General features: G+C 57.8%; 53 protein-coding genes (1 of these 53 running past the window's edge). 21 read left to right on the forward strand and 32 right to left on the reverse strand.

Annotated elements, in window-relative coordinates; translation table 11 throughout:
* Positions 1–814: 814 nt before the first annotated feature.
* Positions 815–1,888, reverse strand: coding sequence for a 23S rRNA (cytidine(2498)-2'-O)-methyltransferase RlmM (gene rlmM / locus RYC18_RS22130; protein WP_316886854.1), 1,074 nt, complete (start codon positions 1,886–1,888; stop codon positions 815–817).
* 192 nt (positions 1,889–2,080) lie between these two features.
* On the opposite strand from rlmM, the gene acnA reads away from it, so the two are divergent.
* The 4 genes from acnA to RYC18_RS22150 all read left to right on the forward strand — a co-directional run bounded on the left by acnA (position 2,081) and on the right by RYC18_RS22150 (position 8,867).
* Positions 2,081–4,825 carry an aconitate hydratase AcnA gene (gene acnA / locus RYC18_RS22135; protein WP_057404200.1) on the forward strand — a complete coding sequence of 915 codons (2,745 nt, stop codon included), beginning with the start codon at positions 2,081–2,083 and terminating at the stop codon, positions 4,823–4,825.
* Between the two features lie 130 nt (positions 4,826–4,955).
* Positions 4,956–5,747, forward strand: a complete 792-nt coding sequence (locus tag RYC18_RS22140; RefSeq protein ID WP_316886856.1) for a CPBP family intramembrane glutamic endopeptidase — start codon at positions 4,956–4,958, stop codon at positions 5,745–5,747.
* 96 nt (positions 5,748–5,843) lie between these two features.
* Entirely contained in the window at positions 5,844–7,409 is a 1,566-nt protein-coding gene (locus RYC18_RS22145; protein ID WP_316886857.1) for a PAS domain-containing methyl-accepting chemotaxis protein, read from the forward strand.
* A 933-nt stretch (positions 7,410–8,342) separates the two neighbouring features.
* A complete protein-coding gene (locus tag RYC18_RS22150) occupies positions 8,343–8,867 on the forward strand; it encodes a hypothetical protein (RefSeq protein ID WP_316886858.1) in 525 nt (174 codons plus the stop codon).
* Positions 8,868–8,931: 64 nt separating this feature from the next.
* Here the strand turns inward: RYC18_RS22150 and RYC18_RS22155 are convergent, their stop codons facing one another.
* The gene (locus RYC18_RS22155; RefSeq protein ID WP_316886874.1) at positions 8,932–10,797 is read right to left on the reverse strand and encodes an autotransporter outer membrane beta-barrel domain-containing protein; all 1,866 of its coding nucleotides are present in this window, start codon (positions 10,795–10,797) and stop codon (positions 8,932–8,934) included.
* Positions 10,798–11,564: 767 nt separating this feature from the next.
* Between RYC18_RS22155 and RYC18_RS22160 the strand changes: the two genes are divergently transcribed.
* The 3 genes from RYC18_RS22160 (at position 11,565) to RYC18_RS22170 (ending at position 15,639) form a co-directional block, all read left to right on the forward strand.
* Positions 11,565–13,445: a hypothetical protein gene (locus tag RYC18_RS22160; protein ID WP_044299348.1), complete on the forward strand. Its 1,881-nt coding sequence runs from the start codon at positions 11,565–11,567 to the stop codon at positions 13,443–13,445.
* Positions 13,446–13,496: 51 nt separating this feature from the next.
* A complete protein-coding gene (locus RYC18_RS22165; protein ID WP_316886859.1) occupies positions 13,497–15,089 on the forward strand; it encodes an Ig-like domain-containing protein in 1,593 nt (530 codons plus the stop codon).
* Positions 15,090–15,180: 91 nt separating this feature from the next.
* A complete protein-coding gene (locus RYC18_RS22170) occupies positions 15,181–15,639 on the forward strand; it encodes a hypothetical protein (RefSeq protein WP_005731593.1) in 459 nt (152 codons plus the stop codon).
* Between the two features lies 1 nt (position 15,640).
* Here the strand turns inward: RYC18_RS22170 and RYC18_RS22175 are convergent, their stop codons facing one another.
* Entirely contained in the window at positions 15,641–16,330 is a 690-nt protein-coding gene (locus RYC18_RS22175) for an alpha/beta family hydrolase (protein ID WP_005780481.1), read from the reverse strand.
* Positions 16,331–17,000: 670 nt separating this feature from the next.
* Here RYC18_RS22175 and ccoN point away from each other — a divergent pair.
* From ccoN to ccoP, 4 genes are read left to right on the forward strand one after another with little or no spacing between them, the layout of a single operon-like run.
* Entirely contained in the window at positions 17,001–18,443 is a 1,443-nt protein-coding gene (gene ccoN, locus RYC18_RS22180) for a cytochrome-c oxidase, cbb3-type subunit I (protein WP_316886860.1), read from the forward strand.
* Entirely contained in the window at positions 18,443–19,051 is a 609-nt protein-coding gene (gene ccoO / locus RYC18_RS22185) for a cytochrome-c oxidase, cbb3-type subunit II (RefSeq protein ID WP_005744599.1), read from the forward strand. Before ccoN ends, ccoO begins: the two co-directional genes overlap by 1 nt.
* Positions 19,052–19,056: 5 nt before the next feature.
* The gene (locus tag RYC18_RS22190) at positions 19,057–19,248 is read left to right on the forward strand and encodes a CcoQ/FixQ family Cbb3-type cytochrome c oxidase assembly chaperone (RefSeq protein WP_002554248.1); all 192 of its coding nucleotides are present in this window, start codon (positions 19,057–19,059) and stop codon (positions 19,246–19,248) included.
* Positions 19,245–20,222 (forward strand): cytochrome-c oxidase, cbb3-type subunit III, encoded by a 978-nt coding sequence (ccoP, locus tag RYC18_RS22195; RefSeq protein WP_316886861.1) that lies wholly within the window; start codon positions 19,245–19,247, stop codon positions 20,220–20,222. Before RYC18_RS22190 ends, ccoP begins: the two co-directional genes overlap by 4 nt.
* Positions 20,223–20,293: 71 nt before the next feature.
* Here ccoP and RYC18_RS22200 read toward each other — a convergent pair whose 3' ends face one another.
* Positions 20,294–21,865, reverse strand: coding sequence for a metallophosphoesterase (locus RYC18_RS22200; protein ID WP_316886862.1), 1,572 nt, complete (start codon positions 21,863–21,865; stop codon positions 20,294–20,296).
* 564 nt (positions 21,866–22,429) lie between these two features.
* On the opposite strand from RYC18_RS22200, the gene RYC18_RS22205 reads away from it, so the two are divergent.
* The 8 genes from RYC18_RS22205 to hemN all read left to right on the forward strand — a co-directional run bounded on the left by RYC18_RS22205 (position 22,430) and on the right by hemN (position 29,971).
* Complete coding sequence (locus RYC18_RS22205; RefSeq protein WP_057404212.1) at positions 22,430–22,681, forward strand: type II toxin-antitoxin system prevent-host-death family antitoxin; 252 nt, start codon at positions 22,430–22,432, stop codon at positions 22,679–22,681.
* The gene (locus RYC18_RS22210) at positions 22,681–23,133 is read left to right on the forward strand and encodes a type II toxin-antitoxin system VapC family toxin (RefSeq protein WP_005780474.1); all 453 of its coding nucleotides are present in this window, start codon (positions 22,681–22,683) and stop codon (positions 23,131–23,133) included. Before RYC18_RS22205 ends, RYC18_RS22210 begins: the two co-directional genes overlap by 1 nt.
* A 64-nt stretch (positions 23,134–23,197) precedes the next feature.
* Entirely contained in the window at positions 23,198–24,610 is a 1,413-nt protein-coding gene (gene ccoG, locus RYC18_RS22215) for a cytochrome c oxidase accessory protein CcoG (protein ID WP_005744594.1), read from the forward strand.
* A gap of 10 nt (positions 24,611–24,620) precedes the next feature.
* Positions 24,621–25,157, forward strand: coding sequence for a FixH family protein (locus RYC18_RS22220; RefSeq protein ID WP_005744593.1), 537 nt, complete (start codon positions 24,621–24,623; stop codon positions 25,155–25,157).
* Positions 25,158–25,159: 2 nt separating this feature from the next.
* Positions 25,160–27,634, forward strand: coding sequence for a heavy metal translocating P-type ATPase (locus RYC18_RS22225; RefSeq protein ID WP_316886863.1), 2,475 nt, complete (start codon positions 25,160–25,162; stop codon positions 27,632–27,634).
* Positions 27,613–27,816, forward strand: a complete 204-nt coding sequence (gene ccoS / locus RYC18_RS22230) for a cbb3-type cytochrome oxidase assembly protein CcoS (RefSeq protein ID WP_002554255.1) — start codon at positions 27,613–27,615, stop codon at positions 27,814–27,816. The genes RYC18_RS22225 and ccoS overlap by 22 nt, the downstream gene beginning before the upstream one ends.
* Positions 27,809–28,492, forward strand: a complete 684-nt coding sequence (locus tag RYC18_RS22235) for a sulfite exporter TauE/SafE family protein (RefSeq protein WP_005744590.1) — start codon at positions 27,809–27,811, stop codon at positions 28,490–28,492. Before ccoS ends, RYC18_RS22235 begins: the two co-directional genes overlap by 8 nt.
* Positions 28,493–28,588: 96 nt before the next feature.
* The gene (hemN, locus tag RYC18_RS22240) at positions 28,589–29,971 is read left to right on the forward strand and encodes an oxygen-independent coproporphyrinogen III oxidase (RefSeq protein ID WP_005744589.1); all 1,383 of its coding nucleotides are present in this window, start codon (positions 28,589–28,591) and stop codon (positions 29,969–29,971) included.
* Between the two features lie 14 nt (positions 29,972–29,985).
* Here hemN and RYC18_RS22245 read toward each other — a convergent pair whose 3' ends face one another.
* Positions 29,986–30,456, reverse strand: a complete 471-nt coding sequence (locus RYC18_RS22245; RefSeq protein ID WP_005744588.1) for a hypothetical protein — start codon at positions 30,454–30,456, stop codon at positions 29,986–29,988.
* 152 nt (positions 30,457–30,608) lie between these two features.
* Here RYC18_RS22245 and fnr point away from each other — a divergent pair, with 152 nt between their 5' ends.
* The gene (fnr, locus tag RYC18_RS22250; protein ID WP_005744587.1) at positions 30,609–31,343 is read left to right on the forward strand and encodes a fumarate/nitrate reduction transcriptional regulator Fnr; all 735 of its coding nucleotides are present in this window, start codon (positions 30,609–30,611) and stop codon (positions 31,341–31,343) included.
* Positions 31,344–31,404: 61 nt separating this feature from the next.
* The gene (locus RYC18_RS22255) at positions 31,405–31,953 is read left to right on the forward strand and encodes an adenine phosphoribosyltransferase (RefSeq protein ID WP_005744586.1); all 549 of its coding nucleotides are present in this window, start codon (positions 31,405–31,407) and stop codon (positions 31,951–31,953) included.
* A 541-nt stretch (positions 31,954–32,494) separates the two neighbouring features.
* On the opposite strand, the gene RYC18_RS22260 is transcribed toward RYC18_RS22255, so the two are convergent.
* From RYC18_RS22260 to fliJ, 27 genes are all read right to left on the reverse strand, one after another.
* Positions 32,495–32,896 carry a DUF2802 domain-containing protein gene (locus tag RYC18_RS22260; protein WP_316886864.1) on the reverse strand — a complete coding sequence of 134 codons (402 nt, stop codon included), beginning with the start codon at positions 32,894–32,896 and terminating at the stop codon, positions 32,495–32,497.
* Entirely contained in the window at positions 32,897–33,376 is a 480-nt protein-coding gene (locus RYC18_RS22265) for a chemotaxis protein CheW (RefSeq protein ID WP_003370201.1), read from the reverse strand.
* A 57-nt stretch (positions 33,377–33,433) separates the two neighbouring features.
* Positions 33,434–34,294 carry a CheW domain-containing protein gene (locus tag RYC18_RS22270; RefSeq protein ID WP_005780463.1) on the reverse strand — a complete coding sequence of 287 codons (861 nt, stop codon included), beginning with the start codon at positions 34,292–34,294 and terminating at the stop codon, positions 33,434–33,436.
* Positions 34,295–34,396: 102 nt separating this feature from the next.
* Entirely contained in the window at positions 34,397–35,185 is a 789-nt protein-coding gene (locus RYC18_RS22275; RefSeq protein ID WP_316886865.1) for a ParA family protein, read from the reverse strand.
* 44 nt (positions 35,186–35,229) lie between these two features.
* Positions 35,230–36,117: a flagellar motor protein MotD gene (gene motD / locus RYC18_RS22280; protein WP_004664478.1), complete on the reverse strand. Its 888-nt coding sequence runs from the start codon at positions 36,115–36,117 to the stop codon at positions 35,230–35,232.
* Positions 36,118–36,123: 6 nt separating this feature from the next.
* Entirely contained in the window at positions 36,124–36,864 is a 741-nt protein-coding gene (locus tag RYC18_RS22285; RefSeq protein WP_002554266.1) for a flagellar motor protein, read from the reverse strand.
* The gene (locus tag RYC18_RS22290; RefSeq protein WP_002554267.1) at positions 36,864–38,027 is read right to left on the reverse strand and encodes a chemotaxis response regulator protein-glutamate methylesterase; all 1,164 of its coding nucleotides are present in this window, start codon (positions 38,025–38,027) and stop codon (positions 36,864–36,866) included. The genes RYC18_RS22285 and RYC18_RS22290 overlap by 1 nt, the downstream gene beginning before the upstream one ends.
* A 50-nt stretch (positions 38,028–38,077) precedes the next feature.
* The gene (locus RYC18_RS22295) at positions 38,078–40,342 is read right to left on the reverse strand and encodes a chemotaxis protein CheA (protein WP_005744580.1); all 2,265 of its coding nucleotides are present in this window, start codon (positions 40,340–40,342) and stop codon (positions 38,078–38,080) included.
* Between the two features lie 33 nt (positions 40,343–40,375).
* Positions 40,376–41,161 (reverse strand): protein phosphatase CheZ, encoded by a 786-nt coding sequence (locus RYC18_RS22300; protein WP_002554269.1) that lies wholly within the window; start codon positions 41,159–41,161, stop codon positions 40,376–40,378.
* 19 nt (positions 41,162–41,180) lie between these two features.
* The gene (locus tag RYC18_RS22305) at positions 41,181–41,555 is read right to left on the reverse strand and encodes a chemotaxis response regulator CheY (RefSeq protein ID WP_011169086.1); all 375 of its coding nucleotides are present in this window, start codon (positions 41,553–41,555) and stop codon (positions 41,181–41,183) included.
* Between the two features lie 252 nt (positions 41,556–41,807).
* Positions 41,808–42,548, reverse strand: a complete 741-nt coding sequence (gene fliA, locus RYC18_RS22310) for an RNA polymerase sigma factor FliA (protein WP_002554271.1) — start codon at positions 42,546–42,548, stop codon at positions 41,808–41,810.
* Positions 42,545–43,378, reverse strand: a complete 834-nt coding sequence (fleN, locus tag RYC18_RS22315; protein WP_003412391.1) for a flagellar synthesis regulator FleN — start codon at positions 43,376–43,378, stop codon at positions 42,545–42,547. The genes fliA and fleN overlap by 4 nt, the downstream gene beginning before the upstream one ends.
* 115 nt (positions 43,379–43,493) lie before the next feature.
* A complete protein-coding gene (flhF, locus tag RYC18_RS22320) occupies positions 43,494–44,822 on the reverse strand; it encodes a flagellar biosynthesis protein FlhF (RefSeq protein ID WP_002554273.1) in 1,329 nt (442 codons plus the stop codon).
* A gap of 11 nt (positions 44,823–44,833) precedes the next feature.
* Positions 44,834–46,963 (reverse strand): flagellar biosynthesis protein FlhA, encoded by a 2,130-nt coding sequence (gene flhA / locus RYC18_RS22325; protein WP_002554274.1) that lies wholly within the window; start codon positions 46,961–46,963, stop codon positions 44,834–44,836.
* 432 nt (positions 46,964–47,395) lie between these two features.
* On the reverse strand, positions 47,396–48,532 hold the full coding sequence (gene flhB / locus RYC18_RS22330) for a flagellar biosynthesis protein FlhB (RefSeq protein WP_002554275.1): 1,137 nt from the start codon (positions 48,530–48,532) through the stop codon (positions 47,396–47,398).
* A 1-nt stretch (position 48,533) separates the two neighbouring features.
* Positions 48,534–49,319: a flagellar biosynthetic protein FliR gene (gene fliR / locus RYC18_RS22335; protein ID WP_002554276.1), complete on the reverse strand. Its 786-nt coding sequence runs from the start codon at positions 49,317–49,319 to the stop codon at positions 48,534–48,536.
* 6 nt (positions 49,320–49,325) lie between these two features.
* Entirely contained in the window at positions 49,326–49,595 is a 270-nt protein-coding gene (locus RYC18_RS22340) for a flagellar biosynthetic protein FliQ (protein WP_002554277.1), read from the reverse strand.
* Between the two features lie 25 nt (positions 49,596–49,620).
* Positions 49,621–50,373, reverse strand: coding sequence for a flagellar type III secretion system pore protein FliP (gene fliP / locus RYC18_RS22345; RefSeq protein ID WP_002554278.1), 753 nt, complete (start codon positions 50,371–50,373; stop codon positions 49,621–49,623).
* Entirely contained in the window at positions 50,373–50,813 is a 441-nt protein-coding gene (gene fliO, locus RYC18_RS22350) for a flagellar biosynthetic protein FliO (protein ID WP_004664467.1), read from the reverse strand. The genes fliP and fliO overlap by 1 nt, the downstream gene beginning before the upstream one ends.
* Entirely contained in the window at positions 50,814–51,272 is a 459-nt protein-coding gene (gene fliN, locus RYC18_RS22355; protein WP_002554280.1) for a flagellar motor switch protein FliN, read from the reverse strand.
* A 61-nt stretch (positions 51,273–51,333) separates the two neighbouring features.
* Complete coding sequence (gene fliM, locus RYC18_RS22360; RefSeq protein ID WP_002554281.1) at positions 51,334–52,302, reverse strand: flagellar motor switch protein FliM; 969 nt, start codon at positions 52,300–52,302, stop codon at positions 51,334–51,336.
* 9 nt (positions 52,303–52,311) lie between these two features.
* A complete protein-coding gene (gene fliL / locus RYC18_RS22365) occupies positions 52,312–52,812 on the reverse strand; it encodes a flagellar basal body-associated protein FliL (RefSeq protein ID WP_002554282.1) in 501 nt (166 codons plus the stop codon).
* A gap of 778 nt (positions 52,813–53,590) precedes the next feature.
* The gene (locus tag RYC18_RS22370; protein WP_005731570.1) at positions 53,591–54,994 is read right to left on the reverse strand and encodes a flagellar hook-length control protein FliK; all 1,404 of its coding nucleotides are present in this window, start codon (positions 54,992–54,994) and stop codon (positions 53,591–53,593) included.
* A gap of 125 nt (positions 54,995–55,119) precedes the next feature.
* On the reverse strand, positions 55,120–55,476 hold the full coding sequence (locus RYC18_RS22375) for an Hpt domain-containing protein (protein WP_005731569.1): 357 nt from the start codon (positions 55,474–55,476) through the stop codon (positions 55,120–55,122).
* Between the two features lie 33 nt (positions 55,477–55,509).
* Positions 55,510–57,216, reverse strand: a complete 1,707-nt coding sequence (locus RYC18_RS22380) for a fused response regulator/phosphatase (protein WP_004664462.1) — start codon at positions 57,214–57,216, stop codon at positions 55,510–55,512.
* A complete protein-coding gene (locus RYC18_RS22385; protein ID WP_002554287.1) occupies positions 57,173–57,523 on the reverse strand; it encodes an STAS domain-containing protein in 351 nt (116 codons plus the stop codon). The genes RYC18_RS22380 and RYC18_RS22385 overlap by 44 nt, the downstream gene beginning before the upstream one ends.
* Positions 57,524–57,608: 85 nt before the next feature.
* Positions 57,609–57,671, reverse strand: the 3' end of a protein-coding gene (gene fliJ, locus RYC18_RS22390; protein ID WP_002554288.1) for a flagellar export protein FliJ. 387 nt of this gene lie beyond the right edge of the window; only the last 63 of its 450 coding nucleotides appear in the window; the start codon falls outside the window, past its right edge; its stop codon occupies positions 57,609–57,611.

Genomic DNA, 57,671 nt, shown 5'->3' on the forward strand with positions numbered 1-57,671 from the left:
TTCGCTCCTGTTTCCGGCCCGACTTCGTCGGGTTCCTTCGCCCTGTCACTGATCCGGGGGTCGCCGCAACGGGCCATCCATGGCCCGGTGCGGCTAGCCTGGCGTCCTGCCAGGCTACCCCCGGATCAGCGCCAGGACTCAGCCGTCACTAACGTCGCACTCTGCGCCGTCAGTGACATCGCGATAAAAAGCGCTTTCGGATGCAGCGACTACGTATAAGGCATGACGCCATCCAGCATCACCCACGCCATGATTATCGTGCCTGCGCAGGTGGCAGGTAACTTCTTCTCGATTGTAGTAAGGCTATTGATTATCGTGCCTGCGCTCCGCGTAGGCATGCAGTTCGTGACGCTCTGCGTCACACAGCGGTTCTGTGGTTTCAGGTAGATTGAAGGTCGACTCAGGTCACCTTTTCGCCCATCGGCGAGTTACTTTGACGGGGCAAAGTAACCAAACCCCCTCGCTCCTGTTTCCGGCCCGACTTCGTCGGGTTCCTTCGCCCTGACACTGATCCGGGGGTCGCCGCAACGGGCCATCCATGGCCCGGTGCGGCTAGCCTGGCGTCCTGCCAGGCTACCCCCGCATCAGCGCCAGGACTCAGCCGTCACTAACGTCGCACTCTGCGTAGACAGTGCCATCGCGGTTGAAAAGCACTGCGTTGGCAGCACTGCGTGTAAGGCATGACATTGTTTCGTATCGAAGATTTGTGACGCAGAGCGTCACGAACTGCTTACCAACGCGGAGCATTGGCACGATAATCCGATAGTCACTGAAATCCGATAGTCACTAAAGCATGCGGCGCGAGCGTGAGAAATTACTTTCTCGCCGCTTTGGCCACATCAAGCCTGCGCAGGTGGCAGGTGACTTCTTCGCGGTCGTGGTAGAGCTGTTTGCAGCCGATCGACACCCGTACGCCACGCGCCTGAAAGCCTTCTTCGATACGGTCGAGCAAGCGGCGTACTTCGGCGTAGCGCTGTTTCATCGGCAGTTTGAGGTTGACCACTGCTTCGCGGCACAGGCCTTCACCCAGCCAGGTTTCCAGCAACGCGGCATTACGCGCAGGCTTCTCGACGATGTCGCAGACCATCCAGTCCACAGGGTGCCGGGGTTTGTAGGTAAAACCGTCAGCCATCAAGTGCTGGACCAGCCCGGTATCCATCAGGCTTTCCGCCATCGGCCCGTTATCGATGGCCGTCACCAGCATGCCCCGGCGCACCAGTTGATACGTCCAGCCACCCGGTGCGGCGCCAAGGTCCACGCCGGTCATGTCGCCGGAAAGGCGTTCGTCCCACTGGTCTCTGGGGATGAAATGGTGCCATGCCTCTTCCAGCTTCAAGGTGGAACGGCTAGGCGCCTCGCGGGGAAACTTGAGGCGCGGGATGCCCATCGGCCACATGGCAGAGTTGTCCGCATCGGCCAGACCGAGAAACACTTCACGGCCACTCTTGAAGGTCAGTAACAGACGCGGCCTGCGCGGATCGTCAACCAGCTTGCCTGCCTGCATCAGAGCCTTGCGCAGCGGTGCCTCGAACTTCTTGCAGAAATTCGACAGCTCCTTGCCGTCGTTGGTATCCACGACCTCAAGCCACAGGCTGCCGCAGGCCGGAAACGCCGAAAGCTGCGCAAGGATCACACTGATGCGATCGGTTTCCGGCAACTCGAGAAACATCCCCCGCGCCCATTGCCGGGGAAAGATCAGCGCGTCGAAACGCTGACCATTCATCAACCGTTCGGCACCATCCGCCTCGGTGCAGATGAATTCGGCACAGGCGGTATCGTGACGTGCCTTGGCATACCCGGCAACGTCAAGGCGCGCAGCGTGATCGGATATCTCCGAGCAGACTTCTCCCTCAAAACCGGGTCGGCAGTGCATAAACAGTGTATTCATGGGTTACTCCTGGGCAGTGGGCACTCGGGCGTAACCCCGCAGACTTGAAAGCCGCGCATGATAGCCCAATCCAGGAACCACTGGTGCTGCACAACAGTCCACAACAGTTGAAGCCTGATGCGGCGCTCCCGACCTGATGCACATGGAGCCCGTGAACCGATGTTCGGAGAACAATCCAGAAAGGAGACATTCATGCCCTCCCTCGATAGCCTGAAGAGCCTGAAAACGCTCGAAATCGACAACAAGACCTACCATTACTTCAGCCTGCCGGAAGCTGCCCGCTCCCTTGGCGACCTCGACAAGCTGCCCATGTCACTCAAAGTGCTGCTGGAAAACCTGCTGCGTTGGGAGGACAACAAGACCGTCACCGGTAACGACCTCAAGGCTATTGCCGACTGGCTGACCGAGCGCCGTTCGGACCGGGAAATTCAATACCGCCCTGCCCGCGTGCTGATGCAGGACTTCACCGGTGTGCCGGCAGTGGTCGATCTGGCCGCCATGCGCGCTGCCGTGGCCAAGGCTGGTGGTGACCCGCAGCGCATCAACCCGCTGTCCCCGGTGGACCTGGTCATCGACCACTCGGTGATGGTCGACAAGTTTGGCAACGCCGAAGCGTTCGGCGAGAACGTCGACATCGAAATGCAGCGCAACGGTGAGCGCTACGCGTTCCTGCGCTGGGGCCAGAGCGCTTTCGATAACTTCAGCGTAGTGCCGCCCGGCACCGGCATTTGCCATCAGGTGAACCTCGAATACCTGGGCCGCACTGTGTGGACCAAGGAAGAAGACGGCCGCACTTACGCGTTCCCCGACACCCTGGTCGGCACCGATTCGCACACCACGATGATCAATGGCCTGGGCGTACTGGGCTGGGGCGTGGGTGGGATCGAAGCCGAGGCGGCGATGCTTGGCCAGCCAGTGTCGATGCTGATCCCGGAAGTCATCGGTTTCAGGCTGACCGGCAAATTGAAGGAAGGCATCACCGCCACCGATCTGGTGCTGACCGTCACCCAGATGCTGCGCAAGAAAGGTGTGGTCGGCAAGTTTGTCGAGTTCTACGGCGACGGCCTGGCTGATCTGCCACTGGCAGACCGGGCGACCATTGCCAACATGGCACCGGAGTACGGCGCGACCTGTGGTTTCTTCCCGGTCGATGAGGTGACGCTGGACTACCTGCGTCTGTCCGGTCGTCCTGACGAGACCGTCAAGCTGGTCGAGGCGTATTGCAAGGCTCAGGGCCTGTGGCGTCTGGCAGGTCAGGAACCGGTGTTCAGCGACAGTCTGGAACTGGACATGAGTACCGTGGAAGCCAGCCTTGCAGGCCCCAAACGTCCTCAAGACCGTGTCGCGCTGCCGAATGTATCCAAGGCATTCAGCGACTTTCTCGGTTTGCAGGTCAAGCCCGCCAAGGTCGACGAAGGTCGTCTGGAAAGCGAAGGCGGCGGCGGTGTCGCGGTGGGCAACGAGGCTCAGGTCAGCGGTGAAACCCAGTATGAGTACAACGGCCAGACCTATAACCTGAAGGACGGTGCCGTGGTCATCGCGGCGATCACCTCCTGCACCAACACCTCAAACCCCAGCGTCATGATGGCCGCCGGGCTGGTGGCGAAAAAAGCTGTCCAGAAAGGCCTGAAGCGCAAGCCCTGGGTGAAAAGCTCGCTGGCCCCCGGTTCGAAAGTCGTGACCGACTATTACAACGCAGCAGGTCTGACCCAATACCTCGATGCCCTGGGCTTCGATCTGGTCGGTTACGGCTGCACCACCTGCATCGGCAACTCCGGACCGCTGCTGGAGCCTATCGAAAAAGCCATTCAGCAATCCGACCTGACAGTGGCCTCGGTGCTCTCGGGCAACCGCAACTTCGAGGGCCGCGTCCATCCGCTGGTCAAGACCAACTGGCTGGCATCGCCGCCTCTGGTAGTTGCCTACGCGCTGGCAGGCTCGGTACGCATCGACATCAGCAGCGAGCCACTGGGCGAAGGGTCGGACGGCAAACCGGTTTACCTGCGCGATATCTGGCCAAGCCAGCAGGAAATCGCCGACGCGGTGGCCAGCGTCAACACCGGTATGTTCCACAAGGAATACGCCGAAGTGTTTGCCGGTGACGAACAATGGCAAGCCATCGAAGTGCCACAGGCCGCCACTTATGTCTGGCAGGACGACTCCACGTACATTCAGCACCCGCCGTTCTTCGAAGACATCGGTGGTCCATTACCGGTTATCGAAGACGTGGAAAACGCGCGCATCCTCGCCTTGCTGGGCGACTCGGTGACCACCGACCACATCTCCCCTGCCGGGAATATCAAGGTCGACAGCCCCGCCGGACGCTACCTTCAGGAAAAAGGCGTCAAATATCAGGACTTCAACTCCTACGGCTCACGCCGCGGTAACCACGAAGTGATGATGCGCGGCACTTTCGCCAATATCCGCATTCGCAACGAAATGCTCGGCGGTGAGGAAGGCGGTAACACGTTGCATGTGCCCTCCGGCGAGAAGCTGGCGATATACGATGCAGCCATGCGCTACCAGGCAGAAAATACGCCGCTGGTGATCATCGCAGGGCTGGAATACGGCACTGGCTCCAGTCGTGACTGGGCGGCCAAGGGTACTAATCTGTTAGGCGTCAAAGCTGTCATCGCCGAAAGCTTCGAACGGATTCACCGCTCGAATCTGGTCGGTATGGGCGTGCTGCCTTTGCAGTTCAAAAACGGCCAGACGCGCAAGACACTGGGCCTGACCGGCAAGGAAACGCTGAAAATCACCGGACTGACCAACGCCGACGTGCAACCGGGCATGAGCCTGACTCTGCATATCAACCGCCAAGACGGCAGCAAGGAAACCGTTGACGTGCTGTGCCGCATCGACACGCTTAACGAGGTGGAATACTTCAAGGCGGGGGGCATTCTGCATTACGTGTTGCGACAGCTGATCGCTTCCTGACACGCATTGCCTGACACGCAGCCTGCCCCCGCTTAGGGGTCAGGCTCGTGCATGAAGATTTGTATAAGCTCAAACCGGCATCGCTGGACGTCGGATAGAATCCTGCGCTTCTTGAAGCAGGATGTATCTCATGAGTACGAGGCACTGGCTGGTTCTCTTTCTTCTGAGTGCTGGCTACGCGCTTGCACTGTCCTATGGCAGCCTTGCCCCTTCTGCGGCCGCAAGTTTCGGCCTGTTGCTCGTCGCCTGGTTATGCGTGGCGTTGCCCTCCCATCAATACATCCGCCTTTTTGGTCATGCGCTGTTTATTGTGACGGGCCTCGCATTGGCCTTTCATCTGGCACCCGGCTTCAGTAGCGCGCAAGTCATCGAGGCCACCCGATTCACGGCCGATGCCCAGGTTTTTTCCATGTCGCTTTATCTGGACAAGCCTCTGATCGGCTTCTGGCTGATACTGGCCTGCCCGTGGATCATGCCCAGGGTCGACATGACCCATTCGCTGCAAACCGGCGTTCTGGCGCTGATCGTGACGTCAGCGTTCTGCATGACAGCAGCCGTCATTCTCAACGTTGTCGGCTGGGCACCCAAATGGCCTGATCAAGGCCTGATATGGCTGCTCAACAACCTGTTGCTGGTGACCCTGACGGAAGAACTGTTTTTTCGCGCATATCTGCAAGGCGGTCTGCAGCGCCTGTTCAAGGGCTCTAGGTTTGCGAGCGCACTGTCGATCACCCTCGCTGCAAGCCTGTTCGGGCTCGCTCACACAGGTGCTGGCTGGGAGTGGATAGTGTTGGCGAGCATGGCAGGTGTGGGTTACGGCATCGCGTTTCGTTTTGGTGGCTTGCAAGCGGCGATCATCAGTCACTTCGGTCTGAATCTGGTGCACTTCGGGCTTTTCACCTACCCCATGCTTGGCCGGTAATGCTGACTGCCCGGTCATTTGTGACGCACCGCTCAATTTATCGATACGCCGGCCGATAACACGCCATAGTCTTCCGGATCGAAGGATCGAAACCCAATGCGCAACAACCAGCCCATCACTCAACATGAGCGGACTTTTCCTGCCGAGCAGCGACTGATCTCCACCACCGACACCCGCGGTACGATCACGTATTGCAACGATGCCTTCGTCGACATCAGTGGTTACAGCGAGGCGGAACTGCTCGGTGCAGCGCACAACACCGTGCGTCACCCGGACGTGCCACCTGCGGTTTTCGAGCACATGTGGACCACTCTCAAAACCGGGCAGCCGTGGATGGGCATCGTCAAGAATCGCTGCAAGAACGGCGATCATTACTGGGTCAACGCCTACGTGACGCCGATGCTGGAAAACCGCAAGGTGGTGGGTTTCGAGTCGGTACGCATCAAACCGACCGCCGAACAGATCCGTCGTGCCGAGGCGCTTTATGCCCGGATCAACAAGGGCAAGAGCGCGATACCGGGCCGCGACAAGTGGCTGCCGATACTTCAGGACTGGCTGCCATTCATTCTGGTCAGTCAACTAAGCTTCCTGATCGGCGTATGGCTCAACTCGCAGTGGGGCTTTGCCCTGGCGGCGGCGCTTTCAGTGCCACTGGGCCTGCTGGGGTTGTCCTGGCAGCAGCGCGGCACCAAACGTTTGTTGCGCCTGGCCGAGCAGACGACCTCTGACCCACTCATCGCACAGATGTATACCGACAGCCGTGGCCCACAAGCGCGCCTGGAAATGTCGATCCTCAGCCAGGAAGCACGTCTGAAGACTTGTCTTACGCGTTTGCAGGACACCGCCGAACACTTGACCAGTCAGGCTCGTCAGTCCAACTCGCTGGCCAATGCCAGTTCGGCCGGGCTGGAGCGTCAGCGTGTGGAAACCGAGCAGGTCGCCGCCGCCATCAATCAGATGGCCGCCACTACCCAGGAAGTCGCCAGCCACGTAAACCGTGCTGCCGATGCCACCCAGCAGGCCAATGAACTGACGCGTCGCGGCCGCGATATCGCCGGTGAAACCCGCGAAGCCATTCAGCGCCTGTCCACCTCGGTGGGTGAAACCGGCCTGACCGTGACCCGACTGGCCAAGGACAGCGATGAAATCGGCGGCGTGGTCGATGTGATCAAAGGCATCGCCGACCAGACCAACCTGCTGGCCCTAAACGCCGCGATCGAAGCGGCGCGCGCCGGCGAGATGGGCCGCGGCTTTGCGGTCGTGGCGGATGAAGTACGCCAGTTGGCGCAACGCACCGCCGAGTCCACCGGGCAGATCCATGGTCTGATCGCCAAACTGCAGCAGACCGCCAACGACGCGGTACAAACCATGGACGCAGGTCGCCGTCAGGCAGAAGAAGGCGTGGCCCGGGTGCTGGAAGCGGACCAGGCACTGGTGGGCATCAGCGAGGCCGTCGCCAACATCACTGACATGACCACCCAGATCGCCACTGCCACTGAAGAGCAAAGCGCCGTCGCCGAGGAGATCAACCGCAATATCGCCACCATCGCCAGCCTGGCTGACCAGACATCGGACGAAGCCCATCGCTCGGCAGTGTTGAGTGGTGAACTGACCGATACGGCAAACTCGCAGTATTCGCTGGTGGAGCGGTTTAATCGCTGAGACTTGAGACTGTTTTCAACGCCTCGACAAACTTCGGTTGGTCGGGGCTTTTTTATGGGGTGCCAGTGTTATGCGCGGTTAGCTTTAAATATAAATCTGACAGAATCCTGGAAGCGATCTGAAGACTGCGTAGGATATTTCTTTAACACCTTCGACGACAGAAATTTAGCACTTTTTACCGTTGACAGCGCACTCATACTCCGATGAGTTGAAATTCAAGTGGTGCGGTAGTTATTTATTACCCCCGTAACTATCGTTTATCACTTGAGTAAAAACTTCAGCTCTGCGCCATGTGGCGCCTGCCTTTTTAATTGGAGAGACAACCTGCAGAATTTCAGCGAGTACTATCAATTTTCCACACCCGTGTTCCAGCAGCAAGCCCTATAGATAGCTTTCAGTCAGAGGTTCCTGCCAGCGACCATGTCACGATCAACTATAAGGTCATCGACTGCGCGGACAATGCGTCACTGCTCTCGCACTCCGTGACGCTGTCAATGCAGCTTTAAGCACAGCAGCCTACATTTCTTGCCTACAACCTTGACGGTTTCGCACGCTGATACGTGCGAGACCCTAATGATAAAGTTGAGTGAATATTCCTATGCATGAGTGGGAATCTAGACAAAACGCAGTTTTTTACCTTTTGTAAGATTTATCTGTAGTTAACGTCCTACAGGTATTTCACGCAGAAAAAGTTCAAGAAAAATACCTGCATCCAGCTTTACCCTTTATTTACAGCATCCTTGACACTAATGATCAATAATTTAGTACGCACATGCTACAAAATGTAACTGCACAACCATACACAACCCATGCATGGCTTTGAAATGGGCAGACACTTGACCTGAACACTTATGTGCCTTGTAATATTTCCGCTGCCGACAACTGCCGGCATATACATAACAACTCAACTTAATGTCAATAAAAGAGTTTACGATGGATAAAGAACAATCCACGGATGTAGCGGCGCGCACCCAAAAAGAAAAAAACAACCCCAAAAGCGCGAGTGCTGTTCAAGAAGCCCCACTCCACGAGAGCCTCTACCGACAGGCGAGCCCCCTCCATCTTCCGTCCGATATTTCCAGTACGCTGAAAGCACCTGTGCTGCCTGACATCGATCCTGATTCCATCAGTCACGAGCAGGCACATGCGGGCATTACCATTCATATCCCCGGGTCAGTCAAAATGTGCTGGGGTGACGAAATCCATTTCTATTGGGGGAAAAACCTGTCATCGACAACGCTTTTCCATCGGGTAGGCGAAAACAGCGTGGTACGTGTGCTGTGTATTTCCTACAACTTCACGCCCTATGTTCAGTACGGTCTGGTTGACCTGTATTACGAGCTTTATCGCGATCATCGCCTGATCGGCACATCGCCGGTGTTGCGGGTGAACGTCAACTACGCAGTGCCTGTCACGTCCCGACAGAGGCAACGCAAACGCAGGTTTATCGATCAATAACTGAAGAGCCCCCGGTGATCACTCACCGGGGGCTCCGGTGTTGCTCAGGCACTGGCCTTAAGAATCAGAATGCCAGGCGTAGCCCCACATTTGCCCCCCAGGGTTGCTCGATATGCCGACCTTTCATGTAATCGAAGTCTGCATGCAGTTTCAGACGTTCGGACAGCGACACCGATACCCCGGCGCCCAGTTCGCCGCGAGAACCGAACAGGCTGTTATCAAATTTAACATCGTTGGCTTTCACCTCGTTATGGCGCGAAAACTCCTGCGCAATGGCGACACGCACATAAGGCTGCAGCACTCCGCCATCCTTGAGCGCAACACTGCGGCCCAGCGAGGTGCCGACCTTGCCCAGTACTGACTGGGTGTGGTCGTTCTTCGCCTTCATGCCATTATCCAGACGCAGCTCCTGTCCCTGAACGACAACGCTGGACAGCTGAGCGAAGGGCTCAAGGAAGTAATCGTCCGCCAGCTTGATGTGGCGGCCGAACTCTACCCAGCCCCCTACCCCGTTGTTGGTGTAGTCACCCTTGGCCTTGCTTGCATCGCTCATGGCAACATCTGCCTTGTTGCGAAAGCGGTTGAGTTTGAGCACCCCGTCAACGTAGTAGCCGTCGTCCGACAGCCAAGTGGCATAGGCACCTGCATAGTAGCTGTCGACTTTTCCCGTAGTACCACGGCTCAAATCGATACCGGACGTGCTGTACCCTCCCAGCACACCCAACACCAATTGGCCGCTGCTGACCTCGACAGGCGCATCGGCACCCAGCGACAGGCCACTTTGCTTCTGCCGATAGTCGACACCATCACTGGTCGTGGCATTAAGCCTGTTGCCATAGGCACGCATCCAGCCGCCCGCCCTGCCGCTTGCGCGAACCTCGCCCATGCGCGAACGCAGGGTAGAGAGCTCACTCATCCAGATGGCAGGTGCCGCGCTGTAAAGCGCAAGCGCGCTCTGGGTCGAGGGGCTTATGACCTTATCTTTACCGACGATGAACCAGTCATTGCCCTGTTGCTCCAGCAGATACGAATAGGCGCCGAGGTCGACACGCCCGCCCAGCAGGCTGAATTGCGCGTCACCACCTTCGGTATGCACCACCTTGAGCGGTGCCATGTCAGCAGAGACAACCTCCACCCCCGTGTTGCGCACCCGCAACCCGAACTGACCACTGGCCTGGCCGTTGACGTCGATGAGATCTCCGACACCGTTGTCCAGATCCACGCGCAAACCAAACGTGCCGCCCCCTGACAACTCATTCAGCGAAAGTGTATGGAACCCTTCACCAGCAAACGAAACCCTCCCCCCGTGCAGGGAAAGCGACTTGACGGCATTGTCGCCCTGCATCTGCCAGTGACTGCCCGAGGTAATCGCCAGACGGTTGCCATTGACGATGTCGCCGTTCAATTGCGCGTCGTTTTGCAGCGTGATGTTCAGGATGCTGGTGTCATCGGCGACAAGGTCGCCGTAGAGGGTGCTGTTGTCGACGTTGAAGTTGACAGTGCTGTGATCTTCCACCTCCAGCAGGTTGCCATTTCCGGCCCATAGCTCGGAATGGTTTTGCACAGCAATGTCGGCCTCGATGTCGAGCGCAGCGCGCTGGTTTACTTTGATGGCGGCCCCGGCCAAACCCTGGACTATCGATCGGTCAATCACAGCAACGGACTTGTTTCCGACCAGTATTCCGGCTTGGGATCCATCTACCAGATGGATTCCATTCATGTCGCCTGTCACATGACTGTTGTCGGCGATCAGCACATTGGCGCCAGAAACAAAAATCCCCTGGCCACTTTTGCTTTGCGACGCAAACCCGCGCACATCGGTATTGAAAATACTCAGCGCCCCCCACAACCCGACTGAAATACCGTAGCCCGATCCCGATACATCGCTTGAATGAGCCGATACCGTGGAGCCAGGGTTGATAGAGCCCATCACTCCATGAAGAACGATGCCGCTATCTGTCGCGTTTTTCACGGTAGCGTTGGAGAGATTACCCAGCGCATCGGAAAGGCTGATACCGCTCTCAACCACGCCGGACTGAATATTGACCGTAGAGTCTCTCACGACCACCTGGTCTGCTCGCCCACCGACAATATTAAGAACACTTTGATCACCAATATGATAAGAATCGAAGGGAGTATCAGGACCTACGGTAATGATTTCAGCCCGTCTAACGGTTTCATCTGGCAACTCTCCATCCGGCCACAATCCGGTGACTGCTTCAGTGTCTAAAGACAGACCATTATTATCGCTCGATGCCGCTGCCGACGCCTGCACATTAGCTAGAGCACCAAAGGCAATCACGGCAAGTTGAAACGCGCCACCCCGCGACTTAACGACATTACTTTTTCTACTAGACACCGTCCATCTCCTCGTTTTTTTGAGAGTGGAAAGATAGCTCACTTAATTCATAAACTCTGGCCCTGTTCAATACCCAAAACGTAGGAGCACTCCCAAAATAATATAAGAATTTTCTTACAGCGAGCATCCAAATGGACGCCAAGCAAAAAATTCGCAAACCAATTAAATAATCCCCACGCAACCACTTGACCAACCCACTAAAACCCTATTACGTCCAATTGTGACTGGGAACATCATTAGCTCTTTCGCCAAGTACCAGCCAAAAAAACCCTTATTCAGAAACGCGTTCGAAAGAGTAGGAAATCCCCTACAAAATTTTAATGACAAGGCATCTACACATGAAAAATTGCTCAAACAACTATCTCCCAACACCTGTTTCAGTTTACGGAAACAGGCATCGAAACTTGAATCTTGTATTGACTGCACCCGATATTGCAGTCGCATTTCATGATCAGGATACGCCAGGGCTCATACCGGTCGCTGACGCATCCCAAACGTTGACGGTCGATCTCGTTGTATGGCCAGCCGCACTTCCTGGTTACACCTATCAACTGCTGTTCAACAGTATCGCGACCGGTCCCCGAAAACTGATTCTGCCCTCACATGCACCAGGAGACCCCCTGCACCTGGAGATCCCGGCCGAACTGTTGCTGGAAGGTTTCCACGATGTCGCGTACGTCGTTGTCAATCCGATCAATCAGGCAGAACAGAAATCGGAAATTTTCCGGATTCAGATCGACCGGACAGCGCCAGGCGCTCCGGAGCTTGCTGCCATACAGTTCCCAGCCGAGATCCAGAACGGTCTGACTGCCGCCGAGCTCGATCAACTGGGTGGCCAACTTGATGTACAGATTGCCGGCTACACCGGTATGGCCAAGCATGACCGCATTCTGACCAGGTGGGGAGATATCGTAGGCCCCACTGCTGTCGTCAACGAAACCGACATGGGGCTGGACAAGGTCTCGGTCACTTTTACACGAGCGTTTCTGCAAACGTTGGGGGAGGAAGAAAAGCAGGTTTGTTACCAGGTCATCGATCGTGCGGGCAACCCTTCAATCCTCTCGAACACTGTAGAGGTGAAATTAAGGCTGAAAGACTTGCCTTCTGATTATCCGGCACCTGTCATTGATCAAGCGGTAGGCGATCTGGTTGATTATCTGGAAGCTCAAGCGGGAGTACTTGTCGACATCCCCCATTACCCGGGCGCAGCGGCGCTTGATAGCATCCAGCTATTCTGGGGCACCAGTAATCCCTTGACCCCTGTATTCGTCGCGCCTGGCGACGAAGATGAAGCCGTCATACTCACGTTGAAACTGCCATTTGAGGCCATTGCCCAAGGTCCGCAAGGCGACACAGCGGTTCATTATGACGTGTTTCGCAACGGCGAACTGACGGGCACATCGCTGGACACCCATATAGACGTTTTTACAACACTTCCCTTCCCCACCCCCTTGAACAATTTGACGGTACAAGGGACGAGCGTACAAAACCCGAACACTCAGGACAACTTTATCGATGAAGACGATTACGAGTTGAACGGCAGAGGGGTGGTGGCCTGGAATACGGGGTTCGAAATCAATGATGATCTGAACCTGTACTGGGGCAATCAGGTAAAAACGCAGTGGTATCAAATACGGTCTAGCGACGTTGCAGCGGCAAGAGACTTGATTATTCCGATTGATAACGAGCTGATGAAGTTGCAAGGCACCGGCGAAGCCATTCCCGTGTATTTCACAGTCACGCGTACAGGAAACCCGAACAGTATGACGAGTCCGACTCAGCCTGTAACAGTACGGTCTCGAGAAGAGCAACCCGGTGGCGAAAACGGATTGACCGGGCCCACGTTCAATCTCACGTCCAACGGAGTGCTGGGCCCCAATGAAAATCCGGACGGTGCCGATGTAAAAGTTTCACCTTATGTCAATATTGCCGAGGGCCAGAAGATCACCTTCACGTTCAAGGGTTTTGACGACTTCAATAATCCCATCGAAGCCGCTACTTATGTGACGACTCGTAAGCTGGATGAAGTGGATGTTGTGCAAGGGCATGTATTCAAGGTCCCTCAGATCAACACACTGCTTATTTGCACAGGGTTTGCGGAGGCGAGTTATACCGTCGACCCTGTCGAAGGCAGCAATCAAAGTCCGGCAAACTCCACGGTCACTCGCGTCATCGTGCATATGCTTAAACCTACCGACTTTACCTGTCTGAGTCGCTAAACCGTTGCGGGCTCACAAAGCCCGCAACTTTTAAACTTATAAGGAACACCCATGTATAACCTTGCGACTGAAAAAAAAGAAACCGTGCTGACTGCGCCAGTCATCGCAGCCGCCTTGAACGATGGGCTATTACCCATCGACAGTTTGAACACGCCCCTCGAAGTGCTGTTGAACGTCTGGCAAGGCGCGCGCCCTGGCTATACCTATCAGCTGTACTTCGATGGAGTGCTTATTGGTCTCAAGAAAGAGATCCTGCTTTCGCAGATGCCAGGTGACGACCTCATGCTGCACATTCCATCCGAGCTGTTGACCGAAGGCCGTCACTCTGTGGCTTACGCGGTCGAAAACCCGATCAATATGGTCGTCGAGTTTTCTGCCGAGACAGTTGTAATCGTAGACCTAACCCCGCCTGGCGATCCGCTGCTGGCCCCCATCATTTTTCCCACGCAGGTACAGAACGGTCTGACCTCAGAAGAACTGCAAACCATGGGTAACGTGCTTTCAGGGACGATTGCCAGCTACAACGGCATGCAGGAGGGCGATGTCGTCCGCACCTACTGGAATGATCTGCCCGGTCCGATGGCGGTGGTGAGCAGTGATGACGTGGGTCTTAAACGAACAATGGTCGACTTCGCCAGGTCGTTTCTGGAGTTGATCGGCGACATTGAGGCGCCGGTTTACTACACGATTACAGATCTGGCAGGGAATCTGTCCATGGCCTCGGAGGCGGTGGACGTGAAGCTGCAACTCGCGCAAGCAACGCCCCTGCCCACCCCAACCATAAAAGAAGCCGCCGGCAACACGCTAGACCCGGCTAACGCCCCATTCGGGGCAACCGTGGTGATCGACGCCACCGCCAACCTGAAAGCCGGCGATCAGGTGATCGTGCAATGGCAAGGGCCCAACGGCAATGACACACGGGAAAAGACGCTGACCGGCGCGGACGCGGGCAAGACGCTGGAGGTAGTGTTTGCTGCGGCGCTGGTAACGGCAAACGCCGGGCAGACGGTGGCGGTTTCTTATGTGGTCAATCGCGTCAATGGTCTGGTACAGGTATCCGACACACTGGCCTTGCAGATTCTGATGGGGCAGCCCGAGCTGGTGCTGGACACTTCGCCGGTTACGCTGGCCGGCAAGGTGTATCTGCTCCCAGGCTTGCCGGAACTGTTGCCGAACTTCCCGGCCGACACCACCCTTCAGCGTCAGGCCAGTGGCGGACAGGCACCCTATCAGTACACCTCGAGCAACCCGCTGGTCGCGAAAGTGGACAGCAACGGGCTGGCCTCGGTTCGAGGCAACGGCACGGCCACCATTACGGCGACCGATGCTTTGGGCGCGAGTAAAAGCTACCTGATCACCGTCGTCGGCGTCATCCATTGCATCGGCCTGGGCAGCGGGAGCTTTTCTCAGATCAGCAAAAACGCAGGCAACAACGGCGCAAGGATTCCGACCATTCACGAACTGGTGGAGATCTATAACCTGTACGGCAATCGCTGGCCGATGGGCAACGGTAATTATTGGTCGTCCACTGTTTCAAGCGCCGGCATCGGGGGCTGGAACTGGTACTACGTGAAGAACATGGTCTCTGGCGGAAACTTCAAGTTGAAGAGCCACAACTCCAGTCTTGGCGTTGGCATCAGATGATCGAAAACTGATGAACCTGTAATCATCAAACAGGGCGTTACCTGAGAGGGCAACGCCCTGCTTCTATTCATACGTTCTACAGAGTCAGGCCATGCACCCCACCACATCCCCAGCCAAACGCTTTGTTCGTCCCGCGTCGTGTGAAGGCAGCTTTCAGGCCTGCGTCAATAAGCGACCGTTCAAGGTGCTTGCCCTGGCGGGCCAATTGACCCTGCGGGCTGAGCTGGAACAGGCACCCGATCAGTGGGTATGGAAGCTGATCGTCGACGGCAAGGTGGGCACAAAACGAACGACTATCGGGCTGTTTCTGGACAACGACCTGAAACCCGGTGATCACAATCTGCCAGGCCATGCCCAGATCAAAGTGATTTACAACGAGACGCAGCACCGGCAGAACACCCTCTATCATTCGGCACACTTTCAAAACGGCACCCTGAGCCTGTTGGAAGCCAATCCCTATACTCTGCGCCTGCGCGGACGCTTCAGTTTCAGCATGTCATCGATTAATTTCGAAGTGACCAACGGCTTTTTCGACGTACATTGCCGATAAATCAGGTGCGCAGAAAGCGGGCAATCACTTGCGCCGACTCGACCAGGCATTGTTCATGGCTGATACCTGCGACTTTTAATGGTTTGAGGTCGTGATTGGCGGTCGGCAACCAGTGCAGTTGAATAGCGCTGGACAACGCATAACCCTCCACTGCTTCGCGATTACCCAACGCATCGCGCTCGCCCTGAACGATCAGAGCAGGTGTCTTCAATTCAGCCAGATGGGCCACGCGCGGTTTCTCCGGCTTGCCCACGGCATAGAACGGATACCCCAGGCAAACCAGCGCATCCGCCTCGATATCATCGGCAATCAGGCTGGCCATTCGCCCGCCCATCGACTTGCCGCCAACAGCCAGTCGCCCAGCCACAAAAGGCCTGACCAAGGCATAGACCTCTCGCCAGCATTCCAGCAATTGCGCCTGCGGATTGGGCGGACGCTTGCTGCCGCCGTGACGCCGCAGGGCCATGTAAGGAAACTCGAAGCGCAGGACGCTGACGCCTTGCGCCGCAATATCGGTGGCCATGTGGCTCATGAAATCGCTGTCCATCGGTGCGCCTGCGCCATGTGCCAGCAGCAAGGTGGGCGCCTCGTGCGCGTCTGCCCGCAGGGTGGGCGTCCATAACCAGCCTTTTTCGTTGATCAGTTGCAGCCATTGATCCTTGCCGATGCCGGGCTGTGGGCCTTTGCTCATGCTTGCCTCGTTCAGATGAGTCTCAGAGTAGCCCGCTACTATAACCGCGAAGCCTGCGTGAATCGCGCAAGCGCAGAGCGCGTGGACGCATCGACAGGGACGCCCTGCCGGACAGCCACCATTCAGGTCCGCCCGGTTAATCTGCCAAGGTGCACAAGGTAAAAGTACCAAGGCGATGAGCGCCCCAAACCTGACACCGCCGGGCGGTTTCATTGACGGTACTGGCCTCGCACAATTGCAACAGAACCGCTGAGTCGGTCGCCAGAGTCATATGCCTGCTCAGGCCAGTTTGCTGGGCTATGACAGATGCAACCGCCGATTGAACATGCGTGACAGTCTTTGCGCGAGTCCTGATCAACTCGTCTGTACGCGAGGGTCGCCACCGCTTTGCTCCAATCCAGCGGCGATGCGTGAACTCCGCACCCTGCAACGGGGTGCGGAATACTCGCTGACAATACAACGCAGATTATCCGCTCCGCGCTGCGGCTTCCCACACCCTTCTTTCAAAGCTAAACTCGTCGACACACGTCTGCTGCAACCATTTGACGCTCGCTAATGTGCCTGTCTGTTCCTGCCCCTGCCTTTTCGTGTGCCTCGATGCCATTTACAGCGATGCATCGCCCGAGCCCGATTACGTCTGCGGTCAACATCTGAATCGTGGAATTCTGTAATGAACACAACAACCAGTCCGACGACCTACAACTACACAGTGGTGCGCCAGTTTGCCATCATGACCGTGGTCTGGGGCGTGATCGGCATGAGCCTGGGCGTGTTCATCGCTTCGCAGCTGGTCTGGCCGGGACTGAACCTGGAACTTGAATGGACCACCTTCGGACGCCTGCGGCCGTTGCACACCAACCTGGTGATCTTTGCGTTCGGTGGCTGCGCGCTGTTTGCCACCTCTTATTACGTGGTGCAGCGCACCTGCCAGACGCGGCTTGTTTCCGATGGCCTGGCGGCGTTTACCTTCTGGGGCTGGCAAGCCGTGATTGTCGGCGCCATCGTGACGCTGCCGATGGGCTACACCACTACCAAGGAATATGCCGAACTTGAATGGCCGGTGGCCATTCTGCTGGCGATCGTCTGGGCCGCCTACGCTGCGGTATTTTTCGGCACCATCGTCAAACGCCGGACCCGGCATATCTATGTCGCCAACTGGTTTTACGGCGCATTCATCGTGGTGACCGGCATGCTGCACATCGTCAACCACATCTCGCTGCCGGTCAGCCTGTTCAAGTCCTATTCGGCCTACGCCGGAGCGACCGACGCCATGATCCAGTGGTGGTACGGGCACAATGCCGTAGGTTTTTTCCTGACCACCGGCTTTCTCGGCATGATGTATTACTTCGTGCCCAAACAGGCCGAGCGCCCGGTGTACTCCTATCGTTTGTCCATCGTGCATTTCTGGGCATTGATCACCCTGTATATCTGGGCCGGTCCGCACCATCTGCACTACACCGCCCTGCCAGACTGGGCACAGTCGCTGGGTATGGTCATGTCGATCATTCTGCTGGTACCCAGCTGGGGCGGGATGATCAACGGCATGATGACGCTGTCGGGTGCATGGCATAAGTTGCGGACCGATTCGATACTGCGCTTTCTCGTGGTCTCGCTGGCGTTCTATGGCATGTCGACCTTTGAAGGCCCGATGATGGCAATCAAGACCGTCAACTCGCTGTCGCACTACACAGACTGGACCATCGGCCACGTACATGCCGGGGCATTGGGCTGGGTGGCGATGATTACCATCGGGTCGGTTTATCACATGATCCCGAAACTCTACGCCCGTCCGCACATGCACAGTGTCGGCCTGATAAACACGCATTTCTGGCTCGCGACCGTCGGTACTGTGCTGTACATCACCTCGATGTGGGTCAATGGCATCACCCAGGGCCTGATGTGGCGTGCAGTGAACGACGACGGCACGCTGACCTATTCCTTCATCGAGACCATGCAGGCCAGTCACTCCGGCTACATCGTGCGCGCCATCGGCGGTGCCATCTTCACCAGCGGCATGCTGTTGATGGCCTACAACGTGATACGTACAGTGCGAGCCTCTGACACGCAGGCGGCCGAGGCAGCTGCGCGCATTGCCGTCGTGGGAGCGCATTGATGAAACATGATGTGCTCGAAAAAAACATCGGCCTGCTGGCGTTCTTTATGGTTATTGCCGTGAGCATCGGCGGGCTGACGCAGATCGTCCCGCTGTTTTTTCAGGATGTGACCAATCAACCGATCGACGGCATGAAACCACGCAGCGCGCTGGAGGTGGAAGGCCGCGATGTATTCATCGCCAATGGTTGCGTAGGCTGCCACTCGCAGATGATCCGGCCATTACGCGCCGAAACCGAACGCTACGGGCATTACTCGGTGGCGGGCGAAAGCGTCTGGGACCATCCGTTTCTATGGGGTTCCAAACGCACCGGGCCGGACCTGGCCAGGATCGGCGGTCGCTACTCGGATGAGTGGCACCGTGTGCACCTGAATAACCCTCGGGACGTGGTCCCAACGTCGATCATGCCCGCCTATCCGTTTCTGGCCGAGAAAAAGATCGACAGCACGCAGACGGCAAAAAAGCTGCAAGTGCTGCGTACCCTTGGCACCCCGTACACCGACGCGGACATCGCCGGTGCGGCCGCCGCCGTGCAGGGCAAGACTGAAATGGACGCGCTGGTGGCCTATCTGCAAGGCCTCGGCACGCTCATCAAGAGCAAACGGTGAACATGATGGACATCGGAATGATTCGAGGCCTTGGCACACTGGTCGTGATGGTCGCGTTCATCGGCCTGATGCTGTGGGTGTTCAGCCCTGCCCGCAAGGCGCACTTCGACGATGCGACCCTGTTGCCTTTCGCGGATGACCCCGAGGCCATAGGCAGGGTCGAGCGCGCCAGGGCTGAACGGGAAGACCAACCATGAGTACGTTCTGGAGCCTGTACGTCGCGGTCCTGACGCTGGGCACAATCATCGCCATGCTCTGGCTGCTGCTGTCCACGCGCAAAGGTCAGCCCGACGAACCGACAGATGAGACCGTCGGCCATGCGTTCGACGGCATTGAGGAGTACGACAACCCACTACCCAGATGGTGGTTCTATCTATTCATAGCGACCATCGTTTTTGCGCTGGGTTATCTAGTCCTGTACCCAGGCTTGGGCAACTGGAAGGGTTTGCTGCCCGGTTACGACTATCGGGACAAGGACAGCAAAGTGCAATTCTCCGACGGCCAGCAAGGCTGGAGCAGTGTCCACGAATGGGAACGGGAAGTGGCCGTTGCCGAGGCCCGCTATGGCCCGCTGTTCGCCAAATACGCCGCCATGCCCGTCGAGGAGGTAGCCAAAGACCCGCAGGCACTGAAAATCGGTGCTCGCCTGTTTGCCTCCAACTGCTCGGTCTGCCACGGCTCTGACGCGAAAGGCGCCTACGGCTTTCCCAATCTGACCGATGCCGACTGGCGCTGGGGCGGCGACGCTCAGGCGATCAAGACGTCGATCATGGCCGGGCGCATGGGCGTGATGCCCGCCCTGGGCGAAGTGCTGGGCGAACAGGGTGTGCGTGATGTGTCGGCCTACGTGCTGACCCAACTGGACGCCCGGCAGTTGCCCGAAGGTGCCAAAGCTGACCCGGTCGCGGGCCAGAAGACCTTCGCGACACTCTGCGTTGCCTGTCACGGGCCAGAAGGCAAGGGAATGCCGATTCTCGGCGCGCCGGACCTGACGCATCCCAACGCGTTTATCTACGGTTCCAGCTTCGCGCAGTTGCAGCAGACCATTCGCGATGGCCGCCAGGGCCAGATGCCCGCTCAGCAGGCACTGCAAGGCAATGACCGGGTTCACATTCTGGCTGCCTATGTTTACAGCCTGTCCCGCCAGGAGAAACCTGCTGAAAAAGAGTGATACGGCTCTTACAGACAGTGCGCCTGGCGTCGTGACGGCCTGAAACCCTCACGACTGCCATTGCCGACACATCAAGGCTTGGAACCGCACTTCATCCTCATGCCGTTCAAAGCCGTATCGTCGTCGTACTTATCATCATCGTCCCCCTGATAGTCTTCGACGCGTGTTTCAAAACCGATAGCAACCATTCCGGCAGGACAGCGGTAAGTTTTTTTCCAAACGCCATAACTTGTGTCATAGGCTGCGGCTATGGACTGTCCCCCTTCACAAACAAACCTGACAGAGTCCACTGCTGTGTCGTCTCCGTCCCCTTGAGAGGGCTCCATTTTCAACTGAAATCCAACGATCGCCTGGTCGGCAGGGCACTTCCTGTATCCTGAAAAAGTCCCCCATCCTCCTTCTTTGCTTCTCAGGCCGACATCATCGTGGCAGTACATAACGATCGCATTGACGGCCGTATCGTCATCGTCGCCTTGCCATTTTTCCCCCTTTACATCAAAAGCGTTTATGTACAGTCCACTTGGACACCGTGCCGATGGCCCCCAGGTTCCCCAACTCCCCGCATTGTCATATTCGTCGGTTGGTGGAGTTTTAACTGATTGTTTGAGAGGAAACACACCCAGATGTTGCGCGGTCTCGGGCGTATTATTTCTAACGAGCCAGACGGAAATTTTTCTTGAACTCTCATCAATATCGGCGATGAGAAAAGTCTCTTCAGTTGCCGAACCACTCAGAAAAACGGGTACACCTTCATAGGGACTTGGATATATTCCGGCAGCGGTGTGAAAGTGACCTGCAAAAATGGCTGAGACATCATACTCCTTTAACAGTTTACGAAATTTAGTGAGGATAGCTTGAGTACGTGGATCGGATGTCCGGGTCCATTCCTCTGCGTCATGCATACCAATAATGACAAATGTTCCATTATCCCTTGCTTGAATCAGCAGATTCTCCAGCCAGCCATTCTCAACGGGTGACAAAATATCAAACTCATTTGTTGTCCATACACCTGAAGAATAAAACCAGTTTGTATATGAAGGGTCCAAATTCAGCTGAATGTACCGCACACGTCCAAAATCCTTAAAGTACGCAAAGCTTCCTGAATACTTTTTGGTGGTATGAATAAATCCGCTTTCATTAACGCTATAATCCATCCGATTACCGCCCATCCGGCCTGCAAGGTCCTCCATACTGTCTCGGGCGCAGCCATTATTTTCACAGCTGTCTATATTATTCTTGTAATCATGATTACCAAGTCCAAAATACCAATTCGTCGATAATATTGAATCCAGTGTCCCGTACAAAAATGCCCTTTCCTCGCCGTGGCCAAACGCCGTCATGTCTCCGTTTATGATGACCGGGTTATTGCCGGTCCCGCCCATGGCTCCGGCACGCCATTTTTGTATCGCAGAATATTGATTTCTGATGAGGTCTTCAGTACTAACCTCGTTAACCGAGGAGCGGGATTGCAGTAGGACGTCCTGCGATTGCTGGTGCGGCAAAGCGCCCAGACTGTCCTCTGTGTTTTTTTTATCCTTTGACCAAGGGTATTGAGGGTCAGAAGCAAATATAATATGCCTTATTATGCCCTTAGGCCCGACCCCGCCCGTGCTCACCACAGCGTCTGGGCTTTCATTTTTCACATCACTAACGCACCCGCACATCAATAACAATGTGCTGAACAACGCACAAGGAAAAAGCCTGTAATTAGACATATCAAAACCCTCATGAAAACTAAAATCCCAGAACCCAAACGCGGACAGAAAGCGTTACTCAGAGCATTTCGGCTGTATTCATTATTACAAACATCTGCTGAAACTCTACTATCAGAACTGATAGGTCGGCTATTAGATACCGACGGCAGTTCTTTGAGTGACAAACGGCACGACGTTTTTTAACAAGTAACCCAGTCATAGGGGCTGCTTATTACTCCACGCCTACGTGACGGGCTTCGGTAATAAATTTCGCCTTTCTACAATCTGAAATACCAAGAGAAGCTGACGACGCGCATTGACGCGCATGCAGATAAGCACTGCATAACGCTGCGTCAGGAACCATCAGATCAAGTGGATTTTTAGCATCGGGATACCAGGCAAGCAGTGCGCGGTAGTAATGTGCGTCACTGCACGCATTGTAGTTACATCTCTACACGCTTAGAATTGCTCATTATGACAACGATGTGTCTGCCCATTCCGGAGGTCGCTTTCATGACAACTACCCTCTCAAGCCGCGAATTCAACCAAGACACCAGCGGGGCCAAGAAGGCCGCGAATGAAGGCCCGGTGTTCATTACCGACCGAGGCCGCCCTGCCCATGTGCTGCTTTCGATCGAGGCGTACCTGCAACTGACCGGCAGTGCAGCGAGCATCGCTGACCTGTTGATCATGCCGACGCACCTCGATATCGAATTCGAGCCGCAACGGGCTGTCATCACGACTCGACCGGTTGATTTGTCCTGATGTTCCTGCTCGACACCGACGTGGTGTCAGAACTCAGAAAACGCAACGCCGATGCGAACGTGCTCCGTTGGTCGCGAACCCAGATGGCGTCCAGCCTGTTCATCTCGTCCATCACGATTCTTGAGCTCGAAACAGGTATCCTGCGTATCGAACGCCGCGACCCGGCACAGGGCGCAGCATTGCGAATGTGGCTTGAGCAGCATGTATTGAAAGCGTTCGCCGGGCGTATCCTGACAGTCGACACTCAGGTCGCAAGGCGCTGCGCCCAACTGCATGTCCCCGACCCGCGCAGCGAATGCGATGCGTTGATCGCGGCTACTGCGCTGGTGCATGGCATGACCGTGGTCACACGCAACACAATCGACTTTCAGTCGTGCGGGGTCGCGCTGCTCAACCCCTGGGTCAGCCAGTTGAATGAAGAAGCGGCCGTTTATTCACGTGCGTCACGTTGAACGCGGATGTAAACGTGCCTGACCTGGATCGGCCCGGGCTACTCCACCGCCGCTGGACCCATCAATGAGCAACCAGATTCCGGTACACGACATCACACCGCCATCCGAAAAAAGCGGCGAATTCATCGACCTCTATGCCTCGCGCGAGAAAATCCACACCCGCGCGTTTAAAGGTCTGTTTCGCAATGTGCGCATGCTGGGGGGTGCCGTGTTGCTGCTTATCTTTTTTGGCACGGTCTGGCTCAATAAAGGTGGGCACCAGGCGGTCTGGTGGGACCTGCCGCAACGCAAGTTCTACATCTTCGGCGCGACGTTCTGGCCGCAGGATTTCATTCTGTTGTCCGGCATTCTGATCGTTGCAGCCTTCGGGCTGTTCTTCATCACGGTCTATGCCGGACGGGTATGGTGCGGCTACACCTGCCCGCAAAGCGTCTGGACCTGGATGTTCATGTGGTGCGAGAAAGTCACCGAGGGCGATCGCAACCAGCGTATCAGGCTTGACCATGCCCCGATGAGCACCGGCAAACTGGCGCGCAAGCTCGCCAAGCACAGCCTGTGGCTGCTGATCGGCTTTGCCACGGGCATGACCTTCGTGGGTTACTTCTCTCCCATTCGCGACTTGTGCATTGATCTGTTCACGGGCGAAGCGGATGGCTGGGCGTATTTCTGGGTCGGCTTCTTCACCCTGGCCACTTACCTCAATGCAGGCTGGCTGCGCGAGCAGGTGTGCATCTATATGTGCCCCTACGCGCGGTTCCAGAGCGTGATGTTCGACAAGGACACGCTGATCATCTCCTACGACCAGAATCGTGGCGAAGCCCGAGGCCCGCGCAAGAAGGAGGCTGATCCTCAGGCACTGGGGCTGGGTGACTGCATCGACTGCACGATGTGCGTGCAGGTCTGCCCGACCGGCATCGACATTCGTGACGGCCTGCAGGTGGAATGCATCAGCTGTGCGGCGTGCGTCGATGCCTGCGATACAGTCATGGACAAGATGGACTACCCTCGCGGCCTGATTCGCTACACCACCGAACACAATCTGTCCGGGCAGCGCACCCGCACCTTGCGCCCGCGCCTGATCGGTTATGCACTGGTTCTGTTGCTGATGATCGGGCTGCTGATCGCGGCCTTCTGCATGCGTGGGCTGGTGGGTCTGGAGGTCAGCAAGGACCGTATGCTTTTTCGGGAAAACGCCGAAGGCCGTATCGAAAACGTCTACACCGTGAAAGTGATGAACAAGGATCAGGTGGATCACGGCTATGTGCTGGAGGCCAGCGGCCTGCCCGACCTGAAATTGCAGGGCCGTCGGGAAATAAACGTCCCGGCAGGCGAGATCGTCAGCCTGCCGGTGGAGCTGTCCAGCGCGCCCGAAAAGCTCCCGGCACACAGCAACGAAGTCACCTTTACCCTCAAGGACATCGACAGCGACACACATGTCGACACCAAAAGCCGTTTCATCGGCCCACCTCTTCGTTAAGAGCACCGTCATGCCCGTTGCGACTGCTGCAAGCCCTTGGTACAGGCACCTCTGGCCATGGATCATCATCGCCATTCTGACCTGCTCGGTGACGTTGAGCCTGTCGATGGTGTTCATCGCAGTGACCAACCCTGACCCACTGGTCACCGATAACTACTACGAGGCCGGCAAGGGCATCAATCGCTCGCTGAATAGGGAAATGCTTGCGCAAAACCTCAAACTGCACGCCCGTGTACATCTGGACGAGTTGACCGGCGAAGTCGAGCTGCGCCTGAGCGGCAACAGCAACCCGGAGCGTCTGGAGTTGAACCTTATTTCGCCGACGCGCCCTGCCAGTGATCGCCGTGTGTTCCTGACCCGCAGCCCGTCTGAACCGGGCCGTTACATCGGGCAGTTGCAAGACCGGGTCGAGGGTCGGCGCTTTGTGGAACTGCTGGGTGTCGAAGGCGACCAGACCTGGCGTCTGTTCGAAGAAGAGCAGGTCGACGCTGCTGACCTGACCTTGGGCGACGAACCCCTGCAAGCCGCACAACGCCGGAAAGACTGAACATGGCGACGTTGCCCCGCGCCACTCCAATGCGCTGTTACCACTGCGACCTGCCCGTGCCGGCCGGCGGCCGTTTCACGGCGGTTGTGCTCGGTGAACCCCGGGAGCTGTGCTGCCCCGGCTGTCAGGCGGTGGCCGAGGCCATCGTCGCCAGCGGCCTGGAAAGCTATTACCGCCATCGTAGCGAGGCCTCGGCCAACCCGGAAAGCCTGCCCACGCAATTGATCGATGAATTGGCACTCTACGACCGCCCTGAAGTACAGGCTCCTTTCGTGCACCACGAAGGCGATTTGTCAGAAGCCACTTTGCTTGTCGAGGGCATCAGTTGCGCAGCCTGCGGCTGGTTGATCGAAAAACGTCTGAGCCGCTTGCCCGCAATGGCCGAAGCGCGCATGAACCTCTCCACCCATCGCCTGCACGTACGCTGGCGCGGCGACCAGCTTGCCCTCAGTCAGTTGCTGAGCGAGCTGCACACAATTGGTTATGTCGCTCACCCCTGGCAGGCCGATCGCGCCGCCGAACGTCTGGCAAGTGAAAACCGTCTGGCGTTGCGGCAACTGGGTGTCGCTGGTCTGCTGTGGTTTCAGGCAATGATGGCAACCATGGCCACCTGGCCGGAGTTCAACATCGACCTCAGCCCGCAGATGCACACCATCCTGCGCTGGGTGGCGCTGTTTCTGACCACTCCGATCGTGTTTTACAGTTGCGCACCGTTCTTCCGCGGCGCGTTGCGCGACCTGCGCAGCCGTCAACTGACGATGGACGTCTCGGTGTCGCTGGCAATAGGCGCGGCTTATGTCGCCGGCATCTGGACTGCGGTCACCGGCGCTGGCGAATTGTATTTCGATGCGGTAGGCATGTTTGCATTATTCCTGCTGGCCGGACGCTACCTGGAGCGCCGTGCCCGCGAGCGCACAGCGGCAGCCACGGCGCAGCTGGTCAACCTGCTGCCTGCCTCATGCCTGCGCCTTGGTGACGATGGCCAGAGCCAGCGCATCATGCTCAGCGAACTGCGTTTGACTGATCGTATATTGGTGCGCCCCGGTGCGGTTATCCCGGCTGACGGCAGGATCCTCGAAGGTTATTCCAGTATCGATGAGTCACTGCTGACCGGCGAGTACCTGCCACAAGTGCGCAGCGCGGGCGATGCGGTCACCGCAGGAACGTTGAATGTCGAGAGTCCGCTGACCATTGCCGTGTCGGCGCTGGGTCAGGAAACCCGTCTTTCGGCCATTGTCCGCCTGCTCGAGCGCGCCCAGGCGCAGAAGCCCCGTCTCGCGCAGATCGCCGACCGGGCTGCACAGACCTTTCTACTGTTTTCGCTGACGGCGGCGGCGCTGATCGGCGTTGTCTGGTGGCAAATCGACGCATCCCGTGCATTCTGGATTGTCCTGGCAATGCTCGTTGCCACCTGCCCCTGCGCGCTGTCGTTGGCGACACCGACCGCGTTGACAGCAGCCACCGGCACGCTGCACAAGCTTGGTCTGTTGCTGACCCGAGGTCATGTACTGGAGGGCCTGAATCAGATCGACACAGTCATCTTCGACAAGACCGGCACCCTGACCGAGGGACATCTGGCGCTGCGCAGCATTCACCCGCTACGCGAACTGGACGCCAGCCGCTGTCTTGAGCTGGCGGCGGCGCTGGAAAACCGTTCCGAGCACCCTATTGCCCGCGCCTTTGGTCGAGCGTCAAGGGCCGCCGAAGAGGTGCACAGCACACCGGGGCTAGGGCTGGAAGGACGTGTTGACGGGAAACTGCTGCGCATCGGCCAGGCGCCGTTCGTCTGTGCGCCGAGCGGCACTGAACCGCCGGTGATCACCGATGAGTCCGGCCAGTGGCTATTGCTGGGCGATGCGCAAGGGCCGCTGGCCTGGCTGGTACTCGACGATCGACTGCGCGACGATGCCGGCACCTTGTTACAAGCCTGCAAGGCACAAGGCTGGAAAACGCTGCTGCTGTCCGGAGACAGCTCACCGATGGTCGCCAGTGTCGCGCAGGCGCTGGGGATAGAGGAAGCGCGTGGCGGTATGCGCCCGGACGACAAGCTGGAGGTGCTGCGGCAACTTCAGGCTCAGGGACGCAAGGTGCTGATGATCGGTGACGGGGTGAATGACGTCCCGGTCATGGCCGCTGCCAACATCAGTGTGGCAATGGGCTCAGCCACCGACCTTGCAAAAACCAGCGCTGACGCCGTGCTGCTGTGCAACCGTTTGCCGGTGCTGATCGACGCACTGAATCTGGCCCGACGTACGCGCAGGGTCATTATCGAAAATCTGCTCTGGGCCAGCCTGTACAATGGCCTCATGCTGCCATTCGCGGCACTGGGCTGGATCACACCGGTATGGGCGGCCATCGGCATGTCGCTCAGTTCATTGACCGTAGTGCTCAACGCCTTGCGCCTGACCCGCATGCCGCGCCGCGCCCTGACGTCACAACCTGCCCCGGAGGTTTCATGCCCGCGCTTTACATCATGATCCCTGCTGCGCTGCTGCTGGTGGGTGTTGCGATCTACGTGTTCTTCTGGGCGGTGGACAGCGGCCAGTACGACGATATGGAAGGCCCGGCGCACAGCATATTGTTCGATGATCCGCCGTCAGTGGATCATGCCCGGCCAGAACAGCAACGGCCTGGCGCTGACGAGAAACACGATGTTTGAACTTGCTTCGACGCTGCTCTCGGCGCTCATTCTCGGGCTGCTGGGCGGCGGCCATTGCCTGGGGATGTGTGGCGGCCTCATGGGAGCGCTGACACTGGCCATTCCCAAGGAACAGCGCAGCCGTCGATTCCGGCTGCTGCTGGCCTATAACTTTGGGCGCATTCTCAGTTACACGGTTGCCGGCCTGGGTTCCGGGCTGGTCGGCTGGGCAGTCGCGCAAAGTCCGCTGGCAACGGGTCTGCGGGTCATCGCCGCAGTGTTGCTGATCGTGATGGGGCTGTATCTGGCTGGCTGGTGGAGCGGGCTGACGCATATCGAGCGCCTGGGCCGAGGCCTGTGGCGATACCTGCAACCGCTGGCCAGCCGCTTGCTGCCGGTGTCCAGCCTGCCCCGCGCCTTGTTGCTCGGCGCGCTGTGGGGCTGGCTGCCCTGCGGGCTGGTTTACAGCGCCCTGCTCTGGGCCGCCAGCCAGGGCAATCCTCTCCATAGCGCCTTGCTGATGCTGGCCTTCGGGCTGGGCACCTGGCCCGTTCTGCTGGCCACCGGACTTGCCGCCGAGCGCACCACTGTCCTGCTGCGCAAACGAGGTGTTCGCATGGCCGGAGGGTTGCTGGTAATCGTGTTTGGCCTCTGGACCTTGCCGGGGCCGCATCAGCATTGGCTGATGGGGCACTGAGGCCGGGCAGCTCACCCCGCTTGATCCACGTCAACGCCCGCCCTTGAGCGCCTGCGTATGCTCGCGACATCGCCAGCCTGACCGGGAAACGTGCGCATGCTTGACGCCATTCGTTGGGATTCAGACCTGATCCGTCGCTATGATGTGGCAGGACCGCGCTATACGTCCTATCCGACAGCAGTGCAACTTCACACACAAATAGGCGCATTTGACCTGTTGCATGCTCTGCGGGAAAGCCGCAAGGCGTTGCGCCCGCTGTCGCTCTATGTGCATCTGCCCTTCTGCGCGAACATTTGTTACTACTGTGCCTGCAATAAGGTCATCACCAAGGACCGCGGACGCGCGCAGGCTTACCTGCAGCGGCTCGAACACGAAATACAGATGCTCGCCTGCCACCTGGCACCCGGTCAGGTAGTGGAGCAACTGCACCTGGGCGGCGGCACGCCGACCTTCCTGAGTCATGCTGAACTGCGTCGGTTGATGGCGCAGCTGCGCGCGCATTTCAATTTGCTGGAAGATGACTCCGGCGACTATGGCATCGAGATTGACCCTCGCGAAGCGGACTGGTCGACCATGGGCCTGCTGCGCGAGCTGGGTTTCAACCGGGTCAGCCTTGGCGTGCAGGACCTGGACCCGACCGTGCAACGGGCGATCAACCGCATGCAAAGCCTGGAGGAAACCCGCGCCATCGTCGAAGCCGCCCGCACGCTGCAGTTTCGTTCTGTGAATATCGACCTGATCTACGGCCTTCCCAGACAAACCGCGCAAGCCTTCAGCCGCACAGTGGATGAAATCATCGAATTACAGCCCGACCGGTTGTCTGTGTTCAACTACGCCCACCTGCCGGAACGCTTCATGCCGCAGCGGCGCATCGACACGGCCGAACTGCCGGATGCCCGGAGCAAACTGCTCATGCTCGAGCGCACCGTCGAGCAACTGGGCAACGCCGGTTATCGCTACATCGGCATGGACCATTTCGCCCTGCCCGACGATGAGCTGGCTATCGCCCAGGAAGACCTGACCCTGCAACGCAATTTTCAGGGCTACACCACGCATGGTCACTGTGATCTGATCGGGCTGGGCGTCTCGGCCATCAGCCAGATTGGCGAGCTGTACAGTCAGAACAGCAGCGACCTGAGCGACTATCAAAGGCTGCTGGACAGCGACCAGCCAGCAACCAGACGAGGGCTGATGTGCAGCGATGACGACCGGATCAGACGCGCAGTCATTCAGCAGTTGATCTGCCACTTCATGCTGGATTTCGCCGAGATTGAAAAAGCATTCTCCATCGATTTCAGAGGCTATTTCAGCGACGCATGGCCACAACTGCTTGGCATGGAGAAGGACGGGCTGATTGCGTTGAGCGCCGCGGGAATTGAAGTGAAACCGGCAGGCCGGTTGCTGGTGCGTGCTGTGTGCATGGTCTTCGATGCGTACCTGACCCGGCAGAACAGGCAGCAGTTCTCCCGGGTGATATGAGCAGCGGCCTGGTTCTACATTTTGGCCAGAACCAGCATGCCCGCCTTGGTCTTGTCGGCGTCGCTGGAGTTCAGGCTGTTCATCAGCGACGACAAATCGGCCGTGGAATTGCTCACCTGCGCCTGCAATGTGGTGAGCACGGTCTGTAGCGCAGCGGCCTTGGTGCGGCGCTCCTCGGGACTCAGACTCGGGTCCTTCAGAGCCTTCTGGATCTGCTCCATGGTTTCCGCGATCCTGCGTTGAAGCTCGCGAATAGCCTTGAGGATCTTCTGCACGGAAGTCGGCAGGCCGCTCTGCTCGATATCGGCATTTCTGGAAGACGACGCAGCGGCAGCCTTGCCTGCTGACGACAGATTGACTTCAACGCCCTTTGCCTCACCGGCAGGCGTCTCGACGCTGCTTTCGCTGGTCTGGCTGCTGTACGTAATCTGCGAGGTCGCAGTACGTATCGTAATACTGTTGATCAACGGAAGTGTCGTTGACATGCCAAGGCATCCTGGTTCATCCGAGGGAATACAGGCTTATCGGCAGCCGCTCTGGAACCTTGATGGTACAGAAGGCTTTGTAGGCTGGCCCCGACAAGCAAGGGTGAGGTACCCTTACGGCTTATGTGTGTTTTCCCACAAGGAATTAAGTGATGTCCGAGCCAGTAAAGTTGCGCGCTCAAAACCAGGCTCACTGCAAGGATTGCAGTCTCGCTCCACTCTGCCTGCCCCTCTCGTTGAACACGGAAGACATGGACTGCCTTGACCAGATCGTCAAACGGGGCCGTCCGCTGAAAAAAGGCGAGTTTCTATTCCGTCAGGGAGATACCTTCGAGTCGGTCTATGCAGTACGCTCCGGCGCGCTGAAAACCTTCAACATCAGTGACAACGGCGAAGAACAACTCACCGGCTTTCATCTGCCCAGCGAACTGGTCGGAATGTCAGGCATGGACGCCCAGGCTTACCCGGTCTCGGCGCAGGCACTGGAAACCACTTCAGTGTGCGAAATACCATTTGAACGCCTGGATGAGCTGTCGGTGCAGTTGCCGCAACTGCGTCGCCAGTTGATGCGCGTCATGAGCCGCGAGATCCGCGAAGATCAGCAAATGATGCTGTTGCTGTCGAAGAAGACCGCCGATGAGCGTATTGCCACGTTTCTGATCAATCTGTCTGCGCGCTTCCGGGCCAGAGGTTTCTCGGCCAATCAGTTTCGTCTGAGCATGTCGCGCAACGAAATCGGTAATCACCTGGGCCTGGCCGTCGAGACGGTGTCGCGGGTGTTCACCCGGTTCCAGCAAAACCAGTTGATTGCCGCAGAAGGCAAAGAGATTCATATCCTCGCCCCGATCGAGCTGTGCGCGCTGGCGGGCGGCGCAATGCAAAGCTGATACGTGCGATCTGTGGCGGGTCGGCTTAAACTATCGGCCAAACCTGCCATGGATCCCCCTGATGACTTTCGATCAATCGAACTTCAAGTCCCTGATACGCCCGGTCGTAGACTTTCCCAAGCCGGGCGTGGTCTTTCGCGACATCACTCCCCTCTTTCAGTCGCCCAAGGCTACCCGTCAGGTAATCGACAGCTTCGTGCAGCGCTATATAGAAGCCGATTTCAGCCATATCGGCGTCATGGACGCGCGTGGTTTTCTGATTGGTTCGGTGGTGGCGTATCAACTCAACAAGCCGCTGGTGCTGTTTCGCAAACAAGGCAAATTGCCTGCCGACGTACTCTCCGAGGCCTATCAGACCGAATACGGCGAAGCGTATCTGGAAGTGCATGCCGACAGTCTGTGCGAAGGTGACTCAGTCATCATGTTCGATGACCTGATCGCGACGGGAGGCACGCTGATCGCCGCCGCCAACCTCATCCGCCGCATGGGCGCCGAGGTACATGAAGCCGCTGCGATCATCGACCTGCCGGAACTGGGTGGCTCCAAGCGTCTTAACGACCTGAAGATCCCGACGTTCTGTCTGACCGAGTTTGCGCTGGACGAGCAGTAAGGGCGCAGGGACTGAGTTACAGGTTCCAAACTCTCCAGCGCTCACGGCTATCGTAAATGCGCTTTTTTATCGCGATGGCACTGACGACGCAGAGTGCGACCTTAGTGACGGCTGAGTCCTGGCGCTGATCCGGGGGTAGCCTGGCAGGACGCCAGGCTAGCCGCACCGGGCCATGGATGGCCCGTTGCGGCGACCCCCGGATCAGTGACAGGGCGAAGGAACCCGACGAAGTCGGGCCGGAAACAGGAGCGAGGGGGTTTGGTTACTTTGGCCCGTCAAAGTAACTCGCCGAGGGGCGAAAAGGTGACCTGAGTCGAACCTCAATGCATCTGAAGTCGCAGAACCGCTGTGTGACGCAGAGCGTCACGAACTGCATTACCACGCGGAGCGTGGGAACGAGAATCATACTCAAAATCGGACGTAGAGCGCCCAGAACGGCATGCGACGCAGAGCGTCGCACGATAGTTGAGATTATCGTTGCAGTTCTGGATGCTCTGCGTCCGACCTTGAATGGGCAGCGCAGGCGTGTATCGAAGAGAAACTAGCTCGCAGTATTGCTGTGCAGTTTGGTCATCAGTTGCGCTTCGGCCTGGGTCAGGCCGCAGGACTGGGTCAGCTCATCGATGCTGGCACCCATGCCGACCAGGCGTGCAGCCTGGGCAAAGGACAGCGTGGAGGGATCGCGCTGTTCCAGTGCAGTGAGCTTGTCCGGCAACGGCGCAACGATGGCACGCAGCTCGTGCAACGCTTCGCCCATGCGCACCGTGCCGTTCTGGTAGTTGTCCAGGCGTCTGGCCAACTCCTTGATCCGCTGATCACGCAAGGCAGTCGCCTCATCACGCTCGGCATCGAGCTTGCGCTGACGCCTGGTATGGGCCAGGAACATAAACAGGGTGACTACCCAGAGAATGCCCAGGAAGACGACAGCTACCTCAAAGATCAATCAGATGTTCTCCAGTTCGGACCACTCTTCTTCGGACATCATTTTGTCCAGTTCAACCAGAATCAACAGTTCGCCGTTCTTGTTGCAAACGCCCTGAATGAATTTGGCCGACTCATCGTTACCCACGTTTGGCGCAGTTTCGACTTCAGACTGACGCAAGTAAACCACTTCAGCCACGCTATCGACCAGAATCCCGACCACTTGCTTGTCGGCTTCGATGATCACGATACGCGTATTGTCGCTGACTTCAACCGGAGCCAGACCAAAGCGCTGACGGGTATCGATCACGGTGACCACGTTACCGCGCAGGTTGATAATGCCCAGTACGTAGCTTGGCGCACCCGGGACCGGGGCGATTTCAGTGTAGCGCAGCACTTCCTGCACCTGCATCACGTTGATGCCATAGGACTCGTTGTCCAGGCGGAACGTAACCCATTGCAGGATAGGATCTTCGGAACCTTGTGCAGACGACTTATTCATAACCCCAACCCCTCACGTGTGTTCTTTGCAGGTGATGCCACTGGCATCGACCCATGATTATTTCGACTTGTTCAACTGCTTGACCGCGCCACTGGCTATCAGCTCGGCCAACTCTGCAACATCCAGCAACGCGCACATGTGCTCGATAACCGTGCCCGCCAGCCATGGGCGCTGACCTCGCTGCGTGCGCCATTTGATCTCATTCGGATCAAGACGCAACGAACGGCTGACTTGATGCACCGCCAGTCCCCACTCGTATCCCTGCACCGAAATCACGTACTGCAATCCCTGGCGAAAATCGTCGCGGTATCGATCAGGCATGATCCAGCGCGCGGTATCCAATACTTTCAGGTTGCCCGCCTGGCAAGGCAGGATCCCGAGAAACCAGTCCGGTTGACCGAACAGTGGCGTCAGCTCCTGCCCTGCCAGCGGATAAATCGACCCCAGGCATACCAGCGGCACTGCCAGCGTCAGCCCGGCCACGTCGAACAACAGGCATTCGAACGGCTCGGCGGCCCATGCCGGGCGACCATCACTGGTAGGCGGCGGCGTCGGCGTGCGCTGGGTCACCAGTGTGCTCAACTCAGCGACCGGCTCGACCAGCTCAACGGTCGAAACTGCTTCTTCAACCTTCACCACTTCGGCAACAATCACCGGAGCGACTTCAATCACCGGCGCAGGCGCTTCAACCTTTACCGCTACAGCCACCGGAGCCGGCGCGGCCACCGCAACCGCCAGCGGTTTGATCTGCGCTTGCATCCGCGCATCAAAGGCTTGCTCTTCGAGCACAGCCGCCTGAAATTCATCGATGCTGCTGACAGGCTCTTCAAGCACTTCAGTCGCGTCGTACAGCAATGCGTCCAGATAGGACTGCAACGCCAGCTTGGGTCGTGTTGCTACTTCTACAGGGCGGTTCATACCGGGGCCCAACAAAAAATGGAGCAGGTGCAACCTGATAGAGTTATCGGCCGCATTGAGGCATCACTTGAGCAAACTGTGTAGAAAGAATGGACGTTCACGTCAGGCCACCTGAGCATTGAGCTGCTCGGCGAGCATATGCTTGAGCAATGCCCGATAAGCAATCACACCGCGACTCTTACTGTCATTCTGCGACGGCGTCAGCCCCAGACGGCTGGCATCGCGCAGCCGCGTGTCAACCGGCACGTAGGCTTGCCAGACATGATCGGGAAAACTGTCGCGCAATAATTTCAATGTGCCCATCGACGCCTGAGTACGACGGTCGAACAAGGTCGGCACGATGGTGTAAGGCAACGGCACCTTGCGCGAACGGTTGATCATGGTCAGGGTATTGACCATACGCTCCAGGCCTTTCACAGCCAGAAACTCGGTCTGTACCGGTATCGCCAACTGCTGGCTAGCCGCCAGCGCATTGACCATGAGAACGCCCAGCAGCGGCGGACTGTCGATCAGCGCATAGTCAAAATCCTGCCACAACTGCGTCAGACTTTTAGCGATCACCAGGCCCAGGCCGCTCTGGCCAGGGGATTGACGCTCCAGTGTGGCCAGCGCCGTGCTGGAGGGTATCAGCGAGATACGCTGGTCACTGGTCGGCAGCAGCAATTGGCCCGGAAGCCCCTCCGGAACCGCACCCTTGTGGAGAAACAGATCGAAGGCACTGTGTTCCAGTTCGTCCGGGTTATGCCCGAAATAGCTGGTCATGGAGCCGTGGGGGTCCAGATCGACCACGACCACACGCTTGCCCGCATCGGCCAGCAGGCCGGCCAGGGCGATGGTCGTGGTGGTCTTTCCGACTCCACCTTTCTGGTTGGCTACTGCCCAGACTCTCATTGATGTTTTTCCTTGCGTACAGCAACGACCATACCGATACGATGTTAGGGGGCAGGTGACGGAGAATTGACGGCGTTCGCACGTACCGGCGGCTTTGCTGGCACCGGTGCAGTTTGTGTGCCAGCACGCCTCAGTGCAGCATCCGGTTGCACATTGGCCGACCCTGAACTGGTCAGGCTGCGACGCACATCCAGATTTCGCGAGATGACCAGCACTACGCGGCGGTTCTTGGCGCGTCCGGCGGCAGTGGTATTGGGCGCGATCGGTTGAAACTCACCGTAGCCCACAGAGGCCAGTCGCGCTGGATTGACACCGTCCATCGCCAGCATGCGCACAATGCTGGCAGATCGAGCCGAAGACAGTTCCCAGTTGGTCGGAAACTGCGCAGTGCTGATCGGCTGATCGTCAGTGAAGCCTTCAACGTGTATGGGATTGTCGAAGCGTTTGACGATTCCGGAAACCTTTTCAATGATCGTGAAGGCCTTGTCGCTGGGTATGGCGTCGCCGCTGACGAACAACAGGCTGGAGTTGAGTTCGATCTCGATCCATAACTCGTTGCCGCGCACCGTCATCTGATCGGACTTGATCAGGTCGCCGAACGCATCGCGAACATCCTGAGCGATGGTCTGCAGCGGATCATCAGAAGCCTGGCCAATTCCGGCATCGGTCTGTTCGCTGTCCTTGACCAGCGGCTCGGCGGGCTTTACCGAGACCGGGCGCTGCTCACCAATAGGGATCGGTTTCATAGTGCGCTCGGTATCGTTGAATACGCCAACCAGTGCCTGGGACAGAATCTTGTATTTGCCTTCATTGACCGAGGAAATCGAGTACATCACCACGAAAAAGGCGAACAGCAGGGTAATGAAGTCGGCATACGACACCAGCCAGCGCTCATGATTTTCGTGTTCTTCGGCCTGACGTCGGCGAGCCATGCGCTGTTACTCCATGAAGCCTTGCAGCTTGAGTTCGATGGAGCGCGGGTTTTCACCCTCGGCGATGGACAGCAAGCCTTCAAGCAGCATTTCGCGGTAACGCGACTGGCGGTGGGCAATGCCTTTAAGCTTGTTGGCCACCGGCAGCAGAATCAGGTTGGCCATTGCAACGCCATAAATGGTGGCAACAAAAGCCACCGCAATCCCACTGCCCAGTTGGCTCGGGTCGGCCAGGTTACCCATGACGTGAATCAGCCCCATTACCGCACCGATGATGCCCACGGTCGGCGCATAGCCGCCCATGCTTTCGAATACCTTGGCAGCCTGAATATCGCGGGTTTCCTGAGTGATGAAATCCACTTCAAGAATGCTCCGGATCGCTGCAGGTTCGGCACCATCGACCAACAGTTGCAAGCCTTTGCGGGCATAACTGTCAGGTTCGGAATCGGCGACCGTTTCCAGACCGAGCAAGCCTTCCTTGCGGGCGGTCATGCTCCAGCCGATCACCCGGTCGACACCGCCGGGCAGATCGATACGAGGCGGGAAAATGATCCAGCGGATGATTTTCATGGCACGCATGAACGCGCTCATCGGTGACTGCAACAGCGACGCACCCAGTGTGCCGCCCAGTACAATCAGGGCTGCCGGGCCATTGAGCAACGCACCTAGATGTCCGCCTTCAAGAAAGTTGCCGCCAATGATCGCGACAAACGCCAGGATCAGGCCGATAAGACTGAGTACATCCATCAGAGACAGGCCTCTACCAGGTGGCGACCTATGTCATCCAGACTGTAGATCGCATCTGCAAGCTCAGCCTTGACGATTGCCATCGGCATGCCGTAGATGACGCAGCTCGCTTCGTCCTGCGCCCATACGGTACTGCCCGCCTGCTTGAGCAGGCGCGCGCCCTCACGGCCATCGGCACCCATGCCGGTCAATACCACCGACAGCACCTTGTCACCGTAGGACTTGGCGGCAGAGCCAAAGGTGATATCTACACAAGGTTTGTAATTCAGGCGCTCGTCACCCGGCAGAATCTTCACCGTACCGCGCGCATCCACCATCATCTGCTTGCCGCCCGGTGCCAGCAACGCCAGACCAGGGCGCAGAACGTCGCCGTCCTCTGCTTCCTTGACGCTGATCTTGCACAGCTTGTCGAGACGCTCGGCAAAGGCCTTGGTGAAGGCCGCAGGCATGTGTTGAATCAGCACCAGCGGTGCCGGAAAGCTGGCTGGCAACTGGGTAAGTACCCGTTGCAACGCAACCGGGCCACCGGTTGAGGTGCCGATGGCCACCAGTTTGTATGCCTTGCGCTTGGGCGTGCCTGAGGTGGTCGGGTGTGCCGGAGCATGGTGAGCATGAGCCGCAGGGGCCGTGGCAGGCGCTGCAGTGCGCGTCGGCACGGCACGGGCTGGCGCGGTGGTGGGCGCAGGTGCACGGCTGGACGACGTCGGCGCTGCCGGTGCAGCCGCCGATGCAGCGCTGGCCGCACCAAACCCGCTTGAACGGCGGTTACTGCGCGAAATGCTGTTGATCTTCTCGCACAGCAGTTGTTTGACCTTCTGCGGGTTGCGCGAGATATCTTCGAAATTCTTGGGCAGGAAATCCACGGCACCGGCGTCCAGAGCATCCAGCGTCACGCGCGCACCTTCGTGCGTCAGCGACGAGAACATCAATACCGGGGTGGGGATACGCTGCATGATATGACGAACTGCCGTAATGCCATCCATCATCGGCATTTCGTAGTCCATGGTGATGACATCAGGTTTGAGCGCCAGCGCCTGCTCAATCGCTTCCTTGCCGTTGGTGGCGGTGCCAACCACTACAATGTTGGGGTCCGAAGAAAGAATTTCCGTAACACGGCGGCGGAAAAAACCGGAATCATCCACCACCAGGACCTTGACTGCCATAAACACTCCAATAGGTGTTGCAGGCAGCCAGGCTGCCCGCACCCCCGGGTTCAGATACGCCGTGCGGCGTAACGCTTGAGCATGCTGGGTACATCGAGAATCAAGGCGATGCGACCGTCACCGGTGATGGTGGCGCCCGACATGCCTGGCGTACCTTGCAGCATCTTGCCCAGCGGTTTGATAACCACTTCTTCCTGGCCGACCAGTTGATCGACAACGAAGCCGATGCGCTGGGTGCCGACCGTCAGGATCACGACGTGCCCTTCTCGCTGCTCTTCATGAGCCGCCGAACTGACCAGCCAGCGCTTGAGATAGAACAGCGGCAAGGCTTTGTCACGTACGATCACCACTTCCTGACCGTCAACCACGTTGGTAGTGGACAGGTTCAGGTGGAAGATTTCGTTGACGTTGACCAACGGGAAGGCAAAAGCCTGGTTGCCCAGCATCACCATCAGGGTCGGCATGATCGCCAGGGTCAACGGGACCTTGATGACAATCTTGGAACCCTGGCCCTTGGTCGAGTAGATGTTGATCGAGCCGTTGAGCTGGGAGATCTTGGTTTTAACCACGTCCATGCCCACACCGCGACCTGACACATCGGAAATCTCGGTCTTGGTCGAGAAGCCCGGTGCAAAGATCAGGTTGTAGCAATCGGTGTCGCTCAACCGATCGGCTGCATCCTTGTCCATGACACCACGTTTGACCGCAATCGAGCGCAACACGTTGGGGTCCATACCCTTGCCGTCATCGGAAATCGACAGCAGGATATGGTCGCCTTCCTGCTCTGCCGAAAGAATTACCTTGCCGCCGCGGGACTTGCCCGAGGCTTCGCGTTCTTCCGGCGTTTCGATACCGTGGTCGACCGCGTTGCGCACCAAGTGGACCAGCGGGTCGGCAAGCGCCTCTACGAGGTTCTTGTCGAGGTCGGTTTCTTCGCCGACCAGTTCCAGATTGATCTCTTTCTTGAGCTGGCGAGCCAGGTCACGTACCAGACGCGGGAAGCGACCAAAGACTTTCTTGATCGGCTGCATACGGGTCTTCATGACCGCGGTCTGCAGGTCGGCAGTGACCACATCCAGGTTGGAAACCGCCTTGGACATGGCTTCATCGCCGCTGTTGAGACCCAGACGCACCAGGCGGTTACGTACCAGCACCAGCTCGCCGACCATGTTCATGATCTCGTCCAGTCGGGCGGTATCCACACGAACCGTGGTTTCGGCTTCAGTCGCAACCGGCTTTTCACCAGTGGGTGCAGGAGCGCGTGCAGGTGCTGGAGCAGGCTTGGCGGGCTCGGCCTTTGCCGCAGGTACAGGCGCCGCAGCAGGCTTGGCAGCCGGTGGCGGAGCAGCAGCTATGGCAGCTGCCGGAGCAGGTGCCTTGGCAACGACCGCATCAGGCTCGAACTTGCCTTTGCCATGCAGTTCGTCGAGCAGGCTTTCAAATTCGTGATCGGTAATTTCGTCCGATGCCGCAGCAGCAGAGGGTGCCTTGGCAGCAACGGCCGCAGGTGCAGGTGCAGCAGCAGCCGTAGCGGCTATGGCACCGTCAAACGAGCCCTTGCCATGCAGTTGATCAAGCAAGGCTTCGAATTCGTCGTCGGTGATTTCATCGCCGGCAGGCGCTGCACCCTTGCTCTGTGCAGCAGGTGCCGGGGCTGGAGCGGCTACAGCATCGGCCGCAAACTTGCCCTTGCCATGCAACTGATCAAGCAGGGATTCAAATTCCTGATCGGTAATTTCATCGCCAGCTGGCGCGACCGCAGGTGCCGCTGATGGTGCCGCAGACACCGGACTGGTGCCGTGCAGCGAATCGAGCAGTTGCTCGAACTCATCATCGGTAATGTCATCGCTGGCCGCTTGCTCGGCAACCGGAGCCTCGGCTTCAACCACCGGCTCGGGCTCGGGCGCTGCGACTTCGTCGGCAGATTGTGGCTCGGCCAGTCGCGAAAGCGCAGCCAGCAGTTCTGGCGTCGCCGCAGTTACGTCAGTCCGTTCACGTACCTGACCGAACATGCTGTTGACGGTGTCCAGAGCTTCCAGGACCACATCCATCAGTTCGGAATCAACGCGACGCTCACCCTTGCGAAGGATGTCGAACACGTTTTCGGCGATGTGGCAGCACTCCACCAGCTCATGGAGCTGGAGGAAGCCGGCGCCCCCTTTTACAGTGTGAAAACCGCGAAAAATTGCATTGAGCAGATCAGCATCATCCGGTCGGCTTTCCAGCTCGACCAATTGCTCTGACAACTGCTCCAGAATTTCGCCGGCCTCTACCAGAAAATCCTGAAGGATTTCTTCATCGGCGCCGAAGCTCATGGGGTGCTCCCTAAAATTAACCGTCAACAGATCTTAGAAGCCGAGGCTCGATAGCAGATCGTCTACATCATCCTGTCCGGATACGACGTCTTCACGTTTATCGGCATGAATCTGCGGACCTTCACCCTTGGCGAGATGTTTTTTAGGATCTTTTTCAGCAAGGATGGATTCTTCGTCATGTTCGATGCCTGCGAAGCGATCGACATGGCTGGCCATGAGCACCAGTTTGAGCAGATTGCTCTCGACTTCCGTAACCAATTGCGTCACGCGCTTGATAACCTGCCCCGTAAGGTCCTGGTAATCCTGGGCAAGCAAAATATCGTTGAGATGCCCGGAAACCCTATCGGCCTCCTGCTCGGTGCGCGTCAGAAAACCATCGACCCGCTTGGCCAGCTCACGGAATTCTTCAGCACCGATTTCGCGGCGCATGAAACGACCCCAGTCGTCACTCAATGCCTTGGCATCGGAGCTCAGACCGCTCATGAGCGGTGTGCTTTCCTCGACCAGGTCCATAGTGCGGTTGGCCGCATTCTCGGTCAGCCTCACCACATACGACAGGCGTTCGGTCGCGTCGGTGATCTGCGACACTTCCTCGGCTTGAGGCATGTGCGGATCAATATGAAAGTTGACGATTGCACTGTGCAGCTCACGAGTCAGCTTGCCCACTTCCTGATAAAGGCCGCGGTCGCGTGTCTGGTTGAGTTCATGGATCAGCTGCACAGCGTCACCGAAGCGGCCCTTTTCAAGGCTGGTGACGAGTTCCTGCGCGTGTCTCTTTAAGGTCGACTCAAAGTCGGCCATCGAATCATTGTTATCCATAGCGCCCTCGCGGCATGCATCAGCTATTGACGCGTTCAAAGATCTTTTCGATCTTCTCTTTAAGCGCTTGAGCCGTGAATGGCTTGACTACATAACCGTTCACCCCGGCCTGGGCAGCTTCAATGATCTGCTCACGCTTCGCTTCGGCAGTAACCATCAGTACAGGAAGGCTCTTGAGACGCTCGTCCGCACGGACCTGACGCAACAAGTCGATACCGGTCATGCCAGGCATGTTCCAGTCCGTCACCAGAAAGTCAAAGGCACCGCTCTGCAGCATCGGCAATGCGGTCAGACCGTCATCCGCTTCAGATGTGTTGGTAAATCCCAGATCACGCAACAGATTCTTGATGATCCGCCGCATCGTTGAGAAGTCATCAACGATGAGGATTTTCATGTTCTTGTCCAATTCGACCTCCAAGCAGTCTTTAACGCGTTCAGCACCTGAACACGCTGTTCACTCAATACTGGCACAGCACACCCCCAGCTATACGAAACGACGACGGGCTTGGCACAACGACAGTCAAGACTGCGACTAAAGCCCATCGAGACATTGCCCGACAGGCCCTTGCCTCGTCTATCCTGCTACCACGTAACGCTTTGCACAGCCGGCATGCAGACAACGCACGACAAACGTCGCGCACTGCCGTCAACGCGCTCGCCACTCCCCCAAACGCCCCCGCAAACGAGCTGCGCACTGGCTGTGTAACTGACTGACCCGAGATTCGCTGACCCCAAGAACCTCTCCGATTTCCTTGAGGTTCAGCTCTTCGTCGTAGTACAGCGCCAACACCAGACGCTCACGCTCTGGCAAATTGGCAATTGCATCGGCCAACGCTGCCTGGAAGCGCTCGTCTTCCAGGTCGCGCGACGGCTCAAGCGAACCGCTTGCGCCATCCTCATGCAGCCCTTCGTGATCGCCGTCCTGAAGCAGGTCGTCGAAACTGAAGAGGCGGCTGCCCAAGGTGTCATTCAAAATCCCGTAATAATCATCAAGACTCAACTGGAGTTCGGCCGCAACCTCGTGATCTTTAGCGTCACGGCCGGTTTTAGCTTCAATTGCACGAATTGCGTCACTGACCATTCGGGTATTGCGGTGCACTGAGCGTGGTGCCCAGTCGCCCTTGCGCACTTCATCCAGCATCGCACCACGAATGCGAATGCCGGCGTAGGTCTCGAAACTCGCACCTTTGGTTGAATCATATTTGGTGGAGACTTCAAGCAGACCGATCATGCCAGCCTGGATCAGATCCTCGACCTGCACGCTGGCCGGCAAGCGCGCCAGCAGATGATAAGCGATACGCTTGACCAATGGCGCATAACGCTCGATCAACTCGTATTGCGAATTACGGGAAGCCTTGCTGTACATCTGGTAGCCGCTCGCAGTCATTGCACAGGCCCTGCACTGGTCTGGTGAACGAGTCGCTCAACGAAGAACTCGAGATGACCCCGCGGGTTGGCTGGCAGCGGCCAGGTATCAACCTTCTGGGCAATGGCCTTGAACGCCAGCGCACATTTGGATCGCGGGAATGCTTCGTAGACGGCGCGCTGTTTCTGTACGGCCTTGCGCACGCACTCGTCGTACGGCACGGCACCTACATACTGCAGCGCGACATCAAGAAAACGGTCCGTCACTTTGGTGAGTTTGGCGAACAGGTTGCGCCCTTCCTGCGGGCTTTGCGCCATGTTGGCCAGCACCCGGAAGCGGTTCATGCCGTAGTCGCGGTTGAGCAGTTTGATCAGGGCGTAGGCATCGGTGATCGACGTGGGCTCGTCGCACACCACCAGCAACACTTCCTGAGCGGCGCGCACGAAGCTGACCACCGATTCGCCGATACCGGCAGCCGTGTCAATCACCAGCACATCAAGGTTGTCGCCAATCTCGCTGAACGCCTGGATCAGACCCGCATGCTGGGCCGGGGACAGATGCACCATGCTCTGGGTGCCAGAGGCGGCAGGCACGATACGCACCCCACCCGGCCCCTGCAACAGAACGTCGCGCAACTCGCAACGGCCCTCTATCACATCGGCAAGTGTACGTTTAGGCGTCAGCCCAAGCAGAACGTCGACATTGGCCAGACCCAGATCGGCGTCCAGCAGCATGACACGACGGCCAAGCTCGGCAAGGGCCAGTGAAAGATTCACTGACACGTTAGTCTTACCGACGCCACCTTTGCCACCGGTCACCGCGATAACCTGTACGGGATGCATGCTGCCCATGTTATTTCTTTACCTTGTCTTGCGTAGACCGAAACCACATCGAGGGCTGCACGTTCGCAAATGAACACCGCATGGCAGACCGTTGACGCAGGGACATTCCAATAATATCCATCACTTAACCCACTCTCTTGCCAGGGGTGTGATAGAGGTCAGCAAACATATCAGCCATCGCTTCCTCGCTCGGCTCATCCTGCATCTGCACACTCACCGCACGGCTCACCAGTTGATGACGACGCGGGGTGTGCAGGTCGTCAGGAATACGGGGTCCGTCCGTGAGGTAGGCCACAGGTAATTCATGACTGATCGCCAGGCTCAGGACTTCGCCAAGGCTGGCTGTTTCATCAAGCTTGGTCAGAATGCATCCGGCCAGGCCACAACGCTTGTAACTGTGATAAGCAGCGGTCAGCACCTGCTTCTGGCTGGTGGTCGCCAGTACCAGGTAGTTACGCGACTTGATGCCACGCCCTGCCAGGCTTTCCAGTTGCATGCGCAGCGCAGGATCGCTGGCCTGCAGCCCGGCGGTGTCGATCAACACCACGCGCTTGCGCAGCAGCGGCTCCAGCGCCTGGACCAGCGACTGGCCAGGATCGACATGGGTAACCGGCACGTTGAGGATGCGCCCAAGGGTCTTGAGCTGCTCCTGTGCGCCGATGCGGAAACTGTCCATGCTGACCAGAGCGATATTCTGCGGACCGTACTTCAACACGTAACGTGCCGCCAGCTTGGCCAGCGTGGTGGTCTTGCCCATGCCGGCAGGCCCGACCATGGCAATGACTCCACCCTCTTCTAGCGGCTCGATGTCCGGTACGGCAATCATGCGCGCCAAATGGGCCAGCAACATGCGCCAGGCCTGACGAGGCTCGTCAATCTCCGGGATCATCGACAGCAGATCGCGCGACAGCGGGCCGGACAAACCGACACGTTGCAGGCGGCGCCACAGATTGGCCTGCTGCGGACGACTGCCCTGCAGCTGGTTCCAGGCCAGGGAGCCAAGCTGAACTTCCAGCAGCTCGCGCAAGCCGTTCAATTCGGAGCGCATCGAATCATAGGCGCGCTGGCCGACAGCAGGCTCTGCGGGCGCAGGCGGCGTGTACGCGAATGGTCGTGGCGGCTCTTCGAGCGTCGGCTCGATGTGCGTATCGACAGCGCTGACCGGTTTGCCGGAAAACAGCTGAAGATTGATCGACGCGTCACTGTCGCTGCGGTTGTTCAATTCGGCCTGAGCAGAGACGATGCGCGACTGGGTCTTGCGCAGCTCGTCTTCGAGCTCCATGTTCGGCACACGCGGTGCCAGGGCGGACAGCTTGTAATCCAGAGCGGCAGTCAGCTCTACGCCACCGGCAATGCGCCGGTTACCGATGATGGCCGCCTCGGCGCCCAGCTCATCGCGAACCAGTTTCATGGCTTGACGCATATCGGCGGCGAAAAATCGCTTAACTTGCATGACTCACTACCTCAGCCGTTCGGCCCGACAGTCGCTACGATGGTTACTTGCTTGTTGTCCGGAATTTCCTGATACGCCAGAACATGCATGTTCGGTACAGCCAATCGTCCAAATCGTGACAGCATCGCCCGGACAGGCCCTGCTACCAGAAGAATTACCGGCAACCCTTGCATCTCCTGACGCTGGGCGGCCTCAATCAACGAACGCTGGAGCTTCTCAGCCATGCTTGGCTCAAGAAGAACGCCTTCTTCCTGACCCTGACCAGCCTTCTGCAAACTATTGAGCAATATCTGTTCCAACCTTGGCTCCAGAGTGATAACAGGCAGCTCCGGCTCAACACCTACAATGCTTTGGACGATTGCGCGGCTCAGACCCACTCGCACGGCAGCCACCAAAGCGGCGGTATCTTGACTCTTGCCAGCGTTGTTGGCGATAGCTTCCGCAATGCTACGAATATCACGCACAGGTACATGCTCAGCCAGAAGCGCTTGCAGCACGTTGAGCAGCGAGGACAGGGACAGCACACCAGGGACCAGCTCTTCAGCCAGTTTGGGCGAGCTTTTGGCCAACAATTGCATTAACTGCTGGACTTCTTCGTGACCAATCAGCTCATGAGAGTGCTTATAGAGAATCTGGTTCAAGTGGGTTGCCACCACAGTACTGGCGTCCACTACGGTATAACCCAGCGACTGCGCCTGGCTGCGCTGGCTGATTTCGATCCAAACGGCCTCCAGACCAAACGCCGGGTCTCTGGCGGTGATGCCGTTCAGGGTGCCGAACACTTGACCGGGGTTGATCGCCAGCTCGCGATCCGGATAAATCTCGGCCTCGGCCAGAATCACGCCCATCAGCGTCAGACGGTAGGCGCTGGGTGCCAGATCAAGGTTGTCACGGATGTGTACGGTCGGCATCAGGAAGCCCAGCTCTTGCGACAGCTTCTTGCGCACGCCCTTGATACGCGCCAGCAGTTGACCACCCTGATTGCGGTCCACCAGCGGAATCAGGCGATAACCCACTTCCAGGCCGATGATGTCGATAGGGGTGACGTCATCCCAACCCAGCTCCTTGGCGTCCTGAACACGGGTCGGCGAAGGCAGCAGGTCCTGTTGGCGTTGCACTTCGGCCAGCGCCTCGACTTTCACCTGGTTCTCTTTCTTCCAGAGCAGATACGCACCACCCGCAGCCACCAGGCCGAGGCTGATGAAGGAGAAGTGCGGCATGCCCGGCACCAGCCCCATGACGATCATGATCGCAGCGGAAACTGCCAGGGCCTTGGGCGAGGCGAACATCTGACGATTGATCAGCTTTCCCATCTCTTCCGAACCGGAAGCGCGGGTCACCATGATCGCTGCGGCAGTGGACAGAAGCAGTGATGGCAATTGCGCCACCAAACCGTCACCGATGGTCAGCAGGGTATAAACGCGGCCTGCATCAGCGAACGTCATGTTGTGTTGCAGAATACCGACCAGCATGCCGCCGATCAGGTTGATGAACAGAATCAGCAAACCGGCAATTGCATCGCCGCGCACGAATTTGCTGGCACCGTCCATGGAACCGTAGAACTCGGCTTCCTGAGCGACTTCAGCACGGCGACGCTTGGCTTCTGGCTGATCGATGAGACCGGCGTTGAGGTCGGCGTCGATTGCCATCTGTTTGCCTGGCATCGCGTCGAGGGTGAAACGCGCGCTGACCTCGGAAATACGGCCGGCACCTTTGGTGATTACTACGAAGTTGATGATCATCAGAATCGCGAACACCACGATACCGACAACATAGTTACCACCGATCACCACCTCACCGAAGGCCTGAATCACCTTGCCCGCAGCGGCGTGACCGTCCTGACCGTGAAGCATGACCACTCGCGTGGAAGCAACGTTCAGTGCCAGACGCAACAGCGTGGCGACCAGCAGAATGGTTGGAAACACCGAGAAGTCCAGCGGCCGCAGAGCGTAAACACACACCAGCAACACGACGATGGACAGTGCAATGTTGAACGTGAAGAACACGTCCAGCAGGAACGGCGGCATAGGCAACATCATCATTGCCATCATGACCAGCAACAACAGCGGAACGCCCAACTGACCACGGCCCAGGCCAGTGATATTGCTGCGTGCGCTACTGAATATCTGAGAACGATCCACTGATTGTTTACCTGCGCACTAGATCAAAACATTGACGCCGATGGCGACCTGTATCGACCCTATTGCAAAAAGCTGTCCAACTTTTACAAAGCCAGTGCTGGTAAGGCTTTAAAGGCAGAATTAACGTGAAACCGGCATACCTTGCGCAGTCAGAAAATCTTCCAGAGTGGACGCAGAGCGTCCAGAACGGCATGCGACGCGGAGCGTCGCACGATAGTGAGATGATCGTTCCTCACGCTCTGCGTGGGCATCGCACAGAGCGGACGCAGAGCGCCCGGAACGGCATGCGACGCGGAGCGTCGCACGATAGTTTAGATGATCGCTCCTCACGCTCTGCGTGGGAATCGCACAGAGCGGACGCAGAGCTTCAGGAACCGCATACCCATGCGGAGCGCGAGCGCGACGGTGGTCTGCTGGCGACGAAGCAAAGGGCTACGCATCGCGCTGCAGGTCGGGCGGGATCTTGATGTCACCCAGTGGGTCTGGGCGCTTGCCTTGACCGGCGCGGAATTGGCGGATCTGGTAGACATAGGCCAGCACCTGGGCCACGGCCAGATAAAGCCCGGCAGGGATTTCCTGGTCCAGCTCGGTGCTGTAGTAGATGGAGCGGGCCAACGCCGCAGATTCCAAAATCAGTATCTGGTTATGCGCGCCGATTTCGCGAATCTTCAGCGCTACCAGGTCAGTGCCCTTGGCCAGCAACATCGGCGCCCCGCCCTGCTCGGGATCGTATTTCAAGGCTACGGCAAAGTGCGTCGGGTTGGTGATGATGACATCCGCTTCCGGAATCGACGCCATCATCCGCCGCTGGGACATTTCGCGCTGCAACTGGCGAATACGCTGCTTAACCTCGGGGCTGCCCTCGCTGTTCTTATGCTCGTCACGCACTTCCTGCTTGGTCATCAGCAACTTCTTGTGCGCCTCATACAGCACAAAGGGCACGTCGGCAGCAGCAATGAATATCAGACCACAGGCCATCCAGAAGCTGCTCCAGCCGACCACCAGCAGGCTGTGTATCATCGCCTGTTCCAATGGCTCATGAGCGATGGCCACCAGATCATTGCGCTCGTTGCTCAAGACCACCAGCGCAACGGCGAGGATGATCAAAAACTTGCCGAAAGATTTGAGCAGCTCGACCAGCGCATGCGGTGAAAACATGCGTTTGAGCCCTGCCGCCGGGTTCATCCGGCTGAATTTGGGCATCAGCGATTTGGTTGCGAACAACCAGCCGCCGAGCATGATCGGCCCCACCAGCGCCGCCACCAGCATGGCGATCAGAAACGGCAGCATCACGACCAGCGCGTGCAGGCCGGAGCTGAGCAACGCCTTGCCCATGTATGACTGATCCATGAGCGTTTCGCGGCTGATCGTAAAATTGTCGCGCATCAGCTCGGACATCATCTGCGCAATGCCTGAGCCGAACATCAGCAACCCGCCCGCCCCCATCAGCATGACCACCAGCGTGGTCAGCTCCTTGGAGCGCGCAATCTGCCCATCCGCTCTGGAGTCCTTGACCTTTTTTTCCGTGGGGTCTTCTGTCTTGTCCTGACCATTCTCGTTTTCTGCCATCTCAACGAGCCCTCACCATGTCGCGCAACGATTGCAGTGCCTGGCTGGCAATCGGCTGATACTGATTGAGAATATCGCCCATGCTCATCCACAGGATGACCATGCCCAGCACGAGAGTCAGCGGGAAACCGATCGAGAAGATGTTGAGTTGCGGCGCTGCACGGGTCATGACGCCAAAAGCGATGTTGATGATCAGCAATGCAGTAATAGCAGGTAACACCAGCCTGAGCCCGGAACTCAACGCCCAGCCTAGCCCGTTCGCCAGCTCCCAGAAATTATTGACCAGCAGACCACCACCCACCGGCATCGTGGTGAAGCTTTCGACAAGCACTTCCAACACCACCAGATGGCCGTTCATGGACAGAAACAATAGCGTGACCAGCATGGTAAAAAACTGGCCGATAACAGCCGAAGATACGCCGTTGGTAGGGTCGACCATCGAGGCAAAGCCCATGCCCATCTGCGTCGAGATGATCTGCCCGGCGATCACGAAGATATGGAAAAACATCTGCAGGGACAGCCCCATGCCGGCACCGATGATGATCTGCTCGCCGATCAGCAACAGCCCACTGAGGTCAAGCGCCTGAACCGGCGGCATGGCTGGCAGCGCTGGAGCGACCACCACAGTGATGGCAAATGCGAGGTAAAGACGCACGCGTCGGGGAACCAGCGTGGTGCCGATCACCGGCATGGTCATCAGCAACGCGACGATACGAAACATCGGCAGCATGAAGCTCGCTACCCAGGTACTGATCTGGATATCGGTCAGCGCAAGCATCGGCTGCATGCGGCGCTAGCCGATCAGCGTCGGAATACTGGTGTACAACGACAGCATGTATTCCATGAAAATTTTCAGCAGCCAGGGGCCGATGACAATCAGCGTCACGAGCATGACCAACAGGCGCGGCAGGAAGCTCAGGGTCTGTTCGTTGATTTGCGTGGCCGCCTGAAACATCGCCACCAGCAGACCGCACAACAGGCTCGGCACCACAAGAATTGCGACCAGCACCGTGGTCAGCCACAGCGCCTCGCGAAACAGATCGACAGCTACTTCCGGCGTCATCGGGCAGACTCCTCAGTGAAACGGCTCATACGCCACCAAAACTGCCAGCCAGGGTGCCGACGATCAGCGCCCAGCCATCCACCAGCACGAACAGCATGATCTTGAACGGCAGCGAAATGATCAGCGGCGACAGCATCATCATACCCATCGCCATCAGCACACTGGCCACCACCAGATCGATGATCAGAAACGGAATGAAGATCATGAAGCCGATCTGAAACGCCGTCTTGAGCTCCGAAATCACGAACGCTGGAACCAGAATGGTCAGCGGCGCGGCATCCGGGGTGGGGATGTCGGTACGCTTGGACAGGCGCATGAACAGCTCAAGGTCACTGGTACGGGTTTGCGCCAGCATGAAATCCTTGATCGGCACCTGCGCCTTGGCGACTGCATCCTGTGCAGTGAGCTTTTCAGCCAGATAAGGCTGCAGCGCATCCTGATTCACACGGTCGAAAACCGGCGCCATGATGAACATGGTCAGAAACAGCGCCATGCCCGTCAGGATCTGGTTGGAAGGTGTCTGCTGCAAACCGAGGGCCTGACGCAGAATCGAGAAGACGATGATGATCCGGGTGAAACTGGTCATCAGCATGACAAACGCCGGAATGAAGCTCAGCGCAGTCATGATCAGCAGGATCTGCAGACTGACCGAATACTCCTGCTGACCATCCGCACCATTGGACAGCGTGATCGCCGGTATCGATAGCGGATCGGCTGCCAGTACAGCAGGCGTCACCATGACCAGCAACAGCAGTATCACGAAACGCAGCGCGCCCATCACTTCTTGTCCTTATCCTTGCCCATCAGCTCCATCAGGCGCTGAGCGAATTCAGGGGTCGCCTGCTCACGCACTGGCACCTGTACCGGTTCCTTGAGCACATGCAGGGGCGTGATCCGCCCTGGCGTGATACCCAGCAAGATCTGTTCACTGCCGATCTGCACCAGCACCAACCGATCACGCGGACCGAGCGCGCGCGAACTCACCAATTCGATGACCTGACCATTGTTCGGCCCCACGCGCTGCACGCGGCGCATCAGCCATGCGAGCACGAAAATCAGACCGATCACCAGTATCAGACCGAACAGCAGTTGCACCACCTGCCCGCCCATACCGCCGGATACCGTATTGGCTACCTGCGCAGGTGCGGCCTGAGCAGCGGGCTCGGCAGCCCAGGCCAGTGACGGCAGGGTTAGCAGAACACTTAGCCAGCGCCTCATTTAGCGCAGCTTCTTGATGCGTTCGCTCGGGCTGATCACGTCGGTCAGACGGATGCCGAACTTCTCGTTGACCACCACCACCTCGCCATGCGCGATGAGCGTGCCGTTGACCAGCACATCCAGCGGTTCGCCAGCCAGGCGATCCAGCTCGATCACCGAGCCCTGGTTGAGCTGCAACAAGTTACGAATATTGATATCGGTGCTGCCCACTTCCATGGAGATCGACACCGGAATGTCGAGAATCACATCCAGGTTGGGACCGTCCAGAGAAACCGGACCCGTGCTTTTCGGCACGCTGCCGAACTCTTCCATGGTCATCCGGCTACCCGAATTCCCCGCATCCGCCGCCAGCAACGCATCGATATCAGCCTGACTGTCGCCAGCTTCGCCCAATGCAGCAGCCCACTCGTCGGCCAACGCCTGATCTTCAGCAGACGTCATATCGTTTTCATCAGCCATCAGTTGTCCTCTGCACGCAGTATTTCAGTTACGCAACAATTTCCGACGTTGACCAGACAGGTCAGCGTCGCGCTATGGGTTCGATTACTTGCAGGGCCATCTTGCCCTTGTGCGAGCCAAGCTTGACCTTGAATGACGGTACGCCATTGGCACGCATGACCAGCGACTCGCTCAGTTCCACCGGGATAACGTCACCAGGACGCATGTGCAGGATGTCCCGCAACGGCAACTGACGCTGAGCGATGGTCGTGGTGAGCGGCACATTGACATCAAGAACGTCTTCCTTGAGCGCGTTGATCCAGCGCTCATCCTGATCGTCCAGATCCGACTGAAAACCGGCATCGAGCATTTCGCGGATCGGCTCGATCATCGAGTACGGCATGGTCACGTGCAGATCGCCGCCACCGCCATCCAGTTCGATATGGAAAGTGGAAATCACCACGGCCTCGCTCGGCCCGACGATGTTGGCCATGGCCGGGTTCACTTCCGAGTTGATGTACTCGAAGTTCACTTCCATGATGGCCTGCCAGGCTTCCTTGAGGTCGATGAACGCCTGATCCAGCACCATGCGCACGACGCGAAGTTCGGTCGGCGTGAACTCACGGCCTTCGATCTTGGCGTGACGGCCATCGCCACCGAAAAAGTTGTCCACCAGCTTGAACACCAGCTTGGCATCAAGGATGAACAGCGCAGTACCACGCAGCGGCTTGATCTTGGCCAGGTTGAGGCTGGTCGGCACGTACAGCGAATGCACGTACTCGCCGAACTTCATGACCTGAACGCCACCCACCGCCACGTCCGCCGAGCGGCGCAGCAGGTTGAACATGCTGATACGCGTGTAGCGGGCGAATCGCTCGTTGATCATTTCCAGCGTCGGCATGCGCCCGCGGACAATCCGGTCCTGACTGGTCAGGTCGTAGCTTTTGACGCTGCCAGGCTCGCTGACGGTGTCGGTCTGGACCATCCCGTCGTCGACGCCATGCAGCAGCGCGTCGATCTCATCCTGGGAGAGCAGGTCTTGCACGGCCATGTGAGAGTCCTACTGCAATACGAAGTTAGTGAAGAGCAGCTGTTCAATCACAGTCTTGCCTAGTTCTTTCTGTGCCACTTCCTGAATGCTCGCGGTCGCTTTCTGACGCAGCATTTCCTGGCCGATCGGCGAGGCCAGCGACTCAAAGGGTATAGCTGCAAACAGCATGACCAGGTTGTTGCGGATCAGCGGCATATGCGCCTTCAGCGCTTCCATGTCGGCGGCATTGCGCGCCAGCATGGTGATACTGACCTGCATATAGCGCTGGCGACCATTGGAATTGAAGTTGACCACGAAGGCCGGGGTCATGGGTTCGAACACCGCCACTGGCTTGACGTTAGCTGCGGCAGCGGCAGCAGCCGGGTCTGGTGTGCTTTCGCTCTTGTGCATGAGGAACCAGGTCGCGCCCACCGACAAACCTACCGCCAGCAGCAACGCCACAACGGCGAGGATGATGAGCTTGAGTTTGCCTTTGGTTGCCGGGTCTTTAACTTCTTCGCTCTTCGCCATGCCAATAATCCGTCACTATTCAAGAGGTTCTTCAATACGTGACAGAGGCAGAGCAAGTGTTATGCCAGAGTTGTACGAGATGGAGATGTATCGGACACAACCGGTTACGTGGCTGGGCGCGGAGGGATGGTGATGCTTGTGTCAGTGCCGAATCAGCCCGACCCGGGAGCTGATGACTATCGTCCCCACGCTCCGCGTGGGAATGCCGTTCGTGACGCTCTGCGTCACACGGCAGTTCTGCGACTTCAGGTAGATTGGCGTTCGGCCCAGATTCTCGTTCCCACGCTCCGCGTGGTAATGCATTTCGTGACGCTCTGCGTCACACAGCGGTCCTGCGAGATCAGGTGGATTGGCGTTCGGCCCAGATTCTCGTTCCCACGCTCCGCGTGGTAATGCCTTTCGTGACGCTCTGCGTCACACAGCGGTTCTGCTATGTCAGTTATGTTTGTGTCCGGCTCAGGTTACCTTTTCGCCCCTCGGCGACCTACTTTGATGGGGCCAAAGTAGGCAAATCCCCTCGCTCCTGTTTCCGGCCCGACTTCGTCGGGTTCCTTCGCCCTGTCACTGATCCGGGGGTCGCCGCAACGGGCCATCCATGGCCCGGTGCGGCTAGCCTGGCGTCCTGCCAGGCTACCCCCGGATCAGCGCCAGGACTCAGCCGTCACCAAGGTCGCAATTTGCGTCGTCTGTACCATCGGGATCGAAAAGCATTTCTGCCTTAACAACTAGCAGACAAGGCATGACTTCGCGTCGCGGCTGCCATGTGAGGCAAGGAGCATCACGCGTAATAATCGATCTCGCTGCTGCCGATCACGCGCGCAGCCGGCTGGCTGACCGGAACAGCGGCATCGACGCCTGCAATTTCATCCGGAGTGTCGCCTGAGCTCACGCCATTGCCACGACCGTTGCGCTGGGCACGGCTGGCCTGCTCTTGAGCCTGTTGCTGGGCCTGCTGTTGCGACTGGTCGGAAACGTTGACGTCGACGTTGCCAAGCCCCTGCTGAACGAACGACTCACGCAACCTCGACATCTGGCTTTCCAGTGCGTCACGCACGCCCATATGGGCGCTCATGAACGTTACCTGGGTCTGCTGCTCAGGTGCCATGTTGATGCGAATGTCCAGACGTCCGAGTTCGGCGGGCTCCAGCTTGATATCGGCGGTTTTGAGGTTCTGGCTCGACAGGTACATGACGCGGTCGACAATGCCTTCGGTCCAGCCGCTTTGGTGCATGGCCAACGGCTGATTCATCAACGGCGCTGCGGCAGGCGCTGCCGCAACACGGGCCGGTTGCGCGGCCTGGCTCAGCGCAGCGAGGCGATCGGCAAAGTTGTCGACGCGCGTGTCGCCCGCGGCGCTTTTGACATCTTTCAGTCCTTCGCCGATCAAGCCGCTGAACGACTTGTCACTGCTTTCCGTGCTGCTCTCTTCCGAGGGAAGCTGCTCGCTCAGGGCCGACAGGTTATTGACGAGATTCTGGTTTGGATCGGCCTCTGCGTTGGTCGGCGTTGCTTTGTTGGCAGCATGGGTATTCTGCGCAGCCAGCTGCGTTTTGGCGTTGGCATTCTCCAGCGCCAATTGCACTGCATCCAGACCATCAAGCGGATCGGCGTCCGGATTGAATGCTTCTTCAGTCGCTGCGGGCGGAGCAGCCTGAGTGACCGTGAGCACGGTAGCTACGGGCGCAGCCGTGGCGTCAGGGCTTTGTGGTCTGGCGACCGGCAACGCAGGCGCTTGAGCAGCCATCGCCTGCAACGCCGGGTCAAGCACCGGATCGACAATCGCCAGCCCTTCAGTCAATGCAGAGTCGGCAGATGCCTGTGCATCATCCTGCTTTGAACCGGCACTGGCAGCATCATCCTCAGCGGCAGTCGATCGGGTTGGCAAATCATTGCCGCTATCGGCAACACTCGACGTGTCAGCGGCATTGGCCTGATCACTGGCAGGCTTGTCCTTGCCGGCGGCGACCTTGTCCTTGTCAGGCGCAGCCTTGTCGCGAGCCGGCTTGACCGGCGCATCATCACGCGACGGAACGGCATCCTTCGCCTGTTTGGCATACACATTGGAAAAGCTGGAGGCCCCGTCTTTGCTGCTGTCAGCAGACTTGACCGCATTATTGGCCGTACCGGACCTTGAGGTCGCAGTGCTTGTGGCCTGAAGAAGCGCATTGGTAGCGAGGGGCATTTCGGTCTCCGCATAAGCTGCTGGTTATCGCCTTACCAGAACACTGAGCAATATGCGGGCCAACCTTCCACACCCACTTCAAAGGTTGCCGAATAAAGGAAGATCGGGGATCTGGAAATCAGTGATCAGCTGACAAACAACTGCCGCTCTGCGTTAAACAAACCGCGAATAGTCATGTATTCGCTGTCGATTTTACCGATCAACTCTGTCAGACCTGTGAACAACTGCTGACGGGACTGCTCTTCCAACTGACGACACAACTCGGAAAGTTGCAAGGCACCCATATTGGCGCTGCTGCCCTTGAAACTGTGCGCGGTGAGGCTCAATTCCTGAAAGTCAGGATGGCTGACTTGAACAGCAAGACGCAGTTGCGCGATACGCTGCTCGGAATCCTTGAGGAACACATCCAGCAAGGTCGGATATTCGTCCTCCATGACTTCCTGCAAGGCATTCAGCACGCTGTAATCCAGATGAATCGACACTTGTTCACTCCTTGATCAAGACTCCAGGGGGGATTATGCCACTCCCTCCCAGGAAAATTCCACGCAGGCCGTCCTGCCATCCGCGGACCATCGAGCCTCACGACTCAATTCACACACCAGGCGGAGCCCGCGACCATACAGCTCATTGCCCGCAGGTATCTGCATCCGGACTTTTTCAATATCAAATCCCTGACCACTGTCCTCCACGCTGAGGGTCAGCCGACCACCCGCTGCGACCGGCTCGACCCGCACAGTCACGCGGATAAACCCGGTCTGAAGCATGCCAAGACGCTCGGCGCGCTGCTGATAATACAGGGCGAAACCTGCTGCATCATGCTTGAGCGCCGAATCCAGCCCTAGTACACCATGTTCCAGCGCATTGCTATAAAGCTCGCCGAGCACCATGTGCAATGCAGCACCCTGATTGCGCAGTCCATGAACTTCAAGCAGCAACTGCAAGACGTATGGCAACGGGTTGAAGCGCCTCAGGGTCGAAGCGCGAAACTCGAAGCTGGCCGACCAGTCCAGTGGGCTGGAGGCACCGCTGTCCGAATAGGTCAGGGCAGGCAGACTCTGCAATGGCTCATCGACGGCACTGATTTCCAGCAAACTGACATCGTCACGTGCCTTGCCGCCAAAATCGTTGAGCGCTTCGAGAATTTCCTCGATCAGCAAGTGCGGCTCGCGGTTGGCAGAAAGCACCTGGCGCAAACGCTGCGCACCGAACAGTTCGTCATTACTGTTGCTGGTGTCGAGCACCCCGTCGGACAACAGGAAGATGCGATCGCCCGGCGCCAACGGATAGACATCGGTGCGTGCATCGAAAGCATCAACACTCAGCACACCCAATGGCAAGTGACTGGAAGCCAGCGGCACATGCTCACCCTGCGCGCCGCGCAACAGGTAACCGTCCGGCAAGCCACCGCTCCAGACCTCGACCTGCCGTTGTGCAAGGTTGATACAAAGCAGCGTTGCACAACAGAACATGTCGACAGGGAGGATACGCTTGAGCTTGGCGTTCATTTCACGAAGGATTTCAACCAGGCCGTAGCCCTTGGCCGTCATGCCGTAGAATACCTCGGCGAGTGGCATCGCCCCGACGGCAGCCGGCAAGCCATGCCCGGTGAAATCCCCAAGCAGCACCTGCATGTGCCCGGCCGGCGTGTAGGCGGCCAGCATCAGGTCGCCGTTGAACAAGGCATAAGGAGACTGCAAGTAGCGGATATTGCCGGCCCCCAGGCAACCGGCATGGGCAATCTGATCGAACACCGCCTTGGCGACACGCTGCTCGTTGAGCAGGTAATCGTGGTGTTTGCTGATCTGGTCACGTTGTTGACGGACAGTTTCGTGCAATACCCGCAAGCGGTTCATGGCATTGAGCTTGGCGGCCAGCACCAGCGGGTTGTAAGGCTTGGACATGAAGTCGTCGCCACCGGCGTCCAGGCAGCGTGCAAGCGCCTCACCTTCAGTCAGCGAGGTGAGGAAGATGATCGGCACCAGCGACTCACCACTCATCGCCTTGATCCGTCGCGCAGCTTCAAAACCATCCATGACCGGCATCATGGCGTCCATCAGAATCAACTGCGGACTTTCAGCCTTGAAGATGGCCACAGCCTCGACACCATTGCCAGCACTGAGAACCCTATGGCCCTGCCGCGCAACGATGGTTGAAAGCAGCAACCGGTCACTGGCACTGTCATCGGCGATCAGAATGCACAGTTTTTTCGGGGATGACTGCACTGGGTATGCTCAGTTCGAACAACTTCGAGAAATTGGAAATAGCCAGAATCTTCAGTACATCAGGCGTGCAATTGACAAGGTGCACCACCGCTTTATCGCCACCGGCATGGTCGCGCAACAGCAACAGCATCCCCAGCGCAGAACTGTCCAGGTAATGCGTGCCCCGCAAGTCGACTACATAGTTCAGCGTCTGCGGGTAATCCTCGTAGGCTGCGCGAAACGCCTGATGGGATTGAAAATCAAAGCGCCCTTCGATGTAAAGGGTCAGCGTCTGGCCATCGGCAGAGCGTTCGGAAGTGACTGTCATGGGGAACCTCGAGGTGTTTCATCACCGAGACATTGATAGCGTAGACCAGCCAGAGAAATCACCGCGGGTCTGATTGGGTCAAACGTCAGAATTGTTCGTGACGAGGCAGACGCTGCGACAACTCGTCGAGCAATTTCTGCTCCCGCTT

Origin of the sequence: Pseudomonas syringae group sp. 247E2, from assembly GCF_032587795.1 — a bacterium.
Lineage (GTDB): Bacteria > Pseudomonadota > Gammaproteobacteria > Pseudomonadales > Pseudomonadaceae > Aquipseudomonas > Aquipseudomonas amygdali.

What these genes read in the sequence shown, in the direction of transcription:
- rlmM (WP_316886854.1), bottom strand. Translation starts at nt 1,888, where the DNA reads ATGAATACACTGTTTATGCACTGCCGACCCGGTTTTGAGGGAGAAGTC.
- acnA (WP_057404200.1), top strand. Translation starts at nt 2,081, where the DNA reads ATGCCCTCCCTCGATAGCCTGAAGAGCCTGAAAACGCTCGAAATCGAC.
- RYC18_RS22140 (WP_316886856.1), top strand. Translation starts at nt 4,956, where the DNA reads ATGAGTACGAGGCACTGGCTGGTTCTCTTTCTTCTGAGTGCTGGCTAC.
- RYC18_RS22145 (WP_316886857.1), top strand. Translation starts at nt 5,844, where the DNA reads ATGCGCAACAACCAGCCCATCACTCAACATGAGCGGACTTTTCCTGCC.
- RYC18_RS22150 (WP_316886858.1), top strand. Translation starts at nt 8,343, where the DNA reads ATGGATAAAGAACAATCCACGGATGTAGCGGCGCGCACCCAAAAAGAA.
- RYC18_RS22155 (WP_316886874.1), bottom strand. Translation starts at nt 10,797, where the DNA reads ATGGGCTCTATCAACCCTGGCTCCACGGTATCGGCTCATTCAAGCGAT.
- RYC18_RS22160 (WP_044299348.1), top strand. Translation starts at nt 11,565, where the DNA reads ATGAAAAATTGCTCAAACAACTATCTCCCAACACCTGTTTCAGTTTAC.
- RYC18_RS22165 (WP_316886859.1), top strand. Translation starts at nt 13,497, where the DNA reads ATGTATAACCTTGCGACTGAAAAAAAAGAAACCGTGCTGACTGCGCCA.
- RYC18_RS22170 (WP_005731593.1), top strand. Translation starts at nt 15,181, where the DNA reads ATGCACCCCACCACATCCCCAGCCAAACGCTTTGTTCGTCCCGCGTCG.
- RYC18_RS22175 (WP_005780481.1), bottom strand. Translation starts at nt 16,330, where the DNA reads ATGAGCAAAGGCCCACAGCCCGGCATCGGCAAGGATCAATGGCTGCAA.
- ccoN (WP_316886860.1), top strand. Translation starts at nt 17,001, where the DNA reads ATGAACACAACAACCAGTCCGACGACCTACAACTACACAGTGGTGCGC.
- ccoO (WP_005744599.1), top strand. Translation starts at nt 18,443, where the DNA reads ATGAAACATGATGTGCTCGAAAAAAACATCGGCCTGCTGGCGTTCTTT.
- RYC18_RS22190 (WP_002554248.1), top strand. Translation starts at nt 19,057, where the DNA reads ATGGACATCGGAATGATTCGAGGCCTTGGCACACTGGTCGTGATGGTC.
- ccoP (WP_316886861.1), top strand. Translation starts at nt 19,245, where the DNA reads ATGAGTACGTTCTGGAGCCTGTACGTCGCGGTCCTGACGCTGGGCACA.
- RYC18_RS22205 (WP_057404212.1), top strand. Translation starts at nt 22,430, where the DNA reads ATGACAACTACCCTCTCAAGCCGCGAATTCAACCAAGACACCAGCGGG.
- RYC18_RS22210 (WP_005780474.1), top strand. Translation starts at nt 22,681, where the DNA reads ATGTTCCTGCTCGACACCGACGTGGTGTCAGAACTCAGAAAACGCAAC.
- ccoG (WP_005744594.1), top strand. Translation starts at nt 23,198, where the DNA reads ATGAGCAACCAGATTCCGGTACACGACATCACACCGCCATCCGAAAAA.
- RYC18_RS22220 (WP_005744593.1), top strand. Translation starts at nt 24,621, where the DNA reads ATGCCCGTTGCGACTGCTGCAAGCCCTTGGTACAGGCACCTCTGGCCA.
- RYC18_RS22225 (WP_316886863.1), top strand. Translation starts at nt 25,160, where the DNA reads ATGGCGACGTTGCCCCGCGCCACTCCAATGCGCTGTTACCACTGCGAC.
- ccoS (WP_002554255.1), top strand. Translation starts at nt 27,613, where the DNA reads ATGCCCGCGCTTTACATCATGATCCCTGCTGCGCTGCTGCTGGTGGGT.
- RYC18_RS22235 (WP_005744590.1), top strand. Translation starts at nt 27,809, where the DNA reads ATGTTTGAACTTGCTTCGACGCTGCTCTCGGCGCTCATTCTCGGGCTG.
- hemN (WP_005744589.1), top strand. Translation starts at nt 28,589, where the DNA reads ATGCTTGACGCCATTCGTTGGGATTCAGACCTGATCCGTCGCTATGAT.
- RYC18_RS22245 (WP_005744588.1), bottom strand. Translation starts at nt 30,456, where the DNA reads ATGTCAACGACACTTCCGTTGATCAACAGTATTACGATACGTACTGCG.
- fnr (WP_005744587.1), top strand. Translation starts at nt 30,609, where the DNA reads ATGTCCGAGCCAGTAAAGTTGCGCGCTCAAAACCAGGCTCACTGCAAG.
- RYC18_RS22255 (WP_005744586.1), top strand. Translation starts at nt 31,405, where the DNA reads ATGACTTTCGATCAATCGAACTTCAAGTCCCTGATACGCCCGGTCGTA.
- RYC18_RS22265 (WP_003370201.1), bottom strand. Translation starts at nt 33,376, where the DNA reads ATGAATAAGTCGTCTGCACAAGGTTCCGAAGATCCTATCCTGCAATGG.
- RYC18_RS22270 (WP_005780463.1), bottom strand. Translation starts at nt 34,294, where the DNA reads ATGAACCGCCCTGTAGAAGTAGCAACACGACCCAAGCTGGCGTTGCAG.
- RYC18_RS22275 (WP_316886865.1), bottom strand. Translation starts at nt 35,185, where the DNA reads ATGAGAGTCTGGGCAGTAGCCAACCAGAAAGGTGGAGTCGGAAAGACC.
- motD (WP_004664478.1), bottom strand. Translation starts at nt 36,117, where the DNA reads ATGGCTCGCCGACGTCAGGCCGAAGAACACGAAAATCATGAGCGCTGG.
- RYC18_RS22285 (WP_002554266.1), bottom strand. Translation starts at nt 36,864, where the DNA reads ATGGATGTACTCAGTCTTATCGGCCTGATCCTGGCGTTTGTCGCGATC.
- RYC18_RS22290 (WP_002554267.1), bottom strand. Translation starts at nt 38,027, where the DNA reads ATGGCAGTCAAGGTCCTGGTGGTGGATGATTCCGGTTTTTTCCGCCGC.
- RYC18_RS22295 (WP_005744580.1), bottom strand. Translation starts at nt 40,342, where the DNA reads ATGAGCTTCGGCGCCGATGAAGAAATCCTTCAGGATTTTCTGGTAGAG.
- RYC18_RS22300 (WP_002554269.1), bottom strand. Translation starts at nt 41,161, where the DNA reads ATGGATAACAATGATTCGATGGCCGACTTTGAGTCGACCTTAAAGAGA.
- RYC18_RS22305 (WP_011169086.1), bottom strand. Translation starts at nt 41,555, where the DNA reads ATGAAAATCCTCATCGTTGATGACTTCTCAACGATGCGGCGGATCATC.
- fliA (WP_002554271.1), bottom strand. Translation starts at nt 42,548, where the DNA reads ATGACTGCGAGCGGCTACCAGATGTACAGCAAGGCTTCCCGTAATTCG.
- fleN (WP_003412391.1), bottom strand. Translation starts at nt 43,378, where the DNA reads ATGGGCAGCATGCATCCCGTACAGGTTATCGCGGTGACCGGTGGCAAA.
- flhF (WP_002554273.1), bottom strand. Translation starts at nt 44,822, where the DNA reads ATGCAAGTTAAGCGATTTTTCGCCGCCGATATGCGTCAAGCCATGAAA.
- flhB (WP_002554275.1), bottom strand. Translation starts at nt 48,532, where the DNA reads ATGGCAGAAAACGAGAATGGTCAGGACAAGACAGAAGACCCCACGGAA.
- fliR (WP_002554276.1), bottom strand. Translation starts at nt 49,319, where the DNA reads ATGCAGCCGATGCTTGCGCTGACCGATATCCAGATCAGTACCTGGGTA.
- RYC18_RS22340 (WP_002554277.1), bottom strand. Translation starts at nt 49,595, where the DNA reads ATGACGCCGGAAGTAGCTGTCGATCTGTTTCGCGAGGCGCTGTGGCTG.
- fliP (WP_002554278.1), bottom strand. Translation starts at nt 50,373, where the DNA reads ATGGGCGCGCTGCGTTTCGTGATACTGCTGTTGCTGGTCATGGTGACG.
- fliO (WP_004664467.1), bottom strand. Translation starts at nt 50,813, where the DNA reads ATGAGGCGCTGGCTAAGTGTTCTGCTAACCCTGCCGTCACTGGCCTGG.
- fliN (WP_002554280.1), bottom strand. Translation starts at nt 51,272, where the DNA reads ATGGCTGATGAAAACGATATGACGTCTGCTGAAGATCAGGCGTTGGCC.
- fliM (WP_002554281.1), bottom strand. Translation starts at nt 52,302, where the DNA reads ATGGCCGTGCAAGACCTGCTCTCCCAGGATGAGATCGACGCGCTGCTG.
- fliL (WP_002554282.1), bottom strand. Translation starts at nt 52,812, where the DNA reads ATGGCGAAGAGCGAAGAAGTTAAAGACCCGGCAACCAAAGGCAAACTC.
- RYC18_RS22370 (WP_005731570.1), bottom strand. Translation starts at nt 54,994, where the DNA reads ATGCCCCTCGCTACCAATGCGCTTCTTCAGGCCACAAGCACTGCGACC.
- RYC18_RS22385 (WP_002554287.1), bottom strand. Translation starts at nt 57,523, where the DNA reads ATGACAGTCACTTCCGAACGCTCTGCCGATGGCCAGACGCTGACCCTT.